The sequence below is a fragment of the Celeribacter baekdonensis B30 genome (genome assembly GCF_000299875.1).
Classification (GTDB): domain Bacteria; phylum Pseudomonadota; class Alphaproteobacteria; order Rhodobacterales; family Rhodobacteraceae; genus Celeribacter; species Celeribacter baekdonensis_A.
In genome coordinates this window covers 1-53,009 of sequence record NZ_AMRK01000018.1, presented here as the reverse complement: position 1 = coordinate 53,009, position 53,009 = coordinate 1, and the positions used below count along the sequence as shown (strand labels likewise).

Here is a 53,009-nt window from a genome sequence, read left to right as displayed (position 1 = left end):
TGCGCCCTTCGGAGGCATCCAGTTTTGATGCCAACCACTCGCCAAGCCCCCAACGCGCCGCCAGAAACAAAAGCGAGGCCCCAAATGTGGCGCCGGTGATGTTGAAGATCACGCCAGGGAACGTGCCAAACAAAAAGCCGCCTGTGAGAGTCGCGACTGTGGCACCCGGAAGGGAAAACCCGACGATCACCGTGTAGGCGGCGACAAATCCCAAGACGGTGAGCGCATAATGCGCATCGCGCAGCGCGATCAGGCGCATCCGATTCTCCGACAGCGCCTCATAGCTCAAGGCATCACGAAACACATAGGCCAAAGCGAGCGCCAAACAGAGCAGCACCAGCAGCGGCACAAGATGTTTGCGCTGTGTCGAGGAGGGAGCTTCGGCCAAGATGCAATCCTTTTGGCTATGAATTTGCGCGATTTCCTGCAAAATGGGCAATCAAGCGGCCAGTGACCAGCGTTTTACGCCCGGCTCACGCGGCAGTGATGCCCTGCTCTCAAATTCCCCGACATCGGGGCAGTTTGTTACAGAAATACGTCGCATGTGAATTGACAAGCGCCCGCTGCCCTCCTATTGGCTGGGCTTCGAAACACTTACCGCCTTCGAATCCCCGTTCTTTGGGGGTTTGGGCCCTGATCAACCGATGGAGACGGCGCGATGAAACGCACCTACCAACCGAGCAACCTCGTCCGCAAGCGCCGCCATGGCTTCCGTGCCCGTATGGCGACCAAAGCTGGCCGTAAAATTCTCAACGCCCGCCGTGCGCGCGGCCGTAAGTCCCTCTGCGCATAAGTCTGCGACCGGGACATCCTTGAGAGTTTAGACTTTTAGGGGCGAGACCAAATGACACCGCCGGACGCACCCAAGGCAGAGGCAAGCGCCACAGCCGCAGGTCCGCGACCGGCGGTTTTGTCATGCGCCGATGCCAATGCAAAACCTCAGATGGACACGCTGCGCAAACGCGCCGATTTCCTGAAGGCTGCGCGTGCGCGGCGTCAGGGCACGTCGAGCTTTTTGCTTCAGGGACGCAAACGGGGCGAAGGCGAGACCGCAAGCGGCATTCGCGTCGGCTACACCTGTTCCAAAAAAGTCGGCAACGCGGTGTTTCGCAATCACGCCAAACGGCGCCTGCGCGAGGCCGCCCGCCTTGTCATTCCTGAAATGGGACGAGAGGGCTGGGATTATGTGCTGATCGGCAAAAAGGCCGACACCCGCGCGCGCCCGTTTGATCTTTTGCTCAAAGACCTGAAATACGCGATGCGCAAGGTGCACGGAGACACACGATGACTCCGCTGGCCTATGTCGTGTCCCTCCCCGTGCGCGCTTACCGGCTTATTTTCAGCCCGTGGATTGGCTACAATTGTCGCTATCAACCGACATGTAGCGCCTATGCGATGGAAGCGCTGGAAAAACACGGCGCACTCAAGGGCAGCTATTTGACCATTCGCCGCATTGGCCGATGCCATCCGCTGGGTGGGACCGGCTATGACCCTGTACCGGACCCGAAAAAGCCACACAGCCACACCCATTGCCACCACACCCATTGCCACCACGACCACGTCAAACACGATGGCGCCCCAGATAGCACCGAGGAGTGATCCGCCATGCTCGATGATCTCGACGACATTCACCCGCTTTTCCACGGTGCCCCGTCCACGACGGAGTTCAAAAAGCTGCGCAAACGCATCATCCGCAATGTGCGCGAGGCGATTGAGCAATACGGCATGGTGGAACGTGGCGCAAAATGGTTGGTCTGCCTGTCCGGCGGCAAGGACAGCTACACGATGCTCGCCGCGCTCTATGAGTTGAAATGGCGTGGCATGTTGCCGGTGGAGCTTGTGGCCTGCAATCTGGATCAGGGTCAGCCGGGCTTCCCCGCCACGGTTCTCCCTGAGTTCCTCGAGAAAATGCAGGTGCCGCATCGCATCGAGTACCAAGACACCTATTCCATCGTCATGGATAAAGTGCCGGCTGGGCGGACCTTTTGTGCTCTCTGTTCACGCCTGCGTCGCGGCAATCTGTACCGGATTGCCCGCGAAGAGGGTTGCACCGCTGTGGTGCTGGGCCATCACCGCGATGACATTCTTGAGACGTTTTTTATGAACCTGTTTCATGGGGGCCGCCTTGCGACCATGCCACCGAAATTGGTCAACGAAGAGGGCGATCTTTTTGTCTATCGCCCGCTGGCCCATGTGGCGGAGGAGGATTGTGAAAAATTCTCCCGCGCAATGAACTATCCGATCATTCCCTGTGATCTCTGTGGCTCCCAAGACGGGCTTCAGCGCCAGCAGGTCAAACAGATTCTCGACGGTTGGGAAAAGAACAGCCCCGGACGGCGTCAAGTCATGTTCAAAGCGCTGACCAATATCCGCCCTTCACATATGCTGGACCCGAAATTGTTTGATTTCCTTGGGCTTTCGTTAACGGATGACGAGAAAATTGGAACAAATCTAGAAAATTCTATGGAAATCCCGAAGCTGCGTTAACCGCACGGCCACTTTCTTGGCTCAAGGTCCTGAGTGAGAGCGCCCTTTGCGCCAGACACAAGACCGGGACGACACCAATGCGCCACATCACCGCGAAGCTTCGCCGCCTGCGCGATGCCCTGATGGGGCCTCAAACTCTGGCTTTCATGCCGGCCATCTGCCTCAGCGCTTATTGGTTTGGCGGGGAAACTGCTTTGGTGATCGCGGCTTTGCTCATCCCTGCGCTTTTCGCGGCAATTGGCACACTTCCATCGCTTGCTTCGTCGTTCACCCGCGACCCGACGCAGGCGCGCGACGGTTTGACGGGCTTGCCTCTACGGCCTACCGTCATTGATGCCTTGGATCAAATTCTGGACAGCCGGGATGTCACCGGTCGAACCACCGCGTGTTTGGTCATTGATCTTGATGATTATCGCGCATTGGAGGCCAATTGGGGAGCCGATGCTGCCGACAATATGCTGAAAACGATCGCAAATCGGTTGGTGAACACGCTGCGCGAACATGATGTTGTCGCGCGTTTAGAGCGCGCGCGTTTCGCCATTGGCCTCGCCCCGGTGCGTCGCGCTGATCTCGAAACCCTGATTCAATTGGCCTCCCGGCTACAGGCCGCCCTGTCTGAGCCTTACACACTGAATGCAACCAAGGTTTATGCAACCTGTTCAATCGGGTTTTGCATGCCAAACCGCGCCCCCGCCTGTTCAGGGCAGGCATTTTTAGATGCAGCAGAGATCGCTTTATTGGACGCACGTCACAATGGGCCCGGCTCGATTCGCGCCTTCACGCCCTCGCTCACCCCAAAAACACTTGATCGCGGAACGATCCTGGCCGATGTCGGCGACGCCTTGGAAAACGGTCAAATCGTGCCGTGGTTTCAGCCCCAAATCTCCACCGACACCGGTGAGGTGTCCGGGATGGAGGCTCTGGCACGTTGGCACCACCCGGAAAAAGGCATCATCAATCCCGGCGACTTCATTTCGGCAATCGATGAGCTGGGCCTGACTGAGCGCCTGAGCGAGGTCATCCTATACCACTCTCTCATGTCTTTGAAAACATGGGATAAGGCTGGATTTCATGTGACCTCTGTTGCGGTCAATTTCTCGCCATCCGATCTCGCAAATCCGAAACTGGTGGACAAGATCCGTTGGGAACTCGATCGGTTTGAACTCGATCCCTCCAGACTGAGCGTTGAAATTTTGGAAAGTGTCATTGCCTCTTCCGATAATGATACCATCACGCGTAATATTTGGGCTCTGAAGGAAATGGGCTGCGGCATTGACCTTGACGATTATGGCACGGGCCACGCCTCCATCGCCAATATCCGGCGCTTTGCCGTCAAGCGGATCAAGATTGACCGTTCCTATATCACGCGCTGCGATCTGGATCGCGATCAGCAAAACATGCTTGCCGCCATTCTGACCATGGCCGAACGCCTTGAATTGGACACACTTGCCGAGGGGGTTGAGACCGTTGGCGAACATGCCATGCTGGCGCAACTTGGCTGTGGTCATGTGCAAGGCTTCTCCATTTCACGACCGATGGCGTTTGAAAAAACACTTGAATGGATGGACGTTCATAAACGCAAATTGGCCGAAACGCCCCGGATTGGAAAACGCGCCAGTTGATCACTTTGCTGCATTTTCCAAAAGAAATAGCCAAAACCGCTTGACCTTCCGGCCTTGGACGGGTTGAACCAGCCAAGATTATTTTCCAAAAATCGGGCGGCCTTCATGGACGATCAAAACAAGAACCTGATTCTTGCCGTAGTGTTGAGCGGCGCTGTCTTGCTTGGCTGGCAGATTTTCTTCCCAGCTCCCCAACCTGTTGTGGACCCCAACGCCCCAGTGGTGACGTCGGTTGATCAGGCTGGTGCGGGATCTGTCGCTCTGACACCACCCAGCGCAGACGCAAGCACCGAGGTGGCAGGTGCGAACAGCGCAACGGCACAACAAGTGCCAGATGCGCCAAGGATCACCATCGAAACGCCCCGTCTGGAAGGGTCCATTTCACTCGTCGGCGGGCGGATCGACGATCTCTCCCTCAGAGACTACAAAGTCGCGCTCGACAGTGACGAGATCGTCACCTTGCTTCGCCCGGTCGGGAGCGAGAGCCCCTATTATGCCTTGTATGGCTGGGCACCAGGTGGCGCTTTGGACTCCTCTGACGTGCCGGGTGCAAACACCACCTGGTCCGTAGAAAGCGGTGACGTTCTGTCTTTGGATGCCCCCGTCACACTGGCTTGGGACAACGGCAAGGGGCTGGTTTTCCACCGGAACATCGCCATTGACGAGAACTACATGTTCACGGTCACCCAATCCGTGCAAAACAACGGCGCCACTCCGGCCCGCATGGCGGCCAACAACGAAGTTGTGAAAATTGGCAAGCCCGAAGACCTGACCCGGTTGCTCGTCCATGAGGGCGCAATTCGTCAGTCCGGCAAAGAACTCAAAGAGATCAGCTTCAAAAGCTCGATGCTTAAAACCAAGTTCACCGAATTGGATGCGGACCCGCGTTGGGGCCAGCACGCCGAAATCGTCGATGTCGAAAAAGACGGTTGGGTCGGCTTTACCGATCACTACTGGATGACGGTTCTGATCCCAAATTCCAGCGATGCGTTCACCTCCGTCGTGTCCTATCAGGAAAGCGCCGACGTCTATCGGACCGTTGCACGCTACCCGACAATCGAACTTGCGCCAGGCCAGTCCGTTGAAATCACCTCGCGCTTGTTCTCTGGGGCGAAAGAATGGGAAACCATCCGCAACTATGAGACCGAAGATGGGGTCTATAAGTTCAGCGACTCGACCGATTGGGGTCTGTTCTTCTTCTTCACCAAGCCGATTTTCCGCATTCTTCACGCCCTCAATGGCCTGATTGGCAACATGGGCTGGTCGATCGTTCTGCTGACGCTGATCCTCAAAGGCATCATGTTCCCGCTGGCCTATAAATCCTACGTCTCCATGGCGCGGATGAAAGAGCTTCAGCCGGAGATGGAAAAGCTCAAAGCCTCCGCAGGCGAGGACAAAGAAAAACTCCAGCGCGGCATGATGGAGCTCTACAAGACCAACAAGGTGAATCCGGCCTCTGGCTGTTTGCCGCTGATCTTGCAGATCCCTGTGTTCTTCTCGCTCTACAAGGTGATCATCGTCACCACCGAATTGCGCCAGGCCCCGTGGATCGGTTGGATCAAAGACCTGTCCGCACCGGACCCAAGTTCGATCCTGAACCTCTTCGGTCTTCTGCCCTTCGCAGCCCCCGAAGCCGGCACCACCTTTGCGATCATCTCGCTCGGGATCTTGCCGATCATCCTCGGTATCTCGATGTGGCTGCAACAAAAGCTGAACCCGGCCCCCACAGACGCCTCGCAGGCGATGATCATGGCTTGGATGCCTTGGGTGTTCATGTTCATGCTCGGCAACTTCGCCTCGGGTCTGGTGCTTTACTGGATTTGCAACAACACGATCACATTCATACAGCAGTATCTCATCATGCGCAGCCACGGGCACAAACCCGATGTTTTGGGCAACGTGTTACGCTCGCTGCGGCTTAAGAAAAAGGAGGGGGCGTCCTGATAGGGCGTCCCACACCAGATGAACCTAAGTTTCCCCATTGCGGATCCTGACGCGGCGGCCCTTGAAAAGGGCCGCTTGCTGTTTGCGGCACAGACCGAATTTGTCAAAGGCGTGGTCGCCATGGACGGCATGCCGCCCGATGACCGCCTTGAAGTCTGCTTTGCAGGCCGCTCAAACGTCGGCAAATCATCCCTGATCAACGCTTTGACCGGGCATAAGGCGCTCGCACGTGCCTCGAACACACCGGGTCGGACACAAGAAATCAACTTTTTCACCGCCTCAGACAGTCATTACCTCGTCGATCTTCCGGGCTATGGCTATGCCAAAGCCCCGATCCAAACCGTCGAAAAATGGCAACGCCTGCTTAAGGCCTACCTGTCTGGCCGCGCCACGTTGCGCCGGGCCTTTGTGCTGATCGACAGCCGCCACGGGGTCAAATCCGTGGATGAGGAGATCATGGACCGCCTCGACAAATCCGCGGTGACCTTTCAGGTGGTGTTGACCAAAGCCGACAAGGTCAAAGAGGTGGAGCGCGCAGCGATCCTCGAGCAAGTACGCACGGCAGTGGCAAAACACCCGGCCGCCTACCCGGAACTGATCGTCACCTCCTCGGAAAAGGGCTGGGGCATTGATGTTCTGCGCGCCGTGATCGCAACGCTGGTGTAAGCGACCCTTGCACCCGCGCCCGGGAACGCGATACTCAGGAGCAACCCCTCCAATGGACTCCCGGGAAATGAAGACGCAAGACATGAACAGAGACTGGATCGCAACCGCCCGCACATTGTCACAAGCCCTGCCCTATTTGCAGCGCTACGAAGGCGCGACAGTGGTGATCAAACTTGGCGGTCACGCCATGGGGTCTGACGAGGCGATGGAAAGTTTCGCCCGCGACGTGGTGTTGATGCAGCAGGTTGGCGTCAAACCGGTGATCGTTCATGGCGGCGGCCCGATGATCAACAAACTTTTGGCCGATCTGAACATCAAATCCGAATTCGTCAACGGCAAGCGCGTGACCGATAAGGCCACCGTTGAGGTCGTCGAAATGGTCCTGTCCGGCCTTGTGAACAAACGCATCGTTCAGGCAATCAATAGCCAAGGTGGGCGCGCGGTCGGGATTTCCGGCAAGGACGCGAACCTGATGATTTGCGAACAAACGCATCCCGATTTGGGCTTTGTCGGCACGCCAGTCAAAATGGACCCCTCGATCATCAAGGAACTTGGCGATGAAAACCTCATTCCGGTGATCGCGCCTGTGGGCGCGGGTCGCGACGGCGAGACATTTAACGTCAATGGCGACACCGCCGCCGGCGCCATCGCGGGTGCGCTTAAGGCCGATCGCCTGTTGCTTTTGACCGATGTGTCCGGCGTCAAAGGCGCGGATGGCAACGTCTTGACCTCGCTCAACTCCGAACAAATTCGCGCCCTCACCGAAGAGGGCATCATCGCCGGTGGCATGATCCCGAAAACCGAAACCGCGCTGGACGCGTTGAGCGCCGGGGTGCGCGCCGTGGTGATCTTGGACGGGCGCGCACCCAATGCCTGTTTGTTGGAACTTTACACCGAACACGGTGCGGGTTCGCTTATTCGCGACAGCCAACCCAGCATGAAACCGCACGGCACATAATGGGCCTGCGCCTTATCCTGATGCGACATGCAAAATCGAGCTGGGATGATCCTCTGAGCGACGATTTTGATCGGGTGCTCAATGCCCGCGGCCAAAGCAACGCCGCCGCCATGGGGATTTGGTTGCGGGACAAAGCCTATCTACCCGATGAGGTATTGGTGTCTGCCGCCGCACGCACGCGTGAAACCTATGAATGGCTCTCCAACGGCATGGGTCTTTGCGCCAATGTCGAGGTCAAGGACACGCTCTATCTCGCCTCTGACAGGCGGATCATGTCCCATTTGAAACAGGCCGAGGGCAATACGGTTTTGCTGATCGCCCACAACCCCGGCGTTGGCGAGTTTGCCGCACGCTTTGCCAACAGAGCGCCGCGGCACAAAGACTTTGCGCGCTACCCGACCTGTGCCACCACAGTGTTTGACGTGGCTGCCCCGACGTGGTCGGAGATCGCATTTGGCGTGAATCCGGTTGTCGACTTTGTGGTGCCGCGCGATCTGGACGCGTAACTCTCCCCCTTCGCTTTTTGACAGATCATAACGACGAGGCCTCCGCGCTGCGCCGAGGGTTTGCATAACCTCAAACAATTCGCCCCATACAGATCGTGATCAAAATCTGCGGTGGCGTCATGCGCATGTTACCAACACGGCGTAGTCCACATTCATCCGAATGAATGATGGTGGACAATGATCACTCAGAAATGGCGGCGCATCTGTGACGCAATCGAACAAGACATCGCAAATGGCACATTGCAACCGGGGGACAGGCTTCCGACCGAACCCGAATTGGCGGCGCGATATGAGGCAGGACGCCATTCTGTGCGTCGTGCCATCGCTGAACTGGCACGCGAAGGCAGTGTCAGCGTCGAACAGGGGCGCGGCACCTTTGTTGAATCCGGCCCGATGCTTGAATATGCGATCGGAACGCGCACACGGTTGCACCGCAACCTGAACTCGCAAGGTGTCGAGGTGACAGGTGAATTGCTGGGCGCTGAAATAACCGCCGCCTCCGAACGGGTCGCGCGCGCACTCGGCCTGCTCCCCGGCGCTCCCGTGCAAAAAAGCCGCCGCATCACCTATGCTGACACGCTGCCGATCAACATGGGGACCGGCTATCGCTGCGCCAAACGCTTTCCCGATTTTGTCACCCGGCGTGATCTGATCGGCTCGGTGACCGAGACTTATAAATCCTACGGCATCACCGATTATTTGCGCGCCGAAACCACTTTACACAGCCGCCTTGCCCGCCCGGAAGAGGCCAAACTTTTACGTCAGCACCCGCAAACCCCGGTCATTGTCGTCCGCGCCATTGACCAATCTTTGGATGGTACGGCGCTGAGTTTCAGCGAAGTCATCTGGTCGGCGCTGCGCGTCAAATTCACCATGACAAACGAGAGGGACTAAGGCGATGACCCATCCGCATAACCTATGCCTCACCACATTGGCGCGCAGCGACGCCTGCGCGATCAAGACCTTTGGCGAGGAGCTGCTTGATCACCTTGATCCGGTCGAAGTGCTTTCAAGTCGAACCGGACTGGTCATGTTGCCGATGCGCGACACAGCGCAGGGCACGGGGTTTCATCTTGGCGAGGTGCTTGTGAGCGAGGCGCATATCCGAATGGGGGCGCATGAAGGCTACGGCATGCGACGGGGGCGCGATCTTGAGGCGGCCATGGCCATGGCACTTGTCGATCTGGCGCTGGACGCGGGCCGTGCGGTGGCGGACTGCACAGCTTTTGTCAGCGAGCAGGCAAAAATGCAGCAGGCGCAGGATCATGACACCCTGTGCCGGGTCGAAGCGACCCGCGTTGATATGGAGACGTTCTGATGCGCACAGCCCCCACACCCTCGCGTGAGGAAACCCGCGCCAATGCCACATTCGAGGCCCTGATTTGGTCGATGAGCCGTCCCGGCCGCTTGCGCGATTTACCCGAGCGAGGCGAAGCCCAAATCATTGAGGCGCTGATCGACCGCGAATGTCATGTCTTCTGCGCCGACCCGCTTTTGATGCCCAAAGTGTTGGAAACCGGCGCGCGTATCGCAGCGCTGGCGGGCGCCGATCATGTGTTTCTGGGCATGCTCACCGATCTGGATGGCCTGAAATCCCTGTCGACCGGCTCCGACCTCTACCCCGACGGTGGGGCCAGTGTGGTGATCCGCGCGCGCCTTGGTGAAGGATCGCGTCTGCGTCTCACCGGGCCCGGGATTGAGACAGAGGAATGCATTCATATCGGCGGGGTGCCGGAGGGGTTTTGGTCACTGCGCCGCGATCTCATCCAATACCCGATGGGGTTTGATGTGTTTTTCATCGACGGCGCGCGGGTTTTGGGCCTGCCACGGTCAACCAAAGTGGAGATGCTCTGATGGCCTATGTGGCGACGCGCGGCGGAGAACAGGCGATTGAACAGGCGGAGCGGTTGTTTCGCGCCGAGATGGGCGAGATCACACCCGAACGGGTGGCCGAGATCAAAACGGCCTTGCCCTATCTGATCGACCGGGTGATGGGCGAGGCCTCGCTTTATGACGAAGACCTCGCCGCGCTGGCTCTGGCGCAGGCGGGGGGCGACTTATATGAGGCGGTTCTGTTGTTGCGCGCGTGGCGCACGACGCAACCGCGACTGCATGTGGCCCGCCCGATTGACCAGGGGACCCTGTTTACCCATCGTCGCATTTCGGCAGCGTTCAAAGACATTCCCGGCGGTCAGGTGCTTGGCCCGACCTTGGACTATTCCCATCGGATCATCGCAACCGATGTGCTTGAGGGCGCACGTTATATCCCGGCCCCGGTCACCCCCGCGGCCACGCCCGCCCCCGCGCATCAGCCTTCGGTTGCGGCGTGGCAAGCGGAGAATGATCTGGTGGAAATGCCCGGTTTCGATGAGACCGCCCCCGAGGACATTCCCGATGTGACCCGTGAGCCGGTTTTGTTTCCGGCCACCCGCGCGCACAGGTTGCAAAGCCTGGCGCGGGCAGACACCGGCGCGACTTTGGCGCTTGGATATGCGGCGATGCGCGGCTACGGCCAGGCCCATCCAACGGTGAACGAGTTGCGCCTGTGCGAGGCTGAGATCATCGTGACCCACCCGAAAGGCACAGCCTTTTCGGCAGGACGGGTCAAGGTGTCTCAGGCCGAGGTCGTGTCAAAAAAAGGCGACACGCTTGAGCTTGGCTTTGCCGCCACGCTGGGCTGGAACGAGGTCAAATGCATCTCCGCCGCCACGCTGGATCTCAACAGCAAAGGCGCGCCCAAAGGGTCGCCCACCGAGGAGGAATTCTACCTCTATCATACCGAAGGCGTGGAAAGCTCGGGGTTCTGCATCCACTTCAAACTGCCGCATTATGTGACATTTCAATCCTCTTTGGATGCGATGCGCAGTGCCAAGAAGACCAGCAAAACGGCAGAAAAAACATCCACCTCAAAGGAACCTGCGCAATGAGTGTGACGCCACAAAGCCTCAAAACCTTATCCCGCGCCTGGGAGCCGATGAGTTACGGCTTTCTGGACGCCTCTGCCAAGCGCGAAATGCGGCGCAAAATGATCAAAGCCGTGGCGGTGCCCGGCTGTCAGATGCCTTATGCCAGCCGCGAGGTGCCGATGGCACGGGGCTGGGGGACGGGGGGATTGCAGGTTTCTCTGACCCTCATTCGCCCCAACATGCGGATCAAAGTGATTGATCAAGGCGCTGACGACAGTGTCAACGCCGCGTCGATCCGGCATTTTTTGGCCAGAGTCTCCGGTGCGCCCACCACGCTTGATACGCTTCAGGCCGATCTGATTCAGTCACGACACCGCATCCCGGAAGAAAAACTGAACGAGGATCAAATCCTGGTGCTGCAAGTGCCCAACCCCGAGCCTCTGCGCCCGGTTCAGCCCAATATGTCGGTCGCGCGTCAAATGCATGCCGACGCGGATTATGGCCGAATGTGGCTACAACTATACGAACAAATCGTCCGATCCGGGCGGGTGATGCAGGGCGCAAGCTACCCCTCGATGGTCAATGGTCGTCACGTCATGACCCCTTCGCCGATCCCGCGTTGGGACGTGCCAAAACTGAACATGGCACAGCATTTGACGATCCTGTCCGCGGGTCGCGAAAAGCGCATTTTTGCCGTCCCTCCCTACACTCGCGTTGAACCTTTGGTCTTTGATGATGTGCCCTACAAGGTCGAAGAGCACCATGATCTGACCTGTTCCCGCTCCGGCGCCAAAGGGTTTTTCATGAACGAAATCCCGCAAGAGGATGGCAGTTCCGCCTATGAACTGTCCGACAGTGGCTTTGGCGTGAAACACATCCAACAGGGCATAGGCGACGCGGTCACCTTGGGCAAAACATGGTATGAAAATGGGGAGATGGTGGAATGACCCTGACACTCGACGCCCCGCGCATCGTCACCACGCGGCCTTTGGTGACTCTGCGCGATGTCACCAAAACCTATGGCGATGTGCAGGCAGTGACCCGCGTCTCAGCCGAGGTATTTCCCGGCGAAGTGCTTGGGATTGTGGGGGAAAGTGGCTCCGGAAAATCAACGCTGCTGCGGATGATGAACCTTGAGGACACTCCCGACAGCGGCAGCTACACATTGGATCTGCCCGATGTACAGGGCAACCTGTTTGAGCTTGGCCGTTTCGCGCGCCGGATGCTGTGCGCAACCAAGATCGGTATCGTGTATCAGAACCCGCATCTTGGGCTTTTGATGAAACACTCCAGCTCCGGCAACGTGGCCGAGCGGCTTTTGATTGCCGGAGAGCGGCGGTTTTCGGTGTTGCGCGACAAGGCGCGCGCCGCATTGGCGGCGTCCGAATTTCCACTTGAACGCCTTGATGCACCGCCGATCGAATTGTCGGGCGGCATGCAGCAACGCGTGCAATTGGCCAAGGCGATCGCGCTTGAACCTGCGCTGTTGTTGCTGGATGAGCCGACCACCGGATTGGATGTCAGTGTGCAGGCGCTGGTGCTCGATACGCTCAAACGGCTGCAACAGGACCGCAATATCACCATGGTCATCGTGTCTCATGATCTGGGGGTGATCCGCACTTTGGCCGACCGCGTCATGGTCATGCGCCGCGGCGAAGTGGTCGAAGCGGGGTTGGTCGATCAGATTTTCCAAGACCCGCAACATCCCTACACACAACAATTGGTGCATGCGAAGCTATGAGTGTCATTCTCCACGTCCAAGGCCTGACCAAAGGCTTCACCATGCACCATCTGGGCAGTCAGATGGCGGCGTTTTCCGACATTTCTTTTGATCTGAACGCGGGCGAATTTCTTTTGCTCAAGGGTCAAAACGGCGCGGGCAAATCCACGATGCTGCGCACCCTGTATCGCAGCTATCTGGCGCAGGCGGGTCAGGTTCTATTTCACTCGGATCACGGGGTGATCGACCTGTTGCGCGCCGCCGACGTGGATGTGACCCATCTGCGACGCACCGAGATCGGGTTTGTCACTCAGTTCCTTGTGGCACGCCCGAGGGTTTCGGCCGAAGATCTCGTGGCAGAGCCGCTGCGCATGGCCGGGCACAGCGCGCCACAGGCCCTGGATAAGGCGCGCTATTGGCTCAAGGCTTTCGGGGTCAAAGACAGCCTCTGGCGCGCCTATCCCACGACGTTTTCAGGCGGAGAGCAGCAAAAGGTCAACCTCGCCCGCGCGCTGATCTTGCCCCGCAAGCTGTTGCTTTTGGACGAACCGACTGCCTCGCTCGATGCACATGCGCGAGTGGCTCTGGTCGCGCGTCTGCAGGAGCTCAAACAAAACGGCACCGCGATGATCGGTGTGTTTCACCATCCCGATGACGTCGAGCACCTGATTGACCGAGTCATTGACCTGACCCCTGATGCCCCCAACATGGAGGACCGCGCCGATGTGGCTGTCTAATCTTTCCCTCGTCTTGCCGGATCGTGTGCTCACCGACGGCGCGCTCTGCATTGAAAACGGGTTGATCGCCCAGATCGCCGAACGGCCTGTTTCAAACGGCATCGACTGTGGCGGGGCGCTGGTCTTTCCCGGCTTCATCGACATGCACGGCGACATGATCGAAACCGAATTGGAACCCCGGCCTCGGGTCGATTTCCCGATGGAGGTGGCTGTGTCGCATCTGGATGCGCGCTTGTCCGCGGCGGGGATCACCACGGCTTATGCGGCGGTGAGTTTTTCGCGGGCGGCAAGAATTGGCGAACGGCGCTCGTTTGAACACACCAGCCAAGTCATCCGTGATCTGCACCGGCTGCGCAGGTCCTGCCGCGTCGACCATCGCATCCATGCCCGCTTTGACATCACCTATGCGAATGCGGTGCAGGTGCTGGCCGATTTGATCGCCGATGAGCAAGTCGATTTGGTTTCCGTGATGGATCACACGCCGGGTCAGGGACAGTATCGCGACATCGAGCGTCATATCAGCCTTATCGCCACACGCGACGGCATGTCCGAAACCGAAGCCAGACAGGTCGTGAGCACCAGGATCGCGGAGCGCACCCGCCCGCAGGAGGTTATTCTCGACAATCTCCGTCAGGTTTCCAAGCTCTGCAAAAGCCACGGTGTCGCGCTTGCGAGCCATGATGATGACAGTGCCAAAAAGGCGCTTTTAATGGCCGAAATGGGCGCGGTGATCAGCGAGTTTCCGGTCACCTGTGAGGCGGCCGAGGCCGCCGCTGCGCGTGGGCTGCTGAACGCGATGGGAGCTCCAAATGCGATGCGCGGTCAGAGTTATTCCGGCAATCTTTCAGCGCGTGAGGCACATGCCAAGGGACTGTTGCACATTCTCGCGGCGGATTATCACCCGGCGGCGATGTTGGCGGCGGTGATGACCTTGGCCGAAAGCGATCCAAAAGGGCTTGCGGGGGCGGCGGCTTTGGTAACGGCCAATCCGGCCAAAGCACTGGGGCTGACGGATCGCGGGCGGATCGAACCCGGACTGCGTGCCGATTTGGCGCTGGTCGAACGTGGCCCGCTGACGCGTGTGAGCGCCACATTTTGTGGTGGCAAGATGATCCATTCGATCGGCCAACTGCAGAGCCGCGACCTTAAGCTGTTACAGCCTGCGTGAGGCGGCTGTCACATATCTGTCGCCAAATTATCAGGGCATCGTCATGCAAATGTCGGCGGGACGTTAACCCGCCCACGTAAACCTCATGGTGAAACATCCGAATGAATATCTCCGGAGCACACCATGAGTTCTGCCTTGATCCTGTCCAATGTCTCCCGCTCTTTTGGCGAGACCCACGCCGTCGACAACGTGTCGATCTCCATTGAACCGGGGCAGTTTATCGGCGTGATTGGCCGTTCGGGCGCCGGGAAATCAACATTGCTGCGTCTGCTCAATCGCTTGGTCGATCCCACCGCGGGGTCGATTTCATTTGGCGACACCAACATCACCGCGCTCAAGGGCAAGGCCCTGCGACACTGGCGCCGGGATTGCGCAATGATCTTTCAACAATTCAATCTCGTCGATCGGCTTGACGTCTTAACCAATGTGCTGATCGGGCGTCTGGCGGAACACGGGGTCCTGTCGTCGATGACGATGCAATTCTCTGATGAGGAGCGCGCCATGGCGATCCGGGCTTTGGATCGGCTTGATCTTGTGCCGCAAGCGCTGCAACGCGCAGGGACGCTGTCAGGCGGGCAACAACAACGCGTGGCCATTGCCAAGGCACTTGTGCAACGCCCGAAAATCATGCTTGCCGACGAACCCATTGCCTCGCTCGACCCGGCCAATGCGACGCTAGTGATGGACGGGTTGAAACGGATCAACCGGGAGGACGGGATCACCGTTTTGGTGAACCTGCACACGCTCGACACCGCTCGCGCCTACAGTGACCGCATTATCGCCATGCGTCAGGGCCGCGTGTATTTCGACGGCACCCCCGCACAGCTCACCGATGATGTCGTGCGCGACATTTACGGACTTGATGGCCTGCAAGAGTTTAACGCCGCAGTCACATCGACCTCGGTGCACGCCTCTGTGCCGGCCTGATCATCACCTTTTCACAAACGCTCCAAAGGAGATTTCCACATGCGTTTCATCACTGCCACCGCTCTTGCGGTTCTGATCGCAGCACCTGCGCTCGCTGAGGGTTGGAAAGAAGACTACCAAACTTTGAAATTCGGTGTCCTTTCGGGCGAAAACGAAAAAGACCGTCTGATGCGCACTGAGCCGCTGCGGACGTATTTGGAAAACACATTGGGGGTGAAGGTCGAAATTTTCACCGCAGGCAATTATGATGGCGTGGTTCAGGCCATCGCCGCGAATCAAATCGAGATTGCCCGTTTTGGTTCCTCCTCCTATGCCGCCGCCTACACCGCCACCAATGGCGGCGTCGAGCCGATTTTGACCGCCATCAAAAAAGACGGCAACACCGGCTATCGCTCCATCGTTGTCACCCGCTGTGACTCGGGGATCGAAAGCCTTGCCGATGCCGCAGGCAAGATCCACGCCTTTGCCGACCCGGATTCGACCTCGGGCTACGCCGTTCCTTATTTCAACTTCCTGACCAAGGAAGGGTTCAAACCCGAAGAATATTTCGCCGCCGTGCCGTTCTCTGGCTCGCACGAAGCCGGGGTGAGCGGGGTTGTGAACGGGACATTTGACACCGCATCGACCTACCAGAACAACGATCTGGATGGCATCTATCAGCGGATGGAATCCAAGGGCATGATTGAGGCCGGGCTGATCTGCCAAATCTGGGAAAGCCCGGAAATCACATCTGGCCCCTGGACTGTGCGAAGCAACCTGCCGGCTGAACTGATTTCCGATCTGACCAATGCTCTCGAAGCCTTCCCGACGGAAGACCCTGAAGGCTACGCGCTTTACTCGTCCTTTGAGCCAACTGACCCGAACCCGGAGGTCGGCTACACCCGCGTGGATCGCGATCGCTACCAGTGGATCGTCGACATGCGCGATTGGATCAAAAGCCAGCGTCGCGGCTGATCAACCTGCATTTAAAAGGGGGCACACTGGTGTCCCCTTTTATCCTTTTGGCCTGATCTCTCAGAGGTTCATATGACCTTCACAGTCGCCCCAATGCCGCCCTTGACCGTCGACGCAGCCGCGCCGAGTCGGCTGACACAATTCGAATTGGACTTCGCCACAAAACGCCGTCAAGCACGGCGGAACTGGGCCATTGGCACGCTTGTCCTCGTGTCGCTTTTCGCGTTTTCGGCATGGATCGGAGATTTTTTTAAGATCACCCAAGTCACGATGCCCGACGGGGCACGCGAATGGCGCTGGATCATTCCTGCGGGGTTGCCCCGGTTGGGCGAATATGTGTCCCAGACCCTCCCAACCCTGCGGTGGGATAGTTTTTGGAGCGATTTTGGCGCATGGTTCTGGCGTTGGAAAACCTGGCTCAAACTGCTTTGGGAGACGGTGCTCATTGCCTTTATGGCGACCACATTCGGCGTTGTGGGCGGGTTTTTGCTTTCCTTTCCAGCAGCGCGGAACCTGTCGCCTAACAAATGGGTGTTGTGGCTGACCCGTCGTTTGCTCGAAATCACCCGCACTGTACCCGACATCGTCTGGGCGCTGATCTTTGTGTTTTGCTTCTCTGTGGGTCCGATGGCGGGCGTTTTGGCCATTGGCACTCATGCCTGTGGCGCTTTAGGCAAGCTCTATTCCGAAGTGAACGAAAACATCGACATGCGCCCGCTCGAAGGGGTCAAAGCGGCCGGGGGCACATGGTTCGATCAAATCCGCTACGGCGCCGTGCCGCAGGTGCTTCCCAACATTATCAGCTACACGTTGCTGCGCTTTGAGATCAACGTGCGCTCCTCCTCCATCATCGGCTATGTCGGCGCGGGCGGTTTGGGGCAGGAATTTCGAACAGCCATGAGTTTTCAGGAATACACCGATCTCTCTGCGCTGTTTCTCATCATTCTCGCGACCGTCATCGTTATCGACTACGGCTCCGAGAAACTGCGCCATAAAATGATCGGAATGGAGGATCGTCCATGAGCCTGACCCAAGCGCAAATCGAACAGGCCCGCGCCCGTGTGCCACGCGCCTTTCATCTCCCACTGGCCCTGCGCCTGCGCCGGATCGCGCTTTGGACGCTGTTCGCGGGGCTGATGCTCTATTGTCTTTGGGTTTTCAATTTTAGCCCAACCCGCATCTGGATCGGTCTTGGCCGTCTGGGAGATGTGTTGGGCTTTATGTTCCCCCCCTATATCTGGAAAAGCTGGACGGAGTTTTCCGAAATTCTCAAAGGGTTGGGGGAAACGCTTTCCATCGCCTTCATGGGGACGCTGTTGGGGGCCGTCGTGGCGTTTCCTTTGTCGTTTTTGGGGGCCAAAAACATCAACCGGCTGAATGGTCTGCGCCTCGGGGTACGGCGCGGCTATGACATCATCCGCGCCTTCGAAACGCTGATCCTCGCGTTGATTTTCATTCGGGCGTTCGGGCTTGGGCCATTGGCGGGTATTTTGGCCATCGCTGTCTCTGAGGTCGGCACCTTTGCCAAACTGTTCTCCGAGGCAATTGAAAACACCTCGACCAAACCTATTGATGGGGTCAAGGCCTCGGGCGGGACACGGTTTCAACAAATCCGCTTTGGCATCGCACCACAGGTCAATCCGGTGATCCTGTCCATCCTGCTTTATAATTTCGAATCCAACGTCCGCTCCGGCACCATCCTCGGGATCGTGGGCGCAGGCGGGATTGGATTTCTGCTGTCGGATCGGATTTCCGCGTACAAATGGGACGAGGCGTGGTCCATCATCTTTCTGATCATCGCCATGGTCTATGTGATCGACCATCTTTCGGGGATCATTCGGGCACGCATCATTGGCGATTGGGAGGGCACGAAATGAGCGGTGCAGGATCAAAGAAACAGCTTTCTGAAAGGCCCTCGATTCACCCCGAGGCCGATGTCAGCGATTGTGATCTGGGTGCCTGGACGGAGGTTGGCAAGGGCACGATGATGAAGTCGTCCAGCATGGGGGATTACTCCTATATCACGCAACACTGCCATGTGGTTTGGACGAGTATCGGCAAATTTTGTTCCATCGCCAATGCGGCGCGGATCAACCCCGGCAATCACCCGACATGGCGCGCGGTACAACACCATTCGGTGTACCGCGCCGAGGCCTATGGGCTGGGTGAGGATGACCACGATTTCTTCGAATGGCGCAAGGATCATTGGGTCACCATCGGTCACGACGTTTGGATCGGTCATGGCGTGACCATCACCGCAGGCGTGACCATCGGGACCGGAGCCGTTATTGGCGCCGGGGCCGTCGTGACCAAAGACGTCGCGCCCTATACCGTGGTCGGCGGTGTCCCTGCGCGCGAGATCAAACCCCGCTTTACGGCAGCTCAGGCGGCTGCCCTCATGGAGATCGCCGTCTGGGATTGGCCGCGCGACACATACAAACAGGCCTTGCCAGATATTCGGGCCTTGGACATTGACGCGTTTATTGAAAAATATCGCTAACCCTCGTCACAGAGCCCGCCGCAGCTCCATGACGGCGGGCTTATCGTTTTATGCAACCAGACCAAGCCCTTTGAGATAGGCGTAGCCTTTGGGGATGTCGGCCTTGTTGCGCAGTTCCAAAACCACATGCGGCGCACGCGCACAGGTGCTTAGAGCGCGAAACACCGCAGACCACTCAATGTCGCCCTCGCCCGGCGCCCAATGGCGATCGGCATAGCCGTCCACGTCCTGAATATGGATATGCTGCAACTGCTCCCCCGCGTCCCGCACGAAATAATCCACAGGCGGCGCGCCGGACATGCACCGTGCCAAATGCGCATGACCCGTGTCGATTGACAGGGCAACCGAAGGCGAAGCAAAGCTTTCGACCATCTTGCGCCGTGTGGCCGGGTCCACGTCCTGAATATTTTCGATCACAAGCGTGATGCCCATGTCTTCGGCGGCGCGCACGACCGGTGTCAGGACGCTCTGAATGCGTTTAAGTTTGGCCTCGGCATAGCCCTTGGTACACAAAAGATTGTTTTTATACCAACGCGTATAGGGCGAGTGCAGCACCATCTGGCGGGCGCCGATCCGGTCCGCTGCTTCCAACGCCCGCAAAAATCGCGCGGTGATGAGCGGGCGCAATTCCGGATCCTTATTGTCGAGATCAAGGCCCTCATAAGGGCCATGAATCCCGACCCGCCCGGCATGCCCCACAAGCGCGGTTTTCGCCGCAGCGATACGCGCCTCAAACTCGCCCGTGAGGGCGGCATGGGTCATGAAATCCTGCACTTCGATGTCGCGGTCAGCCTCAAACAGCCACTCCCGATGCGAAGCAATCTCACCCGTTTTCAGGCAGGCACCAATCTTAAGCGGCAACATGGCGATTTCTCCTTGGGTCGGGGATCAAAAAATACGTCGCAAGGGCAAAGCACAGGCAAGCGGCCATGGCTGCAAAGGACCACCACCCGCCAAACTGCTCCGCCAGATAGGCAAAGGTGAAAGGGGCCGAGGCGTTGACCGCCATTTGCACAAAGGACATCCAGCCCAGCCGCGCGCCGTAACCTTGCTGCCCAAACAGAGCGAGCGGCAACGTGCCTCGGGCAATGGTTTTGATCCCATCCCCCATGCCATAGAGCGCGGCAGCACAGAGCAGGCCGATGAAACTGGCTCCGAACCCCAGAAGGAGGATAAACCCGGCCATCATCAACCCAAGCGACATAGCATAGGTCACAAGCGGATAGAGGTTTCGGCTTACGAGCATTTCAAACCCGCGCCCCACGGTTTTAAACGGTCCGATCACGGCGCCCGCAAAGGCGGCTGTCGCGGCTGTGTGCCCCAATGTCTGCACATTGCTCACCCAAAGCGTCATCACAGCCCCCATCACATAGCCCGAGAACACAAAGGACAAGATCATCCAAAGCATCGCTTTCTGTCGCACGGCCCCTTGCAGTTCGGGCCAGTCCTGATTCAGCGGGGCGGTGATTGCCTCCGGGCCTTTTTGCGGTCCGCCGAGGAGAACAAAATGCAGCGGCGTACAAATCAAAAGCACCATGAGACCCAAGGTGATCCATGTGCTCTGCCAACCGAACGCATTGGCAAGGCTCAGGGTCAAAGGCCAAAAGATTGTCGAGGCCACACCACCAAAAAGAGCAATGATCGAAATCGCCCGCGCCGCAGGGACACGACTCTCAATCCGCATGATCGCAGCAAAAGCAACGTTGTAGAGCACGAACATGCCCGCCCCCTCGGCCAGCAAGATCGCAAGGAAAAGCCCGAATTTTCCGCTCACTTGTGACAGGGACATCAGCGCCAGTCCGGCACCGATCGAGCCAAGTGTCATGACCCAACGCCCGCCAAAGCGATCAACCAACATGCCCGCCACGGGTGAGACAAGCCCGCCAAACAACAGGCCCAATGACAGGATGCCAAAAACGGTCGACAGCGAAAGATCGAGATGGTCAGCCATCCGTGGCAACAGCACGGCATAGGCATACATCAGACTGCCGTAGCCCAGAATCTGCGTGAGTCCGAGGCCAACAGAAGGGATGTAATCGCGCAGATCTGGTTTCATCCGGCGGGCTGACCACGATAGGCGCATCGTCCACCAACCCAAGTGCCCAGCACCGAGGGCGCTTGGCCCTCGGGCCAGTCGATCAGCACAAGATCGGCGCGTTTTCCAAGCGCGATCTCACCCCGGTCGCTCAGGTTCATCGCCCGTGCCGGACCCGCGGAGACCAGAGACCAAATTGCGCTGCGATCCGCACGTTTATCGGCGTCCAACCGCGCCACGGCGGCCAACATCGCCGGATAGAAATAATCCGAGGCCAAGGCGTCGCAAAGCCCCGCTTCCACCATATCGCCCGCGCTCAAAGAGCCGATGTGGCTGCCACCGCGGGCGGCATTGGGCGCGCCAAAAATGATCAGATCGCCCCTGTCTCGCGCGGCCAGAGCCGCCTCCATCACCATGGGAAATTCCGCCGCTCTCGCACCCAACGCGCGGAAATAGCTCCGGGTTTCAGAGCGGGTGTCATCATGGCTTAGCATGGGAGCGCCAGCTTCGCGGCCCAGATCGGCGACCCTGTCGATGGCCGCAGGCACGTCAGACCGCCGTTCCCAGACACGGGCCAAAAGCGCGACGTATTCGGCATTGGTAAGCCCCGAACGATGCGCCTTGGCCGCGATGCGGGCGGTCATCCGGGGATCAGTGAGATCGGCCACGGAAAACGCGGGTGAAAATTCAAACGCCCGTTCCTGGATCGCAACATCAAACCCGCGCATGGTCATGGATGTGTGATCATTAAAGGCGATGGAGGGCAAAAACGGCGCGCCAAGCGCCCATTCGATGACATCAAGCGCCTCAAGAGCAAAGGTTTCCCAGCGCAGTTGAACCCGGTTTTCAACCGTAAGGCGTGGGGCCAAATCCAACAACGCTTGCATCATATGGCGACCGCGCGCCACATCGCGCAGCCCCGGTTCCCAGCCGAGCGTGACGGCATGATAGGCGGTCGCGATGCCGTTGGAAGCGAGTTGTCGATCGGTGTCGATCACAGCAGCCTCAAGCGGGAAAAAAACACCGGGACGGGGCATGAGTTGGCGTTCAAACGCATCGCCATGGACGTCGATCAACGCGGGGGCAAGGGTTTTACCCTTGGCATCAATGATCTCGCCCTGCGCCGGACCGTCGATTTCAACGATATGGCCGTCAAACACGGTGACATTGACCTGTGCGATTTCGCCGGGGAGGTAGACGGTTGCGCCTTGGAACGTGTGTAGGGTCATGAGGGGCGCTGCTCTAATGGATTGGCCGAGGCACAGCCTAGGATCGTTTGGGTTTTGGGGGGCATAATCGTACGGATGAATTTCACCACAAAGCATATTCTGCGTGACGCGGATGCGAAGTTTTTGTGACGATACTGCGCCTCCAGTGCGACACCCGCCCGGAAGATACCCGGTCAGGAGGCACCCAAAACAAAGGACGCCCCGAAGAGCGTCCTTTGGTCTGCGATAGTGTGTGATCTGGTGTTGGTTTAGTGGCCGAGGATCTGAGACAGAAACAGTTTGGTGCGATCCGATTTCGGATTGTTGAAAAACTCTTCCGGCTCGTTTTGTTCGACGATCTGACCCTGGTCCATGAAGATCACGCGGTTGGCGACCTGACGGGCAAACCCCATTTCATGGGTCACGCAGAGCATGGTCATGCCCTCTTCGGCCAGTTCGATCATGGTGTCGAGCACCTCTTTGATCATCTCCGGATCAAGCGCCGAGGTCGGCTCGTCAAACAACATGATCCGCGGTTTCATGCACAGCGAGCGGGCAATGGCCACGCGCTGTTGCTGCCCCCCCGAAAGCATGCCGGGGTATTTGTCGGCCTGTTCCGGGATTTTCACTTTTTCGAGGAAATGCATCGCGATTTCTTCGGCCTCGCGTTTCGGCGTTTTGCGGACCCACATCGGCGCAAGCGTACAGTTTTCCAAGATGGTGAGATGCGGAAACAAGTTGAAGTGCTGAAAGCACATTCCGACTTCCGAACGGATTTTGTCGATGTTTTTCAAATCCGAAGTCAATTCGGTGCCATCGACAATGATCTTGCCCTTTTGGTGCTCTTCGAGGCGATTGATACAACGGATCATCGTCGATTTACCGGAGCCAGACGGCCCGGCGATGACGATCCGCTCACCGCGATTGACGGTCAGGTTGATGTCACGCAACACGTGAAATTCCCCATACCATTTGTTCATATTGACGATCTGAACGGCCACCTCATCGGAGACGGTCAGCTTCGAGCGGTCGATTGTGCGGTCTTCTGCGAGAGACATATCCGGTCTCCTTTCTTAACGGTGATCGGTGCGGAGCTTGCGCTCCAGCCACTGTGAATAACGAGACATAGAGAAACAGCAGACCCAAAAGATAAGTCCGATGAAGATGTAGAGTTCCCAAGTGATGCCGTTCCATGCGGAGTTTGCGCGGATCGCCTGAGCGGCGGCGAGCATGTCGAAAATGCCGATGAAAAAGACCAGAGTGGTGTCTTTGAACAGGCCGATAAAGGTGTTCACGATACCCGGAATCGAGATTTTCAACGCTTGCGGCATGATGACAAGCCGCTGTGCTTTCCAATAGTCGAGACCCAGCGCATCGGCGGCCTCGTATTGACCCTTTGGCAGGGCGGCAAGACCGCCGCGGATCACTTCGGCCATATAGGCGGAAGAGAACAAGGTCACCATGACGATGACGCGTAAGGTGAGGTCAAACTCGGTATCAGGGGGCAGGAAGTAGTTCAGCAACAGCGAGGCGGTGAACAGCAAGGTGATCAGTGGCACGCCCCGCAGGAATTCGATGAAACCGACACAGATCATTTTCACCAAAGGCAGATCGGATTGGCGCCCCAAAGCGAGGATGATGCCCAACGGCAGCGACAGAGCAATGCCGGAGACACCAATGATCACGGAGATGACAAACCCGCCAAGCTCGCGGCTTTGGATTTCACGTAAGGCCAAGAGCGGCACTGTGTCGTTGAGCGCCGAGACCACGATGGGGCCAAGGATCATCCACCATACCAAAGCGGCGACAACAGAGACCAGAGCAATCAGGCCAGAACCAAGATAACGCGCCGCCACCGAGGCGGCAAAATAGGCAATCCCAAAGCCGACAGCCACAGAGAGCGGCCCCCAAAGCGAGCCCCCCCAGATCAGCCAGACCATGACAAACGGATAGGCCACGGTGATCCACATCATCTTGCGGGGGAGTGCATCGAACAGCACCGGCAAGATCGCGAGGATCAACAGGACAAAGGCGACATGGGTGCGCCAATATTCGCTGGACGGGAAAAATGTCCCATAGACGATCTGGTTCCAACGCTCGTTGATGACGGCCCAACAGGCATGATGGGTGTTGCCATAGCGTTCGTTGAGGATGGTGCGACAGTCCTGCAAGGAATCCGCGGTCCAAACCCCGCCAAAGGCCCAAGGCACGAGCGCTTGCAACAGATTGAACACCAGATAGAGCGACACCAGCGTCAAAATCGTGTTGAACCAGCCCGAAAACAGGTTTTCACGGACCCATTTGGAGGCCCCGACCTGTCCACGGGGGGCCGGTTGTTGTTCTAAAATTTCGGAGCGCACATAGGCGATGGTCGATTTTTGATCACTCATCTTAACGCTCCTTCAACTTCATGGATTTGTTGTAAACGTTCATGCCCGATGAAATGATCAGAGAGACGATGAGATAAATCAGCATCATCAAAAGCATGCATTCAAGCTCGCGCCCGGTGTTGTTCATCGTTGTCCCGCCCAGCGTGGCGCGCAAATCTTGATAACCCACAGCCAGAGCGAGAGAGGAGTTTTTGGTCAGGTTGAGGAACTGTGAAATCAGCGGCGGGATGATGACACGGAGCGCCTGTGGCAGGATCACAAGGTTCATTGTGCGCGAGGGACGAAGACCCAGGGCAAAGGCCGCTTCGGTCTGGCCCTTGGAGACCGCGAGAATGCCCGCGCGCACGATTTCGGCAATAAAGGCACCGGTGTAGATAGACAGCGCCAGCCAAAGTGCGATCATCGAGTTGCTAAGCTGAATGCCACCCTGAAAATTAAAACCTTTGAGCGCCGGGGAATCAAAGGTGATCGGAGCACCCAAAGCCATGTAAACCAAAAGCGTCGGCGCGATGAAGATCGCCAGTTTGATCCAAGCGGTTGGCAGGATTTGCCCGGTCGCTTCAAAGCGGCGTTGCGCCCATTTGCCAAAGGACCAGATGGCCAGAAGCGACAACAAGAACGTGACAATCACAAAGACGGAACCTGCGCCCCAAACCGGCATGGGGATGTATGTCCCCCGGTTGGTCACCGCAACCGTATCCCAAAGCCACATCGACGCCGAAGGCGTTTCACCCCGAAAGGCGCTTGGTTGAGGCAGGGTCTCGGACAAGACCGCCATCGTGGCGATGATCCAGATCACCACCGGGATGTTGCGGAAGGTTTCGACATAGACCGTCATGATCTTGGCCACGAGCCAGTTTTTCGACAGGCGCAACACACCGGCCGTGACCCCCACCAAAGTTGCCAGAATGCACCCCAGGAAGGCGACAAGAAGCGTGTTCAGCAAGCCAACCATGGCGGCGCGGAAATTGCTCGATGTCGAGTCATATTCGATCAAGGTCTGCTGGATGTCATAGTTGGACGGGTTGCGCAAAAACGTGAAATCAATTTCCTTGCCAAGATTGGCAAGATTGATCGTCACGTTGCGGACAAGTATCCAGCCAACCAGCATGAAGGCTATAAAAACAATGACTTGGATGGTGATCGAGCGATACCGCGTATCGTAAATCAACTGACTGAGCCGAAAACCCTGACTTTGCGGTATATCTGTAAGTGTCGTCATAAGAGACGGTCCCCTGTTTCCCCTGAATAAACCCATACCCCGCGCGATCCCATGGTCCGCACGCCGAAATGTTTGACTATCGTTTGGGTAGCGTCAGAACGGAAAAGGGCGCGGTATGACCCGCGCCCTTCCCACATTATGATCTTAACGGAAGGGCGGCGAGTAGATCAGGCCACCTTCGGTCCAAAGGGCGTTCAACCCACGCGCCAGACCCACCGGAGTGTTCTCACCGATGTTTTTCTCAAAGCTTTCGCCGTAGTTGCCAACTTGGGTGATGACGTTGTATGCCCACGCATTGTCGAGCCCCAGCATCGCGCCAAGTTCACCTTCGACACCCAAAAGACGGTTGATCTCCGGGTTCTCAGTGCCTTTGACAAGTTCCGGTGCATTGGCAGAGGTCACACCAAATTCTTCGGCGGTGATCATCGCATTCAACGTCCAACGCACGATGTCACCCCAATTGTCGTCACCGTGACGCACAAGCGGGCCAAGCGGCTCTTTGGAGATGATTTCCGGCAGAACCACATAGGCTTCCGGGGTTTCGAAAGAGGCGCGCGATGCGGCCAGAGCGGAGGCGTCTGTGGTGTAGACGTCACATGCACCCGCAAGGAACTGGGTCTGAGCTTCGGTAAAGCTTTCAACCGGAACCGGTTCGTAATCCATGTTGTTCACACGGAAATAGTCCGCAAGGTTGAGCTCGGTCGTGGTGCCGGTTTCGATACACACGGTCGCACCAGCCAGTTCTTTTGCGGAGGACACACCGAGGGCTTTCGGAACCATAAAGCCCTGACCATCGTAATAGTTCACGCCCACAAAGGTGTTTTTGAGATCGACATCACGCGAGAAGGTCCAGGTGGTGTTCCGTGCCAGCATGTCGACTTCGCCGGATGCCAGTGCGGTGAAACGCACAGCGGAGGTCAGCGGAGTGTATTCAACTTTTTCAGCATCGCCGAGAACGGCAGCGGCAACAGCGCGACACAGATCAACGTCGAAACCGATGTATTTACCGTTTGCGTCCGGCGCAGCAAAGCCGGGGGTGCCCGGGTTCACGCCGCATTTGAGCGCGCCGCGCTCTTGGACGGCGGCAAGTGTCGACGAATCTTGAGCCATCGCCGCACCAGCGGCAAGGCCAGCCATCGTCAGCGCGCCAAGAAATACGGATTTTTTCATGTTTACCTCTTCCTGATACTGCGCCGTTTTCGGCGCTTCTTTTCCGATCCCCTCCGGGTCGGGAGCTTTACCGAAGTGAGCAATTGCCCCTTCAATGAGCGTAGTTTGGAGGGATTCATTCCAGAACGTCAAGAGTGGGATCACGATTCTGCATGATAACCGTGCGTTCGCCCAAACCACTTGCGGAAATGCGTGTGATTTCAGCAAGGCAATTGTCAGCGCGCCACTTAATTGACCAATCGGTAAAAGAGTTCTGCATGAACAAAGCTTTGGCGCTTGATTTCGGCGCTCTCACTGGCCTCCTCGTCCTCGCCCCATTGTTCAATTTGATACAGTTCATCAAGACGCGATAGCATCCAGGCCTCGTCTGCGGACAACTTGCCATGGGTGACCGCAAGGCCAAGAATCAGCGAGCCTGACAGGCTGACCAGATCGTGAAACGCCGCCAGTTCAAATGCGTTGAACCCGTGACTTTTGGCGCGCAGGACCTGTAACGCCGCCGCCTCCTGCGGCACATGCATGATGCCCGTCCGGGGATAAAGCCGCACGCCAAACGCCTCTTCGGCCCAGTCGAGAATAGGGTCCCACTGCTCCGCCTGACGCTCCACCAACTCGCGCGGATGGGCGGCGCGGTAACAGAGCAAATCACTGTCCCCATAATCGGCCAGCAAATTGGCAACCTCGGCGTGTTGAATGGCCACTTTATCAATCGCGGCATTGGCGCTACGGGTGGCGGGCATGGTGTTTGGGTCAATGTCCCCCTCCTGTGCCTCCCATTCCGCCGCGATCATCTCGGCCAAAGCGCGGGTCGGAACGATCAGCGGCGCTTTGGCAGGGGTGCGCACCGGGCGGCCATCCAGACGGATTTCAAACCCGCCCTCAACAGCCTCAACCGTGGTCTTTTTCCAAAACCGCTTTGCCTTCCATTCGGACACGTCGTCACCCTTTCCACATCTCATCCAAGGCCGCGCAGAGCTGGCCAAAATCATCCAAAACCACATGCGCGCCCGCAGCCATGAGCGCATCATGCCCATGATAGCCCCAGCGTACACCAATCCCTTTGACCCGTGCCGCGCCGGCCATTTCCATATCATAGGTCGTGTCGCCAATCACCACCGCCTCAGACGCCGCGACGTTACAGTCGGTGAGACAGGTCAAGACCATCGAAGGATGCGGCTTGGATGGGTGATCATCGGCGCATTGCGTCGTGACAAACAGATCGGCAAACGCCCAATCGGCCAGCAGTGCATCAAGCCCTCGGCGGCTTTTTCCAGTCGCAATCGCCAACGCAACATCGCCCTGCGCGCCCAAAGTCCGCAGGGCCTCTTCGGCACCGGGATAAAGCGGCGAGGCGGCCGCGCCCTGTTTCAATCGTTGGGTTTGAAACGCGTCTTTGTAGCCGTCAACCATCTGCGCAAGCGCGGCGTCATCCGCCTCGGGTGCAAGTTCGCGCATCGCCACCGGCAAGGACAGGCCAACGATGGACAGGATGGTGTCGCGATCCGGGGCCGCCTGCCGCACGGTTGCAAACCCCGCCTCCATTGACGCGATGATATGGGCCTGACTGTCGACCAGCGTGCCATCGACGTCGAAAATAACGAGTTTGGTCATCGCAGGGTCTCGAACGGATCAACGGCGGCCAGATCGTCGGTCCAGCCAAAGGTGTCCCAACTATTGCGCATGTGTTCGGGCAAGGGCGCGGTCACGGTGATGACCTTATGCGTCACCGGATGTTCAAAGGTCAGGCTGCGCGCGTGCAGGTGGAGCTTTTTCGAAATGATCCCGCCCAATTGTGCGCCCCAGCCATCGCCAAGATTTTCCTGACCAGAGCCACCATATTTACCATCGCCAATGATCGGATGGCCGATCTCGGCCATATGTGCGCGCAGCTGGTGGGTGCGCCCGGTGATCGGCTCCATCGCCACCCAAGAGGCGCGCGAGCCGACGCGGTAGAGCGTGGCATAAAGCGTATGGGCGCGTTTGGCATCCGGGTTGGCGTTCATGTCGCGCGGGTGAATGGCGATCATCTTCTCGCCCTCGCCGCGTGCGCCATGGCCCCCGGCTTTCATCAAACCGTATTTGATTTCGCCAAGGTAGGGCACAGGCACGCCCGCCACCAAAGCCCAGTAAATCTTGCGGGTGTTTTTGTGGCGGAAGGCTTCGGTCAGTTTCGTGGCCATTGCAGGCGTGCGGGCCAAAATCAGAACGCCAGAGGTGTCCTTGTCAAGCCGGTGCACAAGGCGCGGCTTTTCCTCAAGCCCGAATTTAAGCGCCTCAGCCAGACCATCGACATGGCGGGTCTGTTTCGATCCGCCTTGGGTCGGCAAGCCCGCCGGTTTGTTCAACACGATGACGTAATCGTCTTTGTAAATCACGCAGGACTGGATCAGCTTCTCATCAGCTGCAGAAATGGCATCGCCGCTGCGATCTCGTACAGGGGCTGCCTGATCGGGCAATGGCGGCACGCGAATTTCCATCCCCGGCCCCACTCGCGTGTTGGATTTCACCCGCCCGCCATCGACGCGAATGTCACCCTTGCGACACATCTTTTCGATGTTGCCTTGGGTGATCTGTGGAAACATTTTGCGAAACCAACGGTCGAGCCTTTGCTCGGGTTGATCGTCGCCAATGGTGATCATCTGAACCCGGCTCATGCGTAAAAACTCCGTGCGGTGTAAAGGCCCAATACGATGCCGCCCAATGCGAGCACCAATGTTGCGACGATGTAAAGAGCGGCCAAAGTGACCTCGCCGCGCTCATAAATCGTAATCGCATCCAGCGAGAAGGCCGAATAAGTTGTAAAGCCACCCAACATCCCTGTCATCAACAGCGGTGCGTAGCGGTTGCCGTTTTCATGGGCGAGCACCACGACGATGACCCCCATCAAAAACGAGCCGATGAAATTGACCGTCACGGTGCCCCATGGGAAATCCTTACCCAAAAGCCTTGCCGTGGCGAGGCCAGTCACATAACGCGCCGTGGCGCCGAACGCACCTCCGAGGGCGACTTGGATCAAGGGGGGCATGACGGTCCTCTCTTCAGGCCTTTCTGCTTGGCGCTTCCTGTGATGTGCCGGGAGCAATGTCAACGTCAACTGGTGCGTTTGTCACGCAGCTTGTCGAAATAGGCCACTCTCTTGGCCAAATCCCGTTCAAACCCGCGCTCAACCGGTTTGTAAAACTGGGTGCGGGGGAGCGTGTCGGGAAAAAAGTTTTGCCCGGAAAACCCGTCCTCGGCATCGTGATCATAGGCGTAATTCTCGCCATATCCCTGCTCCGCCATCAGTTTGGTCGGCGCGTTGAGGATGTGTTTGGGTGGCGGTTCAGACCCGGTTTTGCGCGCTGCATCCCGCGCCGCTTTAAAGGCCGTGTAGACCGCATTCGACTTCGGCGCGAGCGCCAGATAGACCACCGCCTGCGCCAATGCCAATTCGCCCTCGGGTGAGCCCAAGCGTTCATAGACCTCCCAGGCATGCAGACACATCGCCTGCGCCTGAGGATCGGCCAATTGGATGTCCTCGATCGCCATCCGGGTCAGGCGCCGCGCCAGATAGCGCGGGTCCTCGCCGCCCTCCAACATCCGCGAAAACCAATAAAGCGCTGCATCGGGGTCCGAGCCGCGTACCGATTTGTGTAGCGCCGAAATCAGATTGTAATGCTCATCGCCGGATTTGTCATATTTCGCGGCACGCCGCATCAGACGCTTGCCAAGCTGTTCAGGATCAAGCGGCGTTTCGACCTTCCACGCGACGATCTGTTCAATCAGGTTCAACAGCGTGCGCCCGTCGCCATCCGCCATTTCAAACAGCGTGTCGCGCGCGCGGGCATTCAGCGGCAAAGCCTTGCCAAACTCGCGCTCGGCGCGCTCAGCCAAAAGCGCAAGATCGGCCAAAGACAGCCGCGTCAACACCATCACCTGCGCCCGCGACAACACAGCCGCGTTGAGTTCAAACGAGGGGTTTTCCGTGGTTGCCCCAACCAAAAGAATGGTGCCGTCTTCCATATAGGGCAGGAAACTGTCCTGTTGCGCCTTGTTGAAACGATGAATTTCGTCAACAAAAAGCAGGGTGCCCTGACCGTTTTGTCGCCGTATTTTCGCCGCTTCAAACACTTTGCGCAGGTCCGGCACGCCGGTGAAAATTGCAGAAATCTGAACGAAATGCAGATCGGTTTCGGCCGCCAATAACCGTGCGATGGTGGTTTTGCCCACGCCCGGCGGCCCCCAGAAAATGATCGAAGACAGCGAACCAGAGGCCAACATCACACCAAGCGGCGAGTCGGGTCCCAACACCTGCTCTTGGCCAATCACCTCGCCCAAGGTTTGCGGACGCAAACGATCGGCCAGCGGGCGGGGTCCGGCGGCGTGTGGGGTCGGTGGTTCGGTGGATGCAAAAAGGTCAGACATAGGCGGACGTTACGCCGCTTATGTCCGATGGAAAAGAGGTATCGGGGCCGAAATGGCGCGTTTCGGCCCCGGTCCAAAACACATGGTTAGTGAAGTTTGTTGCTGAGATTGATGCGCATACACGCGTTGCGCGCGCCGCCTATGTCCATCACAGGCCCCACGACATCAATGTCGAGACCGACACGACGCCCCCAGCGATTGCCATTTTCAGGGATGAGACACAAAACCGACGTGGCCCCCAAGGCCCGCGCGGAATTGGTCATTTCCCCAATCAGGCTCATCTGGACCCGCATCCGTTGTTTCGCAGGTACGCGGGGCGAGACGAAAATTCGGCTCGATTCCCAAACATGCGGCGCAACAGGTGCCTCCTCAAACAACAGATTGGTCGGGATACTGTCCAAAAGCCCCCGCTGAGCATCACGAATCATATAGGAATAAATGCCACATTTTGTGGTTGTCGGGGTCAAGCGGATTCCGGCCAACACATCTCCGAACTCGTGAACCGCGATCCAACGGGAAGCGGGCGTGTCGTATTGGTCATATTCCATGCCATCGGCCTGCGGCAAATCCCACTTCGCATGTTGAATGAAGGTTTCATGTCTGGCGCGAAGCATGTTGGCGAAAAGATCGCCATGGTTGTGCAGATTGGCAAAAGAAAGTGTGGTCGTTTGCATGGTACGTCTCCGGTGTTGGTTGATTTCTTCAACGCAACGCGAGAGCGAGCACCGTCACAACAGCTTGATCTCCTTGGCTTTTTGAATGGCCTCTGAGGTCGTCCGGGCCATAAGACGTTCCCGGGCAGAGACAAGACGCGCCTTAAGCGCGCTCTCCGAAATCCCGAGCTTGGCCGCGGCTGCTGCATGACGATCACCGCCCGCGATGCACCGGAGGGCCTGAATTTGAGCCTGTGTCAGATCTGTTTGGGGTTCCGAGATTTCATGCAGCGTGCGCGCAATGGTAGCAATTTTCGTGATCTCTTGATCCGTAAATTCGCGATCCGCGCGGGCACACCCAATGATGGTTCTCGACTGAACCGGTCCACAGGACACGGCGATACCATAGTTCAGGCCGAATTCAGCGGCCTGCCTCCAAAGATTAAATGGATCGGGGAGTTCTATTTCGCTCCACCTTGTTTGCCCTTCGCAGCTCAATCCCCAAGCAATCATCGGATCTCTCAGCGCATAGGCGTTCGCCGTGTAATGTTCGAGCCATTTCGGATCATATGTGGCCTCCGCAACAAGCGGCGACGCAAACCGAATATGTAACCCGACCGAATATCCGGCCGGAGATGCAGCCCGAAGCTGAGCAAACAAGCGCGTGAGTTCCGTTGTGTCAGACATTGATAAAATTCATTCTTTTACGAAAGGAAGCGACAACCTTAAGGCGACCACCTAAACAAGGATTAAACCAAAGAGTATCGTTTGAAAAGCCTCTTTGGGTGTCGTTATGAACGCGCCATGATGAATTGCGCCTTTTCGCATGGTTTCTGATCAAATGATCTGTTTCTTTTGACAAACACCGTGCGGCACCCGGCCCAAAATGCCTCTGTTCGTCCAGTATTGGGGCAAAATCCCAAGGCGAAAAGACAAGAATACTGACAAAATGCATCAAATTTACACATTTAAACAAAAAAGCCCCGCACGAGGCGGGGCTTTTTAGAATCGAATCGAGAAGACTTAATCTTCTTCGGCCATTGCGGCATCTTCGGCCTCAAGGCGCGCACGGTCGGCAGCGCCTTTGGCGGCCGGATCGCGGTCAACCAGCTCGATGATGGCCATCGGGGCCATGTCACCATAACGGAAGCCAGCTTTCAAAACGCGGGTGTAACCACCGTTGCGCTCTGCATAGCGCGGGCCGAGAATTTCAAAGAGTTTCGCAACATCTTTGTCCTGTTTCAACTGAGCAGCAGCCTGACGGCGGGCGTGAAGATCGCCACGTTTGCCGAGGGTGATCAGCTTGTCCATGATGCGCTTAAGCTCTTTGGCTTTCGGCAAGGTGGTTTTGATTTGTTCGTGCTCAATGAGCGAGCCGGACATGTTGGAGAACATCGCTTTGCGGTGTTCGTGGGTCCGGTTCAGGCGGCGGTAGCCTCTAGCGTGACGCATGTGTCTCTCCTATAGCGTGTTTTGCTTTGTCTGACCGGCGATGCGTGTCACCGGCTCTCCTTGGGGCATTGGCCCACATGTTCCCCGGCAATTCCGGGCATTGTCGAGGGAGGAGACCGAAGCCTCCCCCAAATTGCCTAGAACTGGTCTTCGAATTTCTTCGCCAGGTCTTCGATGTTCTCAGGCGGCCATTCTTCGACATCCATACCGAGGTGCAGGCCCATGCCGGACAGAACCTCTTTGATCTCGTTGAGCGACTTGCGACCGAAGTTCGGGGTGCGGAGCATCTCGGCTTCGGTTTTCTGGATCAGATCGCCGATGTAAACGATGTTGTCGTTTTTCAGGCAGTTTGCCGACCGGACAGACAGTTCCAGCTCGTCCACTTTCTTCAACAGAAGCGGGTTGAACTCGAGGCCATCGTCTTCTTCCTGACGACCAGCCGATTCCGGCTCATCAAAGTTCACGAAGATGCCCAATTGATCCTGAAGGATACGTGCCGCGAATGCGACTGCATCTTCCGGGGTCAACGAACCGTCGGTTTCGATTTTCATCGTCAGCTTGTCATAGTCGAGCACCTGACCTTCGCGGGTCGGCTGCACGTCGTAGGACACTTTTTTGACTGGCGAGAAGATCGCATCAATCGGAATCAAACCGATCGGCGCATCTTCGGCCTTGTTTTTCTCGGCGGAGACATAGCCTTTGCCGGTGTTGACCGTCAGTTCCATGAACAAATCAGCGCCGTCATCGAGGTGACAGATCACGTGATCTTTGTTCAAAACCTCGATGCCAGCAGATTCGGAAATATCACCGCCGGTGACAACCATCGGCCCTTTGGCGGCGATGGACAGGCGCTTCGGCCCTTCCACATCCATGCGCAAAGAAATGCCTTTAAGGTTGAGGATCACGTCGGTGACATCTTCACGCACGCCCGCAATGGACGAAAACTCGTGCAGAACGTTGTCGATCTGAACGGAGGTGATGGCCGCGCCCTGAAGCGACGACATCAGCACGCGACGCAGCGCGTTGCCCAGTGTCAAGCCAAAGCCGCGTTCCAGCGGTTCGGCGACAACGGTAGCCTGACGTGCAGGCTCGTTGCCCGGCTTGACGTCAAGCTGCTGCGGTTTGATGAGCTCGGCCCAATTTTTGTGGATCATTGAAGTAGCCTCCATTCCTGTCCTCCCGCCCATGTCCGTAAGCGGAGAACGCCCGAGGGGTCTTTTAAACGCAAAAACGGACCGCGGGCGTGAACCCGCGATCCAAATAATATAGGCGTGATTACACGCGGCGACGCTTTGGAGGGCGGCAGCCGTTGTGCGCAATCGGCGTCACGTCACGAATAGACGTGATGTTCAAACCAACAGCCGCAAGTGCGCGCAGCGCAGATTCACGCCCCGAACCCGGACCCTGAACTTCGACTTCGATGGTTTTCAGACCGTGATCCTGAGCCTTTTTCGCCGCATCTTCCGCAGCCATCTGAGCGGCGTAAGGTGTGGATTTCCGCGAGCCTTTAAAGCCCATGGTGCCAGCGGACGACCAAGCGATCGCATTGCCCTGCACGTCGGAGATCAGGATTTTGGTGTTGTTGAAGGTCGAATTCACATGAGCAACGCCAGCGGCGATGTTCTTGGAGACCTTTTTCTTAGCGGTACGACGGGTATCGCGTGCCATGTTCTATGCCCTCCCTTATTTCTTCTTGCCGGCGATTGCTTTTGCCGGACCTTTGCGCGTGCGCGCGTTGGTGTGGGTCCGCTGACCACGCACCGGGAGGTTGCGGCGGTGACGGAGGCCACGGTAGCAACCGAGGTCCATCAAACGCTTGATGTTCATCTGGGTCTCACGACGCAGGTCACCTTCGACGGTGTAGTTGGCGTCGACATGTTCGCGCAGGGCGAGAACTTCGGCGTCGGAGAGTTCGTTGACGCGACGGGTCAGCTCGATGCCAACGGCTTCGCAGATAGCTTGGGCAGAGGTGTTGCCAATGCCAGTGATATAGGTGAGGGCGATCGGGACCCGCTTTGCAGTGGGGATGTTTACGCCGGCGATACGTGCCACGTGGTCTGTCCTTTCGTTGCGGTTCCGTAATACCGGAACCTTTTTTCACAACGTTGGCTCGCGGGTTTTAGGCCTCGCGAGCCGCAGCTGAATTCAATCTGATTGCCTCGGACCCGGTCCGGCGGCGAATCTTTGCCCCATAGGGATGGGTTGCCATAAGGGGGAATCACCGGAGCGTCAAGAGGCCCCGGTGAATTTCCAAGTCTTGCCAAGGATGTGGCGCGTTTACGCCAGCGCCTTAGCAATATCCGCCGCCACTTTTTCCGGATCTTGCAGGCCATCGACGGACTTCAGATCACCACGGGCATAATAGTAGCCAATCAGCGGCGAGGTCTTTTTGTAATATTCCATCAGACGGGTTTTGAGGCTGTCCTCATTGTCGTCCGCGCGGCGTTTCAGATCGGTCGATCCGCAAGCATCACATACACCGTCGACTTTGGTCGGCTTGGTGGTGTCGTGGTACACTTCACCGCAATTGCCACAGGTGTAACGGCCCGTGATGCGATTGACGAGCGCTTGGTCATCGACGGCGATCTCGATCACAGCTTCGAGTTGGGCGCCATTGCGCGACAACAGTTCGTTGAGCGCGTCGGCCTGACCCAAGGTGCGCGGGAAACCGTCAAAGATAAATCCAGCGGCGTTGCCGTTGCGGATTTTTTCATCAATCAGACCAATAACGATCTCATCGGTGACGAGTTGCCCCGCATCCATGATTGCAGCAACTTTTTGCCCCATCTCGGTCCCGGAGGTCCGCGCATCGCGCAGCATATCCCCGGTCGAAAGTTGCACCATGCCGCGCTCCTCAACAAGACGGCGTGCCTGTGTGCCTTTGCCCGCGCCGGGTGGTCCAAGCAGAATTATGTTCATTTCCGTGTCGTCCCTCTTTTGCTGCGCTTCCTCCCACGCAGCTGAGATTTCTCAATCAGACCCTCATACTGGTGCGCCAGCAAGTGAGATTGAATTTGCTGAATCGTATCCATCGTCACCGATACCACGATCAACACCGAAGTGCCGCCAAAATAGAAAGGAATGGCGAATTGGCTACGCAAAATCTCTGGCAAGAGACAAACTGCCGCAAGGTAGGCGGAGCCGATGACGAGGATACGGGCCACGATGTAGTCCAAATGCTCCTCGGTCTTTTTGCCCGGGCGGATGCCAGGGATAAAACCGTTCTGATTCTTCAGGTTCTTAGCCACGTCTTCGGTTTTGAACGCGACGTTGGCGGTATAGAAATAGGCAAAGAACACGATCATGAGGGTGAAGAACAACAGATAGAGCGGCTGCCCTGGACCGAAATAGGCCAAAATGGTCGACATCACCGGACCAACGTCACCCTGACCGGAGAAGGTCGCGACAGTGGTCGGCAACAGCAAGAGGGAGCTTGCAAAGATCGCCGGGATCACGCCCGCCGGGTTGACTTTGATCGGCAGGTGGGAGGACTGCGCGTCATAGATTTTCATACCCTGCTGACGGCGGGGATATTGGATGTGAACCTTGCGCAGCGCCCGCTCCATGAAGACCACGAAGGCGATCACACCGACAATCATGGCGATCACGATGAGGATCACCGCCGGGGACACCGCGCCGGTCCGGCCAGATTCAAAGAACTGAGCCAAGGCGCGCGGAATTTCAGCCACGATGCCGACGAAGATGATCAAGGAGATGCCGTTGCCGATACCACGCTGGGTGATTTGTTCACCGAGCCACATCAGGAACATGGTGCCACCCACAAGGGTGATCACAACGCCCGCGCGGAAATACCAGCCCGGATCATGGGCCAGATCGCCAGCCTCAAGCGAAGCAGCCAAACCGTAGGCCTGAAACAGTGCCAAGGCGACCGTACCAAAACGGGTGTATTGGTTGATCTTCTTGCGCCCCGCCTCGCCCTCTTTCTTGAGGTTCTCAAGCGAGGGGACCATCGAGGTCATCAGTTGAACGATGATCGACGCAGAGATGTAAGGCATGATGCCGAGGGCGAAAATACCCATCCGGCCCAACGCACCGCCGGTGAACATCGACAGGATGCCACCAATGCCGGATGCCGCCTGATCCATAAAGTTCTTTAACGCGCCGCCGTCGATCCCCGGCACCGGAATATAGGTGCCCAGACGGTAGACGATCAAAAGACCGAGGGTGAAAAAGATACGCTGACGAAGCTCTTTGGCTTTCCCGAGGGTGCCCCAGTCGAGGTTCGCTGCCATTTGTTCTGCTGCGGATGCCATTAATGGTCTCTCTCTTCACGAACAGCGCCGCCCGACCGGTCTTCCGGGGGCGGCGCTTGGAAAACTTAAGGATGACTTAAGGGTCCGGGCCCTCTGTCACAAGCCTTATTCGGCTGCCGCGTCGGCCTTTGCAGTCACAGTCAGCGAACCGCCTGCTTTTTTCACAGCTTCGATCGCAGATTTCGATGCGCCGGTCACAGTGATCGACAGTTTCGAGGTGACTTCACCTTTCGCCAAAACACGAATGCCGTCGAGTTTGCGACGGATCAGGCCGGAGGACACCAGCGTGTCTTCGGTGACGTTTGCAGCGTCGAGTTTGCCCGCTTCGATGAATTTTTCGATCAGGCCGAGGTTCACAACAGCGAACTCTTTGCGGTTCGGCTTGTTAAAGCCGCGCTTCGGCAGACGTTGGTACAAAGGCATCTGACCGCCTTCGTAGCCTTTGATCGCCACACCCGAACGGGACTTTTGACCTTTGATACCACGGCCACCCATTTTACCGGTGCCGGAACCCGGACCACGGCCAACGCGTTTCCGAGCTTTGGTGGCGCCTGCGTTATCACGCAATTCATGCAATTTCATGTCGCTTCTCCTTGCCGGATGTGCCCTCCAGCGACGGAGTGGGCAACCACGGCTTACAAATGTTGATTCTTATGAACGGTCTCGTCCACCGGGCGCGTATAGAGGGGTTGCGCGCGTAGATCAAGATACACCCTCTTATACTTTAGAATGAGTGCGCTCAGATAGGCCAAAGATGGGCCAAACGTCGCATGGTCGCCTCCCCAGCCGCTTGATTACACCCTACCGGCCAAGGCCGTTTGGGGCGCCGCCAATACGACAAAACCAAAAACACCCCGCAGTTTCCTGCAGGGTGTTTGATCTGTCCAGTCTCTTTGAGGGGCTCAGTCGCGGGTTTCGCGCAGGTATTCGGTCCAGCTGGGGGCCGCACCTGTGTGCCACACGGCTTTGAGCGCGCGCATCACTGCGCCAAGGGGCTGGGCAGGAAAGGGAGCTACAAGTTGCATCGCTTCGTCCTTCTCAATGAGACCTAAATCTGGGCGCTGTTAGACGCGTGCGGCGGTGTCGCGAGCGATGTCGCGGATGTCGCTGCGGCCCAAGCCGATGTCGTTCAACTCATGATCCGACAGGGCGTCGAGCTGATTGAAGGTCTGGGTATAAGCGCGCTGGCGAGCAAAGGACAAACGGATGTTGTCAAAGATTTCGCCAAGGAAGCGGGAGAAGCCGAAGCCGGCGGAGCGGGTGGTGTGAGCTGTATGTGCCATTGTTCTAATCCTAAAAATGCGGAGCCGTACGCTCCGTGCTGTTTGTGTCTCTTTGGGAGCACGACTGATGTAGGGGGGATCGGGAGATTTGACATCCCCCTGTTTCGGTCTGGCCGCTATGCATAAAATGCATGCAGTTTTAAAACCGTTACTTATTTGTGCGTTTTGGCATAATAATACGCACTTACTCTCGCGTTTGGCGCATATGATCGGCCCAATGCGGCAGTGACCCTGCCTCCCAAGAGGGTTTCACCCGGTCAATCAACGCGCAAAGCGGATAGACGCGGCACCAGGCTTCAATTTTCTGAGTGCTCACCGCCGCTGTGCAAGACTCAAATCACATCGCCATGGACCCGTTTGGCCAAGTGCTCCATCTCGCTCCGCGACGCCGCACCGACCAAAACATAATGCCAATGTGGGTCCTGCCATGACACCGCGGTCAACCCATCATGAGTGTTGAATTTAAGGGAAGTGACCGCCGCTTGCGCCGTCGGAGTTAGGTAAAGCGTGACCCGTTGCCCGGCTTCAGTTTCATACATGAACTGCGCAGCAGCCCCGTATGGCGCTGGCAAGAGCCGCCCGCCCACGAGCGAGAACCCCTCCTGCGTCAGTGTCGGAATGCGCACTTCGGCTCCAAGCCGCTTGGTCAGCCATGTTTTGAGATGATCACGCTCATCGCCCGAAACATCCACCGGATGCAGCACTTCCGCTGTGTAGAGCATATGTGCGGCTGAGGCGGAGGCCAAGAGTTGGCTCTCTGGTACACCGCCCTGTCCGGCAGAGCGCGTCACCCCGCCCCAATAGCCCAGGGCCAATCCGATCCCGAGCAAAGCCACGGCGGCCACGGCCCGTCTCGGCCAAGCGCTGCGCGGGCTGATGTCCGGGCTAATGTTCGAGATCATCTTGGCAAAATACGTCGCCTGTGGGCTTGGTACGGCCATATTCAGCGCCTCGTTGAGTGCCATAACCTCGGCCACACGTGCGGCAAGCGCCGGGTTGGCCTCCATGCGTGCCTCAAATGTCCGCATCTCATCTTGTGTCATCTCCCCATCGGCATAGCGATGAAGGGTCGGATCAAAATCCTCCGCATGGGTCATGTCACGCTCCTGAGTTGAACGGGCTGTGGATCTTGTTTAAGGCGATGGCGGGCACGGGCAATGCGCGACATCACGGTGCCAATCGGCACACCCAGGGCCTCGGCAGTCTCCGCATAGCTCAAACCGCCTACGGTGACGAGCAGCAAAGCGTGGCGTTGCTCTTCGGGCAATTGCGCGACACGCGCAAGGGTGCGTCTGGCATCGAGGCGCGCATCCATATGGGTCTCTGACACCGGCAAATCGGAGGTGTCCCCGGCCTCGTCATAGGCAAGGTGAAGATGGGCGCGGTCGCGGTGTAGCCCATTGCGAAACAAATTGAGTGCGATTTTGGCCAGCCACGGCCGTAAGGGCCGATCTGCCGACCAAAGATGGCGTTTGTTCAGCGCCCGTTCGACGCAATCCTGAACCAGATCGTCGGCGCGCGCATGGTCCCGGGTCAGCGCATAGGCATAGCGCCAGATCGCCGGGAGCGCCGCTTCGAGTTCCGCTTTGAACTTCGCCATGAGTGCCTCTTGAAAAGCGGCGGGGGACAGCTCCCCCGCCTGACGCATGATCCGGGAGGATCAAACCTGTGTCGAAGGGTGGTTATGGACGGGCCGTGTGCCAAACGCCTTTGACGCCATCCCCGGTCATATCACCCGGCTTCATATCTTTGACCCAAAGATAGAGCGGCTGATCTTTGTAGGCGACTTGTTTCACGCCATCTTTGCGTGTGATCAGGCTATAGCCCTTCGGCAGATCAGCCTCAGACTCTGCGGTGAGCGCAGGCCAGTTTTCGATACAGCCTTCATAACAGTTTGAGACGCCCTTTTCATCCTTATCGAAGGTGTAAAGCGTCATCTTCTGCGCATCCATCAACAAACGTTCGCCATTCAACTCGCCCACCAAAACCGGGTTTTCCGCAAATGCGGGGGCGGTAAGGGCAAAAAGGCTAAGCGCGGTGGCCGTGAGGATCTTCATCATCTTCTGTCTCCCTGACATGAGGTCTGACCATATGCAGACGTGAGAGATACAGGGGCAGTGAGCGTTTTATTCCCGGCCCGATAGCTTTTTGAGAAGAAAATGCAAAAAGCCCCGCAGTTCCCACGGGGCCTTTCAAAATCAAGCTCGAAAGCGTCGATTAATTGTCGCGCTCTTCGATGATTTCAACGAGGTGCGGGATCGAACGCACCATGCCGCGCACAGATGGGGTATCTTCCAATTCGCGGGTTTTGTGCATTTTGTTGAGGCCCAGGCCGATCAGCGTTGCACGCTGAACCTGAGGGCGACGGATCGGGGAGCCGACCTGTTTTACAACGATGGTTTTAGCCATGTGTCTACTCCTTACGCTTCTACAGCGGTTTCAGTGTCAGCAACCGGTGCATCGTCGCGACGCAGAATCTCGGCGACTTTTTTGCCACGACGCTGAGCCACGGAGCGCGGAGACGCCTCAGATTTGAGACCGTCCAGCGTGGCGCGGATCATGTTGTACGGGTTCTGCGAACCGATCGACTTTGCGACCACGTCCTGAACACCGAGCATCTCGAACACAGCGCGCATCGGACCACCGGCGATGATACCAGTACCTTGCGGTGCGGTGCGCATCACGACTTTACCAGCGCCATGGCGACCGTTGGTGTCGTGGTGCAAGGTGCGGCCTTCTTTGAGCGGCACGCGGATCATTTGGCGTTTTGCTTGCTCGGTGGCTTTACGAATGGCCTCAGGGACCTCTTTCGCTTTGCCTTTGCCGAAGCCGACGCGGCCCTTTTGGTCGCCCACAACCACGAGAGCTGCAAAGCCGAAACGCTTACCACCCTTCACAGTTTTAGAGACACGGTTGATCGCGACGAGACGATCGGCGAATTCCGGGGTTTCATCGCGGTCGCGACGGTTGTCCCGGCGGTTTTCACGTTCTGCCATTGGCATTCCTTTGAACTGGTGGCGCGTTTAACGCCGTTGATTTCAATCGCGGTGAAGGCCCCACTTGCGTGAGGCCGACCCGGATCATCGGGGGGACAAACCGTCCCCCACAGACTTAGTGTTCGCGCAATTTGGTCCGAAAACCGGTATCCACTTTTCGGATCGCGCTCAGTCTTAGAACTTCAGACCACCTTCACGCGCAGCCTCGGCCAGAGCCTTGACTTTGCCATGAAACAAGAAGCCGCCACGGTCGAAGTAACACACTTCCACACCGGCTTTCTTGGCGCGCTCTGCGATTGCAGCACCGACTTTGGTGGCTGCTTCGACGTTGTTTTTGCCGATGATCCCCAGATCCTTTTCCAAAGAGGAAGCGGAGGCGAGGGTCACGCCTTTGACATCGTCGATCAGCTGAGCGCTGATGTTCTTGTTCGAACGATGGATGGACAAACGGAGTTTGCCAACATTGTTCTTGCGAAGTTTGTTCCGGACGCGCAGGCGGCGCTTCAAGAACAGGTCTCTTTTGCTGTTTGCCATTTTGAGCGTCCTTACTTCTTCTTACCTTCTTTGCGGAAGATATACTCGTCTTTGTACTTGATACCTTTGCCCTTATAGGGCTCCGGTTTACGCCATTCGCGGATATTGGCTGCGACTTGGCCGACGAGCTGCGGATCAGAGCCTTCCACGGTGATCTCTGTCGGTTTCGCGGATGTGACGGTGACGCCAGCCGGAACCTCAAAGTTCACTTCGTGGGAGTAACCCAAGTTCAGTTTCAGGATGTTGCCCTGAAGCTGAGCACGGTAACCAACACCGTTGATTTCAAGTTCTTTCTTGAAACCGACGGAAACGCCAGTGACCATGTTGCCGATCACAGTGCGGGACATGCCCCACTGTTGACGCGCACGCTTGGATTTGCCCCGGGGGGTCACGGTGATGACGTTGCCTTCAATGGTGAGGGTCACGTCGTCCGTGGCGGTGAAGGAGTGAGAGCCTTTCGGGCCCTTCACTTCGATGGTCTGGCCGGACACAGAGGCAGTGACGCCGCTGGGCATTTCGACCGGTTTTTTACCAATACGAGACATCGAGAGACCTCCTTAGAAGACTGTGCAAAGCACTTCGCCGCCAACATTGTTGGCACGAGCGTTTGCATCAGACATCACACCTTTGGGTGTGGAGACAATCGACACGCCCAGGCCCTGACGGACCGATGGGATGTCTTTGACACCGAGGTACACGCGACGACCGGGTTTCGAAACCCGTTTCAGTTCGCGAATAACAGGAGTGCCTTCGTAATATTTCAGACTGATTTCGAGGGTCGGGTGACCATTCGCATCAGTGCCTTTCTCATAGCCGCGGATGTAGCCCTCGTCGAGCAGCACGTCCAAGACCCATGCCCGCAGCTTGGAAGCCGGGGTGGAGACAACGGATTTGCCGCGCAGTTGAGAGTTACGGATACGGGTGAGCATATCGCCGATAGGATCGTTCATATCTTATGCCCTCTCTTACCAGCTGGATTTCACGAGACCGGGGATTTGGCCAAACGAGCCAAGTTCCCGCAGCATGATCCGGGAGACCTTCAGCTTACGGTAGTAAGCGTGGGGACGACCGGTCAACTGACAACGGTTATGAAGACGGGTTGCCGAGCTGTTGCGCGGCAGATCTGCAAGTTTCAGGGAGGCGCGGAAACGCTCTTCCATCGGCTTGTCTTGATCGTAAATGACCTCTTTGAGAGCCGCGCGTTTGGAAGCGTATTTTGCCACCAATTTCTCACGCTTGCGCTCACGGGCGATCATGGATTTCTTAGCCATGTTCTCTAACTCCTCGCGCGATCAGCTGTTGAAGGGCATGTTGAACGCTTTCAACAGGCTCTTGGCTTCAGCATCGGTTTTCGCCGTGGTGGCGATGACAATGTCCAGACCCCAGACTTCATCGACTTTGTCGAAGTTGATCTCGGGGAACACGATGTGCTCTTTCATGCCCATGGCATAGTTGCCACGGCCATCAAAAGATTTGCCCGACACGCCGCGGAAGTCGCGGATACGGGGCATTGCAATCGTGATCAGACGGTCGAGGAATTCGTACATACGGTCGCCACGAAGAGTAACCTTCGCACCAAGCGGCATGTCTTCACGAACGCGGAAACCAGCGATGGATTTCTTGGCTTTCGTGATGAGGGCCTTTTGACCGGCGATGGCGGTGAGATCTTCCTGAGCCGATTTGGCTTTTTTGGAATCACGCACAGCTTCAGCACCGCAACCGATGTTGAGAACGATTTTGTCGAGGCGCGGGATCTGCATGTCGTTTTTGTAGCCGAACTCTTCTTTGAGCGTGGCACGAATGCTGTCCTTGTAAATCGCCTTCAGACGCGGGGTGTAATTTGCTGTATCAAGCATCAGATCACGTCTCCCGTGGTCTTGGCGAAGCGCACTTTTTTATCGCCTTCGATTTTGAAACCGACGCGGGTGGCTTTGCCGTTGGCATCCAAAAGCGCCAGGTTGGACAGGTCGACCGGCACTGCGATCGGCTTGCGGCCGCCCTGATCGCCCTGAGAGGCGCGGGTGTGACGGATGGCGATGTTCACGCCTTCCACGATGGCTTTGCCTTTGGACGGCAGCACAGTGGTGATTTCACCCTTTTTGCCTTTGTCCTTGCCAGCCAAAACGATAACTTTATCGCCTTTTTTCAACTTAGCAGCCATTAGAGCACCTCCGGAGCGAGCGAGATGATCTTCATGAAGTTTTTCGCACGAAGCTCACGCACAACTGGGCCAAAGATACGGGTGCCGACCGGCTCGTTGTTGTTGTTGAGGATCACGGCAGCATTGCGATCAAAACGGATCGCTGTGCCATCTTCGCGACGGACTTCTTTGGCGGTGCGAACGACGACGGCCTTGCGGACATCCCCTTTTTTCACACGGCCGCGCGGAATGGCTTCTTTCACCGATACAACGATGATGTCACCCACGGACGCGTAACGACGGTGCGAACCGCCGAGGACCTTGATGCACTGAACTCGGCGAGCGCCTGAGTTATCAGCTACATCCAGATTGGTCTGCATCTGGATCATATGGTTTCTCCCGACCTATGGGGGAGGTCTGCAGCGACCTGTTCCCCCAGGGTTTCGATTAAATTAGGACGCTGCCGTCTCAGTGACGATAACTTCCCAACGCTTGGTCTTCGACTTCGGTGCACATTCCTGAATGCGGACTGTTTCACCAACGTTGAATTGGTTGTTCTCATCGTGAGCCCGGTATTTTTTGGACTTACGAATGGTCTTTTTCAGAACCGGGTGTTTGAAGCGACGCTCCACGGACACGGTCACGGTCTGTTCGTTCTGGTTCGAGGTGACAACACCTGTCAGAATACGTTTGGGCATAGGTCAGTCTCCTCTTACTCAGCCGAAGCTGCTTTTTCGTTCAGAATGGTTTTCACAAGAGCGGCCGAACGGCGCGCTTTGCGAATCTGAGCGGTGTTTTCGAGCTGACCCGTGGCCTGCTGAAAGCGCAGGTTGAAGGATTCTTTTTTAAGATTGGCAAGCTCGGTCTTGAGCTCGTCCGGCGTCTTAGCGCGGAGTTCCTGGGCGTTCATAGCCTTATCCTTTGTCTTACATCAGAGAGCGCCACGTTCGTTATGTGGGTGACCCTGAGCCTGATGGGCGAATGTCAAAACACACGAATCCCGAGGACCGGGCACGTGCGATGGGTTCCTATAGGGGAAGCGTGGGAATAGGGCAAGGGAAAGATGGCAAATCCTTGTGTTTCTCGGCGCAGCGCGTAGAACCACCTCAACAGCTATAACCCCTATATCTTGAGGCCCACCATGCCCACCATCGAATCCCTCTTCGTCACCCGGCTCTATCACGCCGCCTTGTCCGAATTTAAGCCCAAGATCGACGCGGACGAATTGGAGCAATCCTGCTACGTCATCGCCGAAGATGACGAGGCGGGTCAGGAATGGTGCGAGGCGAATGAGTATCCGGGCTACACTTCCTATGCCTCTCTCACCGATTTGGCTTGGCGCTTTCCGATCTTCAAATCCCTTGTGAAAGCGCTCGACAAACATGTTGCGGCCTTTGCCAAGGATTTGGAATTCAACCTGGATGAGCGCAAGCTGGTGCTCGAAGATCTCTGGATCAATATCCTGCCCGAAGGTGGCACCCACGGCTCGCATATCCACCCCCACTCGGTGATCTCCGGCACCACCTATGTGGCGATGCCCAAAGGTGCCTCTGCGCTCAAACTCGAAGACCCCCGCCACGCCATGATGATGGCCGCCCCACCGCGCAACAAAGACGCGCGGCGTGAGTTGAAGAGCTTTATCTATATGAAGCCCGAGGTGGGGGATGTGTTGCTCTGGGAAAGCTGGCTGCGCCACGAAGTTCCGATGAATGGCTCGGAGTTTGACCGGATTTCCGTGAGCTTTAATTATCGCTGGGAATAAGCGCTTTCTCAATCCGCTCAAGCCGCTGAACTACGTCGTCCCGGTAATCCCCGGTGGCGGCGTTTGTTTCTTCGGCGTGGGCGTCTTGCATTGAATTCACGATCAGACCGACAACGAGGTTCACCACCGCAAAGGTCGTGATCAAGATGAACGGGACAAAGAACAGCCACGCCAGTGGATGCACCTCCATCACTGGGCGCACAATCCCCATAGACCAGCTTTCCAGCGTCATGATTTGAAACAGGGTATAGGCCGACACGCCGAGATCCCCGAACCATTGCGGAAATGTCGCGGCAAAGAGTTTCGTTGCCATGACGGATGCAATGTAAAAGATCACCCCCATCAGCAAGAACACCGAGGCCATTCCCGGTAGGGCGGAGATAAATCCCTCCACCACGCGGCGCAGCGTGGGTGCGACCGATATGACGCGCAAGAGCCGCAGGATGCGCAGTGCCCTGAGCACCGACAATCCGCCGCCCGTCGGCGAAAAGGACACCGCAACGATGATGAAATCAAAGATGTTCCAACCGGAGCGGAAAAACCTCCAGCCGCGTGCATAGATTTTGGCCAGCAACTCCACGACGAAAATGCCCAAACAGAGGCTGTCAAGAAGTGTGATGAGCCCCCCTGCACGCGCCATAAGGGTTTGGGAGGTCTCAAGCCCCAAAATGACGGCATTCGCCAGAATGACCCCAAGGATCAGGTTTCGGGTCAGGGGGCGGTCCAAAACCTGGGCCAATCTCGCGCGCATCTTTAGCTCTCCTTGTGCTTGCCAAGGCATATGTGCACGCGCAGCACGACAGACAAGCACATGGCAGAGACAAAAGAGGTGGCAAACAAAAACCCCCGCCGATGTCTCGACGGGGGTCTTATATTTTTCAACTGGGGCGCGGCCCGCAGGTTTCTATGAAACCCGCTCCACCGCTTGTGCGTAGGCGCCCCGTAGGGCACCCACTTTTACCAGTCTTCGCGGACCACGGTGCGGGTTTTGATCGGGAGTTTCATCGCGGCAAGGCGCAGGGCCTCACGTGCGACTTCTTCCGTCACGCCGTCGATTTCGAACATCACGCGGCCGGGTTTGACCTTGCATGCCCAATAATCAACAGAACCTTTACCTTTACCCATACGGACTTCGGTCGGTTTCGAGGTGACCGGCAGATCCGGGAAAATACGGATCCAAACACGACCCTGACGTTTCATGTGGCGGGTCATCGCACGACGAGCTGCCTCAATCTGACGCGCGGTGACGCGCTCGGGCTGAACGGCTTTGAGGCCGAATGTCCCGAAAGTCAGGTCAGAGCCGCCTTTGGCTTGACCATGGATCCGGCCTTTGTGGGCCTTGCGGAATTTTGTACGCTTTGGCTGAAGCATATCTCAGATCTCCTTAGCGACGGCCGCGGTCGCCGCGAGGCGCCGGACCAGCTTGAGCTTCTTCGGCGCGACGGTCATGAGCCTGCGGGTCATGTTCCATAATCTCGCCTTTGAAGATCCAGGTTTTGATGCCGATGATGCCATAAGCCGTGGAGGCTTCGGCATGAGCGTAATCGATGTCAGCACGCAAAGTGTGCAGCGGCACGCGACCTTCGCGGTACCATTCGGTCCGTGCGATCTCGGCACCACCAAGACGGCCAGCGACGTTCACTTTGATGCCCAAAGCCCCCATGCGCATGGCGTTCTGAACCGAACGTTTCATGGCACGACGGAAGGACACACGACGCTCAAGCTGCTGTGCAATCGACTCGGCCACGAGAGCGGCGTCGAGTTCCGGCTTGCGCACTTCAACGATGTTGAGGTGCAGCTCGGATGCGGTCATCGCGGCGATTTTCTTGCGCAGACCTTCGATGTCCGCGCCTTTTTTGCCGATGATGACACCCGGACGGGCGGTGTGGATCGTGACGCGGCACTTGCGGTGCGGACGCTCGATGATCACACGGCTGATGCCGGCTTGTTTGCACTCTTCTTTCACGAACTCGCGGATTTTGAGGTCTTCCAAAAGAAGATTCCCATAATCCTTGGTGTCGGCGTACCAGCGGCTGTCCCAGGTGCGATTGACCTGGAGGCGCATACCGATCGGGTTAACCTTATGACCCATTAGTTTTGCTCCTCAACTTGACGCACCTTGATGGTGATTTCCGCAAACGGCTTCATGATCTTGCCGAACCGACCACGTGCACGCGGACGACCGCGTTTCATGGTGAGGTTTTTGCCAACCCAAGCTTCGGCAACGATGAGTTCATCGACGTCGAGGTTGTGGTTGTTTTCGGCGTTGGCGATCGCGGACTGAAGACATTTCTTCACGTCAGCTGCAATACGCTTGTTGGAGAAGGTGAGGTCCGTAAGGGCCTTGTCCACTTTCTTACCACGGATCATCTGAGCCACGAGGTTCAGTTTCTGCGGCGAAACGCGAAGCATTTTGGTTTTGGCCATTGCTTCGTTGTCAGCCACGCGACGGGGATTTGCTACCTTACCCATGACTTACTTCCGTTTCGCTTTTTTGTCAGCAGCGTGACCGTAATAGGTGCGGGTCGGCGAATACTCACCGAACTTCTGACCAATCATGTCTTCTGTGACGTTGACGGGGATGTGCTTGCGGCCGTTGTACACACCAAAGGTGAGACCAACGAACTGCGGCAGGATGGTGGAACGGCGGGACCAGATCTTGATGACCTCGTTGCGACCGCTCTCGCGAGCTTTTTCGGCCTTTTTGAGGACGTAAGCGTCCACAAACGGGCCTTTCCAGACAGAACGTGCCATATCTTAGCGACCCTTCTTCTTAGCGTGACGCGAGCGGATGATGAGCTTGCTGGACGCCTTGTTCTTGTTGCGCGTTTTCGCGCCTTTGGTCGGTTTGCCCCATGGCGTCACCGGGTGACGACCACCAGAGGTCCGGCCTTCACCACCACCGTGCGGGTGGTCGATCGGGTTCATAACCACACCACGCACAGACGGGCGGATGCCCTTGTGGCGGTTGCGACCGGCTTTACCGAAGTTCTGGTTGGAGTTGTCAGGGTTCGACACGGCACCAACGGTGCACATGCATTCCTGACGGACCAAACGCAATTCGCCAGAAGACAGGCGGATCTGAGCGTAGCCACCGTCACGACCAACGAACTGAGCATAAGTCCCAGCAGCACGCGCGATTTGACCGCCTTTGCCAGCTTTGAGCTCAACGTTGTGAACGATTGTCCCGATCGGGAGACCGGAGAACGGCATAGCGTTGCCCGGCTTCACGTCAGCCTTGGCAGAGGCGATGACTTTGTCGCCCACGGCCAGACGCTGCGGAGCCAGAATGTAAGCCTGTTCGCCGTCTTCATATTTGATAAGCGCGATAAACGCGGTGCGGTTCGGGTCATATTCGATCCGTTCCACAGTCGCTGCGACGTCAAACTTGTTCCGTTTGAAGTCGACGATACGATAGAGACGCTTTGCCCCGCCGCCTTTGCGGCGCATCGTGATCCGTCCGGTGTTGTTCCGACCGCCATTCTTGGTCAAACCCTCAGTGAGGGATTTGACCGGGCGGCCTTTCCAAAGCTCCGAACGGTCGATCAGAACCAACCCACGTTGGCCAGGCGTCGTCGGTTTATACGACTTGAGTGCCATTCTTTCTGTCTTCCGTCTAGCTGAGGCGGATCCTGTAACTGGTCCGCCTGATGTTTAGCCCCCCGAAGGTGGCCATGTTGTAGGCCCCTTCAACCAAATGAGAGGTGCCCGAATTCACAATACCAAGAGGCCTCAGAACGAATCCGAGGCCACGCGATGGGTGCGTTTAGCAAGGATGGATGGGGGTGTCTATAGGGGAGTGAAGTTTTGCCGCGCAGGCTGACGATCCGCGCGAACAGAATAGTTTCAAAATGTGCAATCTAGCCCTTATGCGCATGCTCCAAGGCCACCATGACGCAGGCGGCAAATAGGAACAGAACCACAATTCCGACTAGCCCCTAGTAAGATCAACGACTTCGAAAATTCGATTTAGCTGATCAGAGGTCATGAAGTATCCCCAATCTAAAACCAATTCTCTAAACATCTATGTACTAAAGTAGGCATTCGACAATTGCCTTAGAAGCTTCGCGAGAAACAAAAAGCCCCCCGGCTCTCGCCGAGGGACTTCTTGATTTCAACCTAGTCCTGAAAAATCAGAGACCGGTGGACACGTCGATCGAGTTGCCTTCTTCGAGTGTCACATAGGCTTTTTTGACGTCTTTGCGTTTGCCAAGCATCCCGCGGAAGCGTTTCGTCTTACCTTTGGTGACGACGGTGTTGATGGCTTTCACCTTCACACCGAACAGTTCTTCAACGGCTTTTTTGATCTGCGGTTTGTTGGAGTCGATGGCGACTTCAAAAACAACAGCACCGTTTTCAGAAGCCATCGTGGCTTTCTCAGTGATGATCGGCTTACGGATCACGTCGTAAAGTGCAGCTTTCGTGGTCATTTGAGGCGAGCCTCCAGAGCTTCGACAGCCGAACGCGTGAGCACGAGCGTGTCACGTTTCAGAATGTCGTATACGTTTGCGCCCATCGTCGGGAGAATATCAACACCAGCGATGTTCGCAGCAGCCGCTTTGAAGTTGGCGTCAATCTCAGCACCGTCGATGATCAACACGCGCTTCCAGCCTTGCTCTTTGATCGCTTTGGCGAGGAACGCGGTCTTTGCTTCTGCGAGTTTCGCATCTTCAAGGATCACGAGGTTGCCAGAGCCAGCCTTTGCAGACAGAGCATGCTTGAGCCCGAGTTTACGGAACTTTTTCGTCAGCTCGTGACCGTGCGAACGCGGTGTCGGGCCTTTGTAAATCCCACCTTTACGGAAGATCGGAGCCTTGCGGGAGCCGTGACGTGCGCCACCGGTGCCTTTTTGGCGATAGATCTTCTTGGTCGAGTAGGACACTTCCGAGCGGGTCTTGACCTTGTGAGTGCCGGCCTGCGCGTTGTTACGCTGCCAACGGACCACACGGTGCAGAATGTCGGCACGCGGCTCGAGACCAAACAGGGCCTCATCGAGATCCAAAGTGCCGGCGGAGCCGCCGTCGAGTTTGATCACATCAAGTTTCATGCTTCACCCCCTTCTACTGGTGCTTCTGCAGCAGGAGCTTCAGCGACCGGAGCTTGTGCGGATTTCAGAGCAGCCGGAAGCGGCGCGTTCTCAGGGAACGGCTTTTTCATGGCGTCTTTGACCGTAACCCAGCCACCTTTGGAGCCCGGAACGGCGCCTTTGACCATGATCAAGCCACGGTCAGCGTCGGTGCGAACGACCTGAAGGTTTTGGGTGGTGACGCGGGCAGACCCCATGTGACCGGCCATTTTTTTGCCTTTGAAGACTTTGCCCGGATCCTGACACTGACCCGTGGAGCCGTGCGAACGGTGGGACACGGACACACCGTGCGATGCACGCAGACCGCCAAAGTTGTGGCGTTTCATCGCACCGGCAAAACCTTTACCGATGGATGTCCCGGACACGTCAACGAACTGACCTTCAAAGTAGTGCTCGGCAGAGATTTCTGCGCCGACTTCGATGAGGTTGGCTTCGTCCACGCGGAATTCCGCAACTTTACGCTTCGGAGCCACGTTTGCAGCGGCAAAGTGACCGCGCATCGCAGCCGAGGTGCGTTTTGCTTTTGCGTTGCCAGCACCGAGTTGAACAGCTGTGTAGCCGTCCTTATCAACAGTGCGCTGAGCAACAACTTGCAGGTTTTCGAGTTGAAGAACGGTCACAGGGATCTGTTTGCCGTCTTCCATGAACAAGCGGGTCATGCCCACTTTCTTCGCGATGATACCAGAGCGCAACATATCTAGGTGCCCTCCTTAAACTTTGATCTCGACGTCAACACCAGCGGCGAGGTCGAGCTTCATCAGCGCGTCAACGGTCTGGGGCGTCGGATCAACGATGTCGAGAAGACGCTTGTGCGTCCGGATCTCAAACTGATCGCGGGATTTTTTATCGATGTGCGGACCACGGAGAACCGTGAACTTTTCGATTTTGTTCGGAAGCGGGATCGGGCCACGGACAGTCGCGCCGGTGCGCTTTGCCGTGTTTACGATTTCTTGGGTGCTGGAATCGAGCACACGGAAATCAAATGCCTTCAGCCGAATGCGAATATTTTGCGACTGCATAATATAGCCTTTCGCGGCTTAAAGTTGAGAGGTGGAAAACGCACCATTGCGCCGCCACGTCGAACTGAAAAGGGCGAGTCACGACTCACCCTCATCCTTCACACAAAGTGAATTGCTGCCCAATACAGGGCGGATCAGGGCAGATCAATATCTAATCCCGAAAACCGCATGATTTATTAGGCTTCTTGTATCTTTGTCTTTGGAAAAAGGCCCCGCTTTTGCGAGGCCTTTCTATGCGATCAATCACTTGCGTGACTTATGCGATCTTACTCGACGATCTTCGACA

Annotated in this window: 71 protein-coding genes (1 of these 71 running past the window's edge); 23 read left to right on the top strand and 48 right to left on the bottom strand. The window is 57.1% G+C overall.

All coding sequences use genetic code 11. The features are described from left to right. A protein-coding gene (locus tag B30_RS20090; protein WP_009574072.1) for a TVP38/TMEM64 family protein crosses the window boundary here: on the bottom strand, positions 1-388 show its 5' portion. Its footprint begins 335 nt before the window's first position; only the first 388 of its 723 coding nucleotides appear in the window; it begins with the start codon at positions 386-388; its stop codon lies off the left edge, out of view. A 270-nt stretch (positions 389-658) separates the two neighbouring features. Here B30_RS20090 and rpmH point away from each other — a divergent pair, with 270 nt between their 5' ends. The 22 genes from rpmH (at position 659) to B30_RS19985 (ending at position 19,095) form a co-directional block, all read left to right on the top strand. Further along, positions 659-793: a 50S ribosomal protein L34 gene (rpmH, locus tag B30_RS21875; RefSeq protein WP_009574071.1), complete on the top strand. Its 135-nt coding sequence runs from the start codon at positions 659-661 to the stop codon at positions 791-793. 51 nt (positions 794-844) lie between these two features. Then, on the top strand, positions 845-1,288 hold the full coding sequence (rnpA, locus tag B30_RS20085; RefSeq protein WP_009574070.1) for a ribonuclease P protein component: 444 nt from the start codon (positions 845-847) through the stop codon (positions 1,286-1,288). Then, a complete protein-coding gene (yidD, locus tag B30_RS20080; protein ID WP_009574069.1) occupies positions 1,285-1,599 on the top strand; it encodes a membrane protein insertion efficiency factor YidD in 315 nt (104 codons plus the stop codon). Before rnpA ends, yidD begins: the two co-directional genes overlap by 4 nt. A gap of 6 nt (positions 1,600-1,605) precedes the next feature. After that, the gene (gene ttcA / locus B30_RS20075; protein WP_009574068.1) at positions 1,606-2,487 is read left to right on the top strand and encodes a tRNA 2-thiocytidine(32) synthetase TtcA; all 882 of its coding nucleotides are present in this window, start codon (positions 1,606-1,608) and stop codon (positions 2,485-2,487) included. A 77-nt stretch (positions 2,488-2,564) separates the two neighbouring features. Beyond that, positions 2,565-4,109 (top strand): putative bifunctional diguanylate cyclase/phosphodiesterase, encoded by a 1,545-nt coding sequence (locus B30_RS20070; RefSeq protein WP_009574067.1) that lies wholly within the window; start codon positions 2,565-2,567, stop codon positions 4,107-4,109. A gap of 105 nt (positions 4,110-4,214) precedes the next feature. Further along, positions 4,215-6,053, top strand: coding sequence for a membrane protein insertase YidC (yidC, locus tag B30_RS20065; protein ID WP_009574066.1), 1,839 nt, complete (start codon positions 4,215-4,217; stop codon positions 6,051-6,053). An 18-nt stretch (positions 6,054-6,071) separates the two neighbouring features. Then, on the top strand, positions 6,072-6,719 hold the full coding sequence (gene yihA / locus B30_RS20060; RefSeq protein ID WP_009574065.1) for a ribosome biogenesis GTP-binding protein YihA/YsxC: 648 nt from the start codon (positions 6,072-6,074) through the stop codon (positions 6,717-6,719). Positions 6,720-6,786: 67 nt separating this feature from the next. After that, positions 6,787-7,677: an acetylglutamate kinase gene (gene argB / locus B30_RS20055; protein WP_009574064.1), complete on the top strand. Its 891-nt coding sequence runs from the start codon at positions 6,787-6,789 to the stop codon at positions 7,675-7,677. Further along, positions 7,677-8,183, top strand: coding sequence for a SixA phosphatase family protein (locus B30_RS20050; protein ID WP_009574063.1), 507 nt, complete (start codon positions 7,677-7,679; stop codon positions 8,181-8,183). Before argB ends, B30_RS20050 begins: the two co-directional genes overlap by 1 nt. Positions 8,184-8,360: 177 nt before the next feature. Continuing rightward, positions 8,361-9,077: a phosphonate metabolism transcriptional regulator PhnF gene (phnF, locus tag B30_RS20045; protein ID WP_009574062.1), complete on the top strand. Its 717-nt coding sequence runs from the start codon at positions 8,361-8,363 to the stop codon at positions 9,075-9,077. 4 nt (positions 9,078-9,081) lie between these two features. Next, complete coding sequence (locus B30_RS20040; protein ID WP_009574061.1) at positions 9,082-9,501, top strand: phosphonate C-P lyase system protein PhnG; 420 nt, start codon at positions 9,082-9,084, stop codon at positions 9,499-9,501. Then, entirely contained in the window at positions 9,501-10,037 is a 537-nt protein-coding gene (gene phnH / locus B30_RS20035; RefSeq protein ID WP_009574060.1) for a phosphonate C-P lyase system protein PhnH, read from the top strand. The genes B30_RS20040 and phnH overlap by 1 nt, the downstream gene beginning before the upstream one ends. Further along, complete coding sequence (locus B30_RS20030) at positions 10,037-11,110, top strand: carbon-phosphorus lyase complex subunit PhnI (protein WP_009574059.1); 1,074 nt, start codon at positions 10,037-10,039, stop codon at positions 11,108-11,110. The genes phnH and B30_RS20030 overlap by 1 nt, the downstream gene beginning before the upstream one ends. After that, positions 11,107-12,036 (top strand): alpha-D-ribose 1-methylphosphonate 5-phosphate C-P-lyase PhnJ, encoded by a 930-nt coding sequence (locus B30_RS20025; RefSeq protein WP_009574058.1) that lies wholly within the window; start codon positions 11,107-11,109, stop codon positions 12,034-12,036. Before B30_RS20030 ends, B30_RS20025 begins: the two co-directional genes overlap by 4 nt. Further along, on the top strand, positions 12,033-12,830 hold the full coding sequence (locus B30_RS20020) for an ATP-binding cassette domain-containing protein (RefSeq protein ID WP_009574057.1): 798 nt from the start codon (positions 12,033-12,035) through the stop codon (positions 12,828-12,830). Before B30_RS20025 ends, B30_RS20020 begins: the two co-directional genes overlap by 4 nt. After that, entirely contained in the window at positions 12,827-13,546 is a 720-nt protein-coding gene (locus B30_RS20015) for a phosphonate C-P lyase system protein PhnL (RefSeq protein WP_040403046.1), read from the top strand. Before B30_RS20020 ends, B30_RS20015 begins: the two co-directional genes overlap by 4 nt. Continuing rightward, on the top strand, positions 13,533-14,714 hold the full coding sequence (locus tag B30_RS20010; RefSeq protein WP_009574055.1) for an alpha-D-ribose 1-methylphosphonate 5-triphosphate diphosphatase: 1,182 nt from the start codon (positions 13,533-13,535) through the stop codon (positions 14,712-14,714). Before B30_RS20015 ends, B30_RS20010 begins: the two co-directional genes overlap by 14 nt. Positions 14,715-14,837: 123 nt before the next feature. After that, positions 14,838-15,641, top strand: coding sequence for a phosphonate ABC transporter ATP-binding protein (gene phnC, locus B30_RS20005; RefSeq protein WP_009574054.1), 804 nt, complete (start codon positions 14,838-14,840; stop codon positions 15,639-15,641). A 39-nt stretch (positions 15,642-15,680) separates the two neighbouring features. Then, complete coding sequence (phnD, locus tag B30_RS20000) at positions 15,681-16,595, top strand: phosphate/phosphite/phosphonate ABC transporter substrate-binding protein (RefSeq protein ID WP_009574053.1); 915 nt, start codon at positions 15,681-15,683, stop codon at positions 16,593-16,595. Between the two features lie 72 nt (positions 16,596-16,667). Next, positions 16,668-17,618 carry a phosphonate ABC transporter, permease protein PhnE gene (phnE, locus tag B30_RS19995; RefSeq protein ID WP_009574052.1) on the top strand — a complete coding sequence of 317 codons (951 nt, stop codon included), beginning with the start codon at positions 16,668-16,670 and terminating at the stop codon, positions 17,616-17,618. Next, on the top strand, positions 17,615-18,472 hold the full coding sequence (phnE, locus tag B30_RS19990; RefSeq protein WP_009574051.1) for a phosphonate ABC transporter, permease protein PhnE: 858 nt from the start codon (positions 17,615-17,617) through the stop codon (positions 18,470-18,472). The genes phnE (B30_RS19995) and phnE (B30_RS19990) overlap by 4 nt, the downstream gene beginning before the upstream one ends. Next, entirely contained in the window at positions 18,469-19,095 is a 627-nt protein-coding gene (locus B30_RS19985; RefSeq protein WP_009574050.1) for a DapH/DapD/GlmU-related protein, read from the top strand. The genes phnE (B30_RS19990) and B30_RS19985 overlap by 4 nt, the downstream gene beginning before the upstream one ends. 48 nt (positions 19,096-19,143) lie before the next feature. Here the strand turns inward: B30_RS19985 and B30_RS19980 are convergent, their stop codons facing one another. From B30_RS19980 to rpmC, 37 genes are all read right to left on the bottom strand, one after another. Beyond that, positions 19,144-19,959, bottom strand: coding sequence for a sugar phosphate isomerase/epimerase family protein (locus tag B30_RS19980; RefSeq protein WP_009574049.1), 816 nt, complete (start codon positions 19,957-19,959; stop codon positions 19,144-19,146). Next, positions 19,946-21,151, bottom strand: coding sequence for an MFS transporter (locus B30_RS19975; protein WP_009574048.1), 1,206 nt, complete (start codon positions 21,149-21,151; stop codon positions 19,946-19,948). The genes B30_RS19980 and B30_RS19975 overlap by 14 nt, the downstream gene beginning before the upstream one ends. Continuing rightward, complete coding sequence (locus B30_RS19970) at positions 21,148-22,359, bottom strand: alpha-D-ribose 1-methylphosphonate 5-triphosphate diphosphatase (protein WP_009574047.1); 1,212 nt, start codon at positions 22,357-22,359, stop codon at positions 21,148-21,150. Before B30_RS19970 ends, B30_RS19975 begins: the two co-directional genes overlap by 4 nt. A gap of 248 nt (positions 22,360-22,607) precedes the next feature. Next, a complete protein-coding gene (locus B30_RS19965; protein ID WP_009574046.1) occupies positions 22,608-23,396 on the bottom strand; it encodes an amino acid ABC transporter ATP-binding protein in 789 nt (262 codons plus the stop codon). 15 nt (positions 23,397-23,411) lie between these two features. After that, positions 23,412-24,728 (bottom strand): amino acid ABC transporter permease, encoded by a 1,317-nt coding sequence (locus B30_RS19960; RefSeq protein WP_009574045.1) that lies wholly within the window; start codon positions 24,726-24,728, stop codon positions 23,412-23,414. A gap of 1 nt (position 24,729) precedes the next feature. Continuing rightward, positions 24,730-25,950, bottom strand: a complete 1,221-nt coding sequence (locus B30_RS19955) for an amino acid ABC transporter permease (protein WP_009574044.1) — start codon at positions 25,948-25,950, stop codon at positions 24,730-24,732. Between the two features lie 144 nt (positions 25,951-26,094). Next, positions 26,095-27,120 carry an amino acid ABC transporter substrate-binding protein gene (locus tag B30_RS19950; RefSeq protein WP_009574043.1) on the bottom strand — a complete coding sequence of 342 codons (1,026 nt, stop codon included), beginning with the start codon at positions 27,118-27,120 and terminating at the stop codon, positions 26,095-26,097. A gap of 227 nt (positions 27,121-27,347) precedes the next feature. Further along, positions 27,348-28,055 (bottom strand): ATP12 family chaperone protein, encoded by a 708-nt coding sequence (locus B30_RS19945; protein ID WP_009574042.1) that lies wholly within the window; start codon positions 28,053-28,055, stop codon positions 27,348-27,350. 4 nt (positions 28,056-28,059) lie between these two features. After that, the gene (locus tag B30_RS19940; RefSeq protein ID WP_009574041.1) at positions 28,060-28,731 is read right to left on the bottom strand and encodes an HAD-IA family hydrolase; all 672 of its coding nucleotides are present in this window, start codon (positions 28,729-28,731) and stop codon (positions 28,060-28,062) included. Next, a complete protein-coding gene (locus B30_RS19935; protein ID WP_009574040.1) occupies positions 28,728-29,774 on the bottom strand; it encodes an RluA family pseudouridine synthase in 1,047 nt (348 codons plus the stop codon). The genes B30_RS19940 and B30_RS19935 overlap by 4 nt, the downstream gene beginning before the upstream one ends. Further along, on the bottom strand, positions 29,771-30,145 hold the full coding sequence (gene crcB, locus B30_RS19930; RefSeq protein ID WP_009574039.1) for a fluoride efflux transporter CrcB: 375 nt from the start codon (positions 30,143-30,145) through the stop codon (positions 29,771-29,773). The genes B30_RS19935 and crcB overlap by 4 nt, the downstream gene beginning before the upstream one ends. 65 nt (positions 30,146-30,210) lie before the next feature. Further along, entirely contained in the window at positions 30,211-31,524 is a 1,314-nt protein-coding gene (locus B30_RS19925) for a replication-associated recombination protein A (RefSeq protein ID WP_009574038.1), read from the bottom strand. 86 nt (positions 31,525-31,610) lie between these two features. Beyond that, complete coding sequence (locus tag B30_RS19920; protein WP_009574037.1) at positions 31,611-32,198, bottom strand: acyl-homoserine-lactone synthase; 588 nt, start codon at positions 32,196-32,198, stop codon at positions 31,611-31,613. A gap of 54 nt (positions 32,199-32,252) precedes the next feature. After that, positions 32,253-32,864 (bottom strand): autoinducer binding domain-containing protein, encoded by a 612-nt coding sequence (locus B30_RS19915; protein ID WP_009574036.1) that lies wholly within the window; start codon positions 32,862-32,864, stop codon positions 32,253-32,255. A 336-nt stretch (positions 32,865-33,200) separates the two neighbouring features. After that, on the bottom strand, positions 33,201-33,629 hold the full coding sequence (gene rplQ / locus B30_RS19910) for a 50S ribosomal protein L17 (protein ID WP_009574035.1): 429 nt from the start codon (positions 33,627-33,629) through the stop codon (positions 33,201-33,203). A 137-nt stretch (positions 33,630-33,766) separates the two neighbouring features. Continuing rightward, positions 33,767-34,783: a DNA-directed RNA polymerase subunit alpha gene (locus tag B30_RS19905; protein ID WP_009574034.1), complete on the bottom strand. Its 1,017-nt coding sequence runs from the start codon at positions 34,781-34,783 to the stop codon at positions 33,767-33,769. 121 nt (positions 34,784-34,904) lie between these two features. Further along, complete coding sequence (gene rpsK / locus B30_RS19900; RefSeq protein WP_009574033.1) at positions 34,905-35,297, bottom strand: 30S ribosomal protein S11; 393 nt, start codon at positions 35,295-35,297, stop codon at positions 34,905-34,907. Positions 35,298-35,312: 15 nt separating this feature from the next. Then, positions 35,313-35,681 (bottom strand): 30S ribosomal protein S13, encoded by a 369-nt coding sequence (gene rpsM, locus B30_RS19895; protein WP_009574032.1) that lies wholly within the window; start codon positions 35,679-35,681, stop codon positions 35,313-35,315. A gap of 225 nt (positions 35,682-35,906) precedes the next feature. Then, positions 35,907-36,548: an adenylate kinase gene (locus B30_RS19890; protein WP_009574031.1), complete on the bottom strand. Its 642-nt coding sequence runs from the start codon at positions 36,546-36,548 to the stop codon at positions 35,907-35,909. Then, on the bottom strand, positions 36,545-37,903 hold the full coding sequence (gene secY, locus B30_RS19885; protein ID WP_009574030.1) for a preprotein translocase subunit SecY: 1,359 nt from the start codon (positions 37,901-37,903) through the stop codon (positions 36,545-36,547). Before secY ends, B30_RS19890 begins: the two co-directional genes overlap by 4 nt. Positions 37,904-38,008: 105 nt before the next feature. Next, the gene (gene rplO, locus B30_RS19880; protein ID WP_009574029.1) at positions 38,009-38,485 is read right to left on the bottom strand and encodes a 50S ribosomal protein L15; all 477 of its coding nucleotides are present in this window, start codon (positions 38,483-38,485) and stop codon (positions 38,009-38,011) included. Between the two features lie 320 nt (positions 38,486-38,805). Then, entirely contained in the window at positions 38,806-38,928 is a 123-nt protein-coding gene (locus tag B30_RS22685) for a hypothetical protein (RefSeq protein ID WP_269771055.1), read from the bottom strand. Positions 38,929-38,967: 39 nt separating this feature from the next. Continuing rightward, entirely contained in the window at positions 38,968-39,186 is a 219-nt protein-coding gene (locus B30_RS19875) for a DUF1127 domain-containing protein (protein WP_009574028.1), read from the bottom strand. A 332-nt stretch (positions 39,187-39,518) separates the two neighbouring features. After that, on the bottom strand, positions 39,519-40,283 hold the full coding sequence (locus B30_RS21585) for an anti-sigma factor family protein (protein ID WP_009574027.1): 765 nt from the start codon (positions 40,281-40,283) through the stop codon (positions 39,519-39,521). After that, entirely contained in the window at positions 40,280-40,786 is a 507-nt protein-coding gene (locus B30_RS19865) for an RNA polymerase sigma factor (RefSeq protein WP_040403051.1), read from the bottom strand. Before B30_RS19865 ends, B30_RS21585 begins: the two co-directional genes overlap by 4 nt. An 82-nt stretch (positions 40,787-40,868) precedes the next feature. Then, entirely contained in the window at positions 40,869-41,246 is a 378-nt protein-coding gene (locus B30_RS19860) for a COG4315 family predicted lipoprotein (RefSeq protein ID WP_009574025.1), read from the bottom strand. Between the two features lie 157 nt (positions 41,247-41,403). Beyond that, on the bottom strand, positions 41,404-41,595 hold the full coding sequence (gene rpmD, locus B30_RS19855; protein WP_009574024.1) for a 50S ribosomal protein L30: 192 nt from the start codon (positions 41,593-41,595) through the stop codon (positions 41,404-41,406). Positions 41,596-41,606: 11 nt separating this feature from the next. Then, positions 41,607-42,182 carry a 30S ribosomal protein S5 gene (gene rpsE, locus B30_RS19850; protein WP_009574023.1) on the bottom strand — a complete coding sequence of 192 codons (576 nt, stop codon included), beginning with the start codon at positions 42,180-42,182 and terminating at the stop codon, positions 41,607-41,609. A 174-nt stretch (positions 42,183-42,356) separates the two neighbouring features. Then, positions 42,357-42,716: a 50S ribosomal protein L18 gene (gene rplR / locus B30_RS19845; RefSeq protein ID WP_009574022.1), complete on the bottom strand. Its 360-nt coding sequence runs from the start codon at positions 42,714-42,716 to the stop codon at positions 42,357-42,359. A gap of 11 nt (positions 42,717-42,727) precedes the next feature. Continuing rightward, positions 42,728-43,261 (bottom strand): 50S ribosomal protein L6, encoded by a 534-nt coding sequence (gene rplF / locus B30_RS19840; RefSeq protein ID WP_009574021.1) that lies wholly within the window; start codon positions 43,259-43,261, stop codon positions 42,728-42,730. Positions 43,262-43,273: 12 nt separating this feature from the next. Next, on the bottom strand, positions 43,274-43,666 hold the full coding sequence (gene rpsH, locus B30_RS19835; protein WP_009574020.1) for a 30S ribosomal protein S8: 393 nt from the start codon (positions 43,664-43,666) through the stop codon (positions 43,274-43,276). A gap of 15 nt (positions 43,667-43,681) precedes the next feature. Next, on the bottom strand, positions 43,682-43,987 hold the full coding sequence (gene rpsN, locus B30_RS19830) for a 30S ribosomal protein S14 (protein ID WP_009574019.1): 306 nt from the start codon (positions 43,985-43,987) through the stop codon (positions 43,682-43,684). Between the two features lie 21 nt (positions 43,988-44,008). Further along, the gene (gene rplE, locus B30_RS19825) at positions 44,009-44,572 is read right to left on the bottom strand and encodes a 50S ribosomal protein L5 (protein WP_009574018.1); all 564 of its coding nucleotides are present in this window, start codon (positions 44,570-44,572) and stop codon (positions 44,009-44,011) included. Then, positions 44,572-44,877, bottom strand: a complete 306-nt coding sequence (rplX, locus tag B30_RS19820) for a 50S ribosomal protein L24 (protein WP_009574017.1) — start codon at positions 44,875-44,877, stop codon at positions 44,572-44,574. Before rplX ends, rplE begins: the two co-directional genes overlap by 1 nt. Beyond that, entirely contained in the window at positions 44,877-45,245 is a 369-nt protein-coding gene (gene rplN / locus B30_RS19815) for a 50S ribosomal protein L14 (protein ID WP_009574016.1), read from the bottom strand. Before rplN ends, rplX begins: the two co-directional genes overlap by 1 nt. Positions 45,246-45,308: 63 nt before the next feature. Continuing rightward, entirely contained in the window at positions 45,309-45,554 is a 246-nt protein-coding gene (rpsQ, locus tag B30_RS19810) for a 30S ribosomal protein S17 (RefSeq protein ID WP_009574015.1), read from the bottom strand. Between the two features lie 14 nt (positions 45,555-45,568). Then, positions 45,569-45,766, bottom strand: a complete 198-nt coding sequence (gene rpmC / locus B30_RS19805; protein ID WP_009574014.1) for a 50S ribosomal protein L29 — start codon at positions 45,764-45,766, stop codon at positions 45,569-45,571. 231 nt (positions 45,767-45,997) lie between these two features. Here rpmC and B30_RS19800 point away from each other — a divergent pair, with 231 nt between their 5' ends. Then, positions 45,998-46,618 (top strand): 2OG-Fe(II) oxygenase family protein, encoded by a 621-nt coding sequence (locus tag B30_RS19800; protein ID WP_009574013.1) that lies wholly within the window; start codon positions 45,998-46,000, stop codon positions 46,616-46,618. On the opposite strand, the gene B30_RS19795 is transcribed toward B30_RS19800, so the two are convergent. The 10 genes from B30_RS19795 to rpsJ all read right to left on the bottom strand — a co-directional run bounded on the left by B30_RS19795 (position 46,599) and on the right by rpsJ (position 52,723). Beyond that, on the bottom strand, positions 46,599-47,369 hold the full coding sequence (locus tag B30_RS19795; protein WP_009574012.1) for an ion transporter: 771 nt from the start codon (positions 47,367-47,369) through the stop codon (positions 46,599-46,601). The two genes, B30_RS19800 and B30_RS19795, sit on opposite strands and share 20 nt — an antisense overlap. A gap of 206 nt (positions 47,370-47,575) precedes the next feature. After that, the gene (gene rplP / locus B30_RS19790) at positions 47,576-47,989 is read right to left on the bottom strand and encodes a 50S ribosomal protein L16 (protein WP_009574011.1); all 414 of its coding nucleotides are present in this window, start codon (positions 47,987-47,989) and stop codon (positions 47,576-47,578) included. A 13-nt stretch (positions 47,990-48,002) separates the two neighbouring features. Further along, positions 48,003-48,710 carry a 30S ribosomal protein S3 gene (gene rpsC / locus B30_RS19785; RefSeq protein ID WP_009574010.1) on the bottom strand — a complete coding sequence of 236 codons (708 nt, stop codon included), beginning with the start codon at positions 48,708-48,710 and terminating at the stop codon, positions 48,003-48,005. Further along, positions 48,710-49,090 carry a 50S ribosomal protein L22 gene (rplV, locus tag B30_RS19780; protein WP_009574009.1) on the bottom strand — a complete coding sequence of 127 codons (381 nt, stop codon included), beginning with the start codon at positions 49,088-49,090 and terminating at the stop codon, positions 48,710-48,712. Before rplV ends, rpsC begins: the two co-directional genes overlap by 1 nt. A gap of 3 nt (positions 49,091-49,093) precedes the next feature. Further along, the gene (rpsS, locus tag B30_RS19775; RefSeq protein ID WP_009574008.1) at positions 49,094-49,372 is read right to left on the bottom strand and encodes a 30S ribosomal protein S19; all 279 of its coding nucleotides are present in this window, start codon (positions 49,370-49,372) and stop codon (positions 49,094-49,096) included. 3 nt (positions 49,373-49,375) lie between these two features. Then, complete coding sequence (rplB, locus tag B30_RS19770; RefSeq protein ID WP_009574007.1) at positions 49,376-50,218, bottom strand: 50S ribosomal protein L2; 843 nt, start codon at positions 50,216-50,218, stop codon at positions 49,376-49,378. Between the two features lie 533 nt (positions 50,219-50,751). Continuing rightward, positions 50,752-51,048, bottom strand: a complete 297-nt coding sequence (locus B30_RS19765; protein WP_009574006.1) for a 50S ribosomal protein L23 — start codon at positions 51,046-51,048, stop codon at positions 50,752-50,754. Further along, positions 51,045-51,665: a 50S ribosomal protein L4 gene (gene rplD, locus B30_RS19760; RefSeq protein WP_009574005.1), complete on the bottom strand. Its 621-nt coding sequence runs from the start codon at positions 51,663-51,665 to the stop codon at positions 51,045-51,047. The genes B30_RS19765 and rplD overlap by 4 nt, the downstream gene beginning before the upstream one ends. After that, entirely contained in the window at positions 51,662-52,399 is a 738-nt protein-coding gene (gene rplC, locus B30_RS19755) for a 50S ribosomal protein L3 (RefSeq protein ID WP_009574004.1), read from the bottom strand. Before rplC ends, rplD begins: the two co-directional genes overlap by 4 nt. A 15-nt stretch (positions 52,400-52,414) precedes the next feature. Continuing rightward, positions 52,415-52,723, bottom strand: coding sequence for a 30S ribosomal protein S10 (gene rpsJ / locus B30_RS19750; RefSeq protein WP_009574003.1), 309 nt, complete (start codon positions 52,721-52,723; stop codon positions 52,415-52,417). Positions 52,724-53,009 lie beyond the last annotated feature (286 nt).

Excerpts from the sequence above, each read along its gene's own strand:
- rpmC (WP_009574014.1), bottom strand. The coding sequence starts at position 45,766 with ATGAACGCCCAGGAACTCCGCGCTAAGACGCCGGACGAGCTCAAGACC.
- B30_RS19935 (WP_009574040.1), bottom strand. The coding sequence starts at position 29,774 with ATGAGCCGGGTTCAGATGATCACCATTGGCGACGATCAACCCGAGCAA.
- B30_RS19950 (WP_009574043.1), bottom strand. The coding sequence starts at position 27,120 with ATGAAAAAATCCGTATTTCTTGGCGCGCTGACGATGGCTGGCCTTGCC.
- rplX (WP_009574017.1), bottom strand. The coding sequence starts at position 44,877 with ATGGCTGCTAAGTTGAAAAAAGGCGATAAAGTTATCGTTTTGGCTGGC.
- rplF (WP_009574021.1), bottom strand. The coding sequence starts at position 43,261 with ATGTCTCGTATTGGTAAAAAACCGGTCGAAATGCCCAGCGGCGTCACT.
- B30_RS19890 (WP_009574031.1), bottom strand. The coding sequence starts at position 36,548 with ATGAACATAATTCTGCTTGGACCACCCGGCGCGGGCAAAGGCACACAG.
- B30_RS19940 (WP_009574041.1), bottom strand. The coding sequence starts at position 28,731 with ATGACCAAACTCGTTATTTTCGACGTCGATGGCACGCTGGTCGACAGT.
- rpsH (WP_009574020.1), bottom strand. The coding sequence starts at position 43,666 with ATGAACGATCCTATCGGCGATATGCTCACCCGTATCCGTAACTCTCAA.
- rpmH (WP_009574071.1), top strand. The coding sequence starts at position 659 with ATGAAACGCACCTACCAACCGAGCAACCTCGTCCGCAAGCGCCGCCAT.
- B30_RS19795 (WP_009574012.1), bottom strand. The coding sequence starts at position 47,369 with ATGCGCGCGAGATTGGCCCAGGTTTTGGACCGCCCCCTGACCCGAAAC.
- rpsQ (WP_009574015.1), bottom strand. The coding sequence starts at position 45,554 with ATGCCCAAACGTATTCTGACAGGTGTTGTCACCTCGAACCAGAACGAA.
- B30_RS19925 (WP_009574038.1), bottom strand. The coding sequence starts at position 31,524 with ATGTCTGACCTTTTTGCATCCACCGAACCACCGACCCCACACGCCGCC.
- B30_RS19765 (WP_009574006.1), bottom strand. The coding sequence starts at position 51,048 with ATGACCACGAAAGCTGCACTTTACGACGTGATCCGTAAGCCGATCATC.
- rplR (WP_009574022.1), bottom strand. The coding sequence starts at position 42,716 with ATGGCAAACAGCAAAAGAGACCTGTTCTTGAAGCGCCGCCTGCGCGTC.
- B30_RS19800 (WP_009574013.1), top strand. The coding sequence starts at position 45,998 with ATGCCCACCATCGAATCCCTCTTCGTCACCCGGCTCTATCACGCCGCC.
- rpsK (WP_009574033.1), bottom strand. The coding sequence starts at position 35,297 with ATGGCACGCGATACCCGTCGTACCGCTAAGAAAAAGGTCTCCAAGAAC.
- rnpA (WP_009574070.1), top strand. The coding sequence starts at position 845 with ATGACACCGCCGGACGCACCCAAGGCAGAGGCAAGCGCCACAGCCGCA.
- B30_RS19860 (WP_009574025.1), bottom strand. The coding sequence starts at position 41,246 with ATGATGAAGATCCTCACGGCCACCGCGCTTAGCCTTTTTGCCCTTACC.
- B30_RS21585 (WP_009574027.1), bottom strand. The coding sequence starts at position 40,283 with ATGACCCATGCGGAGGATTTTGATCCGACCCTTCATCGCTATGCCGAT.
- B30_RS19875 (WP_009574028.1), bottom strand. The coding sequence starts at position 39,186 with ATGGCACATACAGCTCACACCACCCGCTCCGCCGGCTTCGGCTTCTCC.
- ttcA (WP_009574068.1), top strand. The coding sequence starts at position 1,606 with ATGCTCGATGATCTCGACGACATTCACCCGCTTTTCCACGGTGCCCCG.
- rpsJ (WP_009574003.1), bottom strand. The coding sequence starts at position 52,723 with ATGCAGTCGCAAAATATTCGCATTCGGCTGAAGGCATTTGATTTCCGT.
- B30_RS19920 (WP_009574037.1), bottom strand. The coding sequence starts at position 32,198 with ATGCAAACGACCACACTTTCTTTTGCCAATCTGCACAACCATGGCGAT.
- phnD (WP_009574053.1), top strand. The coding sequence starts at position 15,681 with ATGCGTTTCATCACTGCCACCGCTCTTGCGGTTCTGATCGCAGCACCT.
- yidD (WP_009574069.1), top strand. The coding sequence starts at position 1,285 with ATGACTCCGCTGGCCTATGTCGTGTCCCTCCCCGTGCGCGCTTACCGG.
- B30_RS20030 (WP_009574059.1), top strand. The coding sequence starts at position 10,037 with ATGGCCTATGTGGCGACGCGCGGCGGAGAACAGGCGATTGAACAGGCG.
- yidC (WP_009574066.1), top strand. The coding sequence starts at position 4,215 with ATGGACGATCAAAACAAGAACCTGATTCTTGCCGTAGTGTTGAGCGGC.
- B30_RS20015 (WP_040403046.1), top strand. The coding sequence starts at position 12,827 with ATGAGTGTCATTCTCCACGTCCAAGGCCTGACCAAAGGCTTCACCATG.
- B30_RS20020 (WP_009574057.1), top strand. The coding sequence starts at position 12,033 with ATGACCCTGACACTCGACGCCCCGCGCATCGTCACCACGCGGCCTTTG.
- B30_RS22685 (WP_269771055.1), bottom strand. The coding sequence starts at position 38,928 with ATGCAACTTGTAGCTCCCTTTCCTGCCCAGCCCCTTGGCGCAGTGATG.
- phnF (WP_009574062.1), top strand. The coding sequence starts at position 8,361 with ATGATCACTCAGAAATGGCGGCGCATCTGTGACGCAATCGAACAAGAC.
- rplC (WP_009574004.1), bottom strand. The coding sequence starts at position 52,399 with ATGTTGCGCTCTGGTATCATCGCGAAGAAAGTGGGCATGACCCGCTTG.
- rpsS (WP_009574008.1), bottom strand. The coding sequence starts at position 49,372 with ATGGCACGTTCTGTCTGGAAAGGCCCGTTTGTGGACGCTTACGTCCTC.
- B30_RS19980 (WP_009574049.1), bottom strand. The coding sequence starts at position 19,959 with ATGTTGCCGCTTAAGATTGGTGCCTGCCTGAAAACGGGTGAGATTGCT.
- rplB (WP_009574007.1), bottom strand. The coding sequence starts at position 50,218 with ATGGCACTCAAGTCGTATAAACCGACGACGCCTGGCCAACGTGGGTTG.
- B30_RS20010 (WP_009574055.1), top strand. The coding sequence starts at position 13,533 with ATGTGGCTGTCTAATCTTTCCCTCGTCTTGCCGGATCGTGTGCTCACC.
- B30_RS19960 (WP_009574045.1), bottom strand. The coding sequence starts at position 24,728 with ATGAGTGATCAAAAATCGACCATCGCCTATGTGCGCTCCGAAATTTTA.
- phnH (WP_009574060.1), top strand. The coding sequence starts at position 9,501 with ATGCGCACAGCCCCCACACCCTCGCGTGAGGAAACCCGCGCCAATGCC.
- rpmD (WP_009574024.1), bottom strand. The coding sequence starts at position 41,595 with ATGGCTAAAACCATCGTTGTAAAACAGGTCGGCTCCCCGATCCGTCGC.
- rplP (WP_009574011.1), bottom strand. The coding sequence starts at position 47,989 with ATGCTTCAGCCAAAGCGTACAAAATTCCGCAAGGCCCACAAAGGCCGG.
- B30_RS20050 (WP_009574063.1), top strand. The coding sequence starts at position 7,677 with ATGGGCCTGCGCCTTATCCTGATGCGACATGCAAAATCGAGCTGGGAT.
- B30_RS19905 (WP_009574034.1), bottom strand. The coding sequence starts at position 34,783 with ATGATCCACAAAAATTGGGCCGAGCTCATCAAACCGCAGCAGCTTGAC.
- rplO (WP_009574029.1), bottom strand. The coding sequence starts at position 38,485 with ATGAAATTGCATGAATTGCGTGATAACGCAGGCGCCACCAAAGCTCGG.
- argB (WP_009574064.1), top strand. The coding sequence starts at position 6,787 with ATGAAGACGCAAGACATGAACAGAGACTGGATCGCAACCGCCCGCACA.
- B30_RS19965 (WP_009574046.1), bottom strand. The coding sequence starts at position 23,396 with ATGTCTCTCGCAGAAGACCGCACAATCGACCGCTCGAAGCTGACCGTC.
- B30_RS19975 (WP_009574048.1), bottom strand. The coding sequence starts at position 21,151 with ATGAAACCAGATCTGCGCGATTACATCCCTTCTGTTGGCCTCGGACTC.
- B30_RS20025 (WP_009574058.1), top strand. The coding sequence starts at position 11,107 with ATGAGTGTGACGCCACAAAGCCTCAAAACCTTATCCCGCGCCTGGGAG.
- phnE (WP_009574051.1), top strand. The coding sequence starts at position 17,615 with ATGAGCCTGACCCAAGCGCAAATCGAACAGGCCCGCGCCCGTGTGCCA.
- secY (WP_009574030.1), bottom strand. The coding sequence starts at position 37,903 with ATGGCATCCGCAGCAGAACAAATGGCAGCGAACCTCGACTGGGGCACC.
- rplV (WP_009574009.1), bottom strand. The coding sequence starts at position 49,090 with ATGGGTAAGGTAGCAAATCCCCGTCGCGTGGCTGACAACGAAGCAATG.
- rplE (WP_009574018.1), bottom strand. The coding sequence starts at position 44,572 with ATGCTTGATACAGCAAATTACACCCCGCGTCTGAAGGCGATTTACAAG.
- rpsE (WP_009574023.1), bottom strand. The coding sequence starts at position 42,182 with ATGGCAGAACGTGAAAACCGCCGGGACAACCGTCGCGACCGCGATGAA.
- B30_RS19985 (WP_009574050.1), top strand. The coding sequence starts at position 18,469 with ATGAGCGGTGCAGGATCAAAGAAACAGCTTTCTGAAAGGCCCTCGATT.
- crcB (WP_009574039.1), bottom strand. The coding sequence starts at position 30,145 with ATGCCCCCCTTGATCCAAGTCGCCCTCGGAGGTGCGTTCGGCGCCACG.
- rpsC (WP_009574010.1), bottom strand. The coding sequence starts at position 48,710 with ATGGGTCATAAGGTTAACCCGATCGGTATGCGCCTCCAGGTCAATCGC.
- rplD (WP_009574005.1), bottom strand. The coding sequence starts at position 51,665 with ATGAAACTTGATGTGATCAAACTCGACGGCGGCTCCGCCGGCACTTTG.
- phnE (WP_009574052.1), top strand. The coding sequence starts at position 16,668 with ATGACCTTCACAGTCGCCCCAATGCCGCCCTTGACCGTCGACGCAGCC.
- yihA (WP_009574065.1), top strand. The coding sequence starts at position 6,072 with ATGAACCTAAGTTTCCCCATTGCGGATCCTGACGCGGCGGCCCTTGAA.
- B30_RS20070 (WP_009574067.1), top strand. The coding sequence starts at position 2,565 with ATGCGCCACATCACCGCGAAGCTTCGCCGCCTGCGCGATGCCCTGATG.
- B30_RS19915 (WP_009574036.1), bottom strand. The coding sequence starts at position 32,864 with ATGTCTGACACAACGGAACTCACGCGCTTGTTTGCTCAGCTTCGGGCT.
- B30_RS19955 (WP_009574044.1), bottom strand. The coding sequence starts at position 25,950 with ATGACGACACTTACAGATATACCGCAAAGTCAGGGTTTTCGGCTCAGT.
- B30_RS19970 (WP_009574047.1), bottom strand. The coding sequence starts at position 22,359 with ATGACCCTACACACGTTCCAAGGCGCAACCGTCTACCTCCCCGGCGAA.
- phnC (WP_009574054.1), top strand. The coding sequence starts at position 14,838 with ATGAGTTCTGCCTTGATCCTGTCCAATGTCTCCCGCTCTTTTGGCGAG.
- rplQ (WP_009574035.1), bottom strand. The coding sequence starts at position 33,629 with ATGCGTCACGCTAGAGGCTACCGCCGCCTGAACCGGACCCACGAACAC.
- B30_RS20040 (WP_009574061.1), top strand. The coding sequence starts at position 9,082 with ATGACCCATCCGCATAACCTATGCCTCACCACATTGGCGCGCAGCGAC.
- B30_RS19865 (WP_040403051.1), bottom strand. The coding sequence starts at position 40,786 with ATGGCGAAGTTCAAAGCGGAACTCGAAGCGGCGCTCCCGGCGATCTGG.
- rplN (WP_009574016.1), bottom strand. The coding sequence starts at position 45,245 with ATGATCCAGATGCAGACCAATCTGGATGTAGCTGATAACTCAGGCGCT.
- rpsN (WP_009574019.1), bottom strand. The coding sequence starts at position 43,987 with ATGGCTAAGAAATCCATGATCGCCCGTGAGCGCAAGCGTGAGAAATTG.